Source organism: Curtobacterium sp. MCBD17_030 (assembly GCF_003224255.1).
GTDB lineage: Bacteria > Actinomycetota > Actinomycetes > Actinomycetales > Microbacteriaceae > Curtobacterium.
In genome coordinates, this window is the sequence record NZ_QKLI01000010.1 from 57,672 (window position 1) to 107,751 (window position 50,080).

Annotated in this window: 46 protein-coding genes and 2 tRNA genes (1 of these 48 running past the window's edge); 24 read left to right on the plus strand and 24 right to left on the minus strand. The window is 70.9% G+C overall.

Features of this window, described 5'->3' with window-relative positions; all coding sequences use genetic code 11:
- The 4 genes from DEI89_RS10455 to DEI89_RS10470 form a co-directional block, all read left to right on the plus strand.
- Positions 1 to 840 carry the 3' portion of an ABC transporter substrate-binding protein gene (locus DEI89_RS10455; protein ID WP_110903988.1) on the plus strand. The gene continues 810 nt to the left of window position 1, outside the view, so the window shows 840 of its 1,650 coding nt (coding positions 811–1,650); its start codon lies off the left edge, out of view; its stop codon occupies positions 838 to 840.
- Positions 841 to 919: 79 nt separating this feature from the next.
- Positions 920 to 1,849, plus strand: a complete 930-nt coding sequence (locus tag DEI89_RS10460; protein ID WP_258366308.1) for an ABC transporter permease — start codon at positions 920 to 922, stop codon at positions 1,847 to 1,849.
- The gene (locus DEI89_RS10465) at positions 1,846 to 2,772 is read left to right on the plus strand and encodes an ABC transporter permease (RefSeq protein ID WP_110903990.1); all 927 of its coding nucleotides are present in this window, start codon (positions 1,846 to 1,848) and stop codon (positions 2,770 to 2,772) included. The genes DEI89_RS10460 and DEI89_RS10465 overlap by 4 nt, the downstream gene beginning before the upstream one ends.
- Positions 2,769 to 4,394, plus strand: coding sequence for an ABC transporter ATP-binding protein (locus DEI89_RS10470; RefSeq protein WP_110903991.1), 1,626 nt, complete (start codon positions 2,769 to 2,771; stop codon positions 4,392 to 4,394). Before DEI89_RS10465 ends, DEI89_RS10470 begins: the two co-directional genes overlap by 4 nt.
- 98 nt (positions 4,395 to 4,492) lie before the next feature.
- Here the strand turns inward: DEI89_RS10470 and proP are convergent, their stop codons facing one another.
- Positions 4,493 to 6,097 (minus strand): glycine betaine/L-proline transporter ProP, encoded by a 1,605-nt coding sequence (proP, locus tag DEI89_RS10475; protein WP_258366309.1) that lies wholly within the window; start codon positions 6,095 to 6,097, stop codon positions 4,493 to 4,495.
- A gap of 240 nt (positions 6,098 to 6,337) precedes the next feature.
- Between proP and valS the strand changes: the two genes are divergently transcribed.
- Together valS and DEI89_RS10485 are read left to right on the plus strand one after the other, a co-directional pair.
- Entirely contained in the window at positions 6,338 to 8,935 is a 2,598-nt protein-coding gene (gene valS, locus DEI89_RS10480; RefSeq protein ID WP_258368842.1) for a valine--tRNA ligase, read from the plus strand.
- Positions 8,936 to 9,033: 98 nt separating this feature from the next.
- A complete protein-coding gene (locus DEI89_RS10485; protein ID WP_110903992.1) occupies positions 9,034 to 9,285 on the plus strand; it encodes a hypothetical protein in 252 nt (83 codons plus the stop codon).
- A 106-nt stretch (positions 9,286 to 9,391) separates the two neighbouring features.
- Here the strand turns inward: DEI89_RS10485 and DEI89_RS10490 are convergent, their stop codons facing one another.
- Positions 9,392 to 10,231, minus strand: coding sequence for an alpha/beta fold hydrolase (locus tag DEI89_RS10490; protein WP_110903993.1), 840 nt, complete (start codon positions 10,229 to 10,231; stop codon positions 9,392 to 9,394).
- A 133-nt stretch (positions 10,232 to 10,364) separates the two neighbouring features.
- Here DEI89_RS10490 and DEI89_RS10495 point away from each other — a divergent pair, with 133 nt between their 5' ends.
- Entirely contained in the window at positions 10,365 to 10,946 is a 582-nt protein-coding gene (locus DEI89_RS10495; protein ID WP_110903994.1) for a TetR/AcrR family transcriptional regulator, read from the plus strand.
- A gap of 52 nt (positions 10,947 to 10,998) precedes the next feature.
- The gene (locus DEI89_RS10500) at positions 10,999 to 13,026 is read left to right on the plus strand and encodes a M3 family metallopeptidase (RefSeq protein ID WP_110903995.1); all 2,028 of its coding nucleotides are present in this window, start codon (positions 10,999 to 11,001) and stop codon (positions 13,024 to 13,026) included.
- A 77-nt stretch (positions 13,027 to 13,103) separates the two neighbouring features.
- Here the strand turns inward: DEI89_RS10500 and clpX are convergent, their stop codons facing one another.
- Entirely contained in the window at positions 13,104 to 14,384 is a 1,281-nt protein-coding gene (gene clpX, locus DEI89_RS10505; protein WP_110903996.1) for an ATP-dependent Clp protease ATP-binding subunit ClpX, read from the minus strand.
- 184 nt (positions 14,385 to 14,568) lie between these two features.
- On the opposite strand from clpX, the gene DEI89_RS10510 reads away from it, so the two are divergent.
- Positions 14,569 to 15,321 (plus strand): YcnI family protein, encoded by a 753-nt coding sequence (locus DEI89_RS10510; protein WP_110903997.1) that lies wholly within the window; start codon positions 14,569 to 14,571, stop codon positions 15,319 to 15,321.
- A 23-nt stretch (positions 15,322 to 15,344) separates the two neighbouring features.
- Positions 15,345 to 16,010, plus strand: coding sequence for a copper resistance CopC family protein (locus DEI89_RS10515; protein ID WP_181421594.1), 666 nt, complete (start codon positions 15,345 to 15,347; stop codon positions 16,008 to 16,010).
- A 425-nt stretch (positions 16,011 to 16,435) separates the two neighbouring features.
- Here the strand turns inward: DEI89_RS10515 and DEI89_RS10520 are convergent, their stop codons facing one another.
- The 5 genes from DEI89_RS10520 to DEI89_RS10540 all read right to left on the minus strand — a co-directional run bounded on the left by DEI89_RS10520 (position 16,436) and on the right by DEI89_RS10540 (position 19,766).
- Positions 16,436 to 17,095: an ATP-dependent Clp protease proteolytic subunit gene (locus tag DEI89_RS10520; RefSeq protein ID WP_110903998.1), complete on the minus strand. Its 660-nt coding sequence runs from the start codon at positions 17,093 to 17,095 to the stop codon at positions 16,436 to 16,438.
- 26 nt (positions 17,096 to 17,121) lie between these two features.
- On the minus strand, positions 17,122 to 17,751 hold the full coding sequence (locus DEI89_RS10525; protein WP_110903999.1) for an ATP-dependent Clp protease proteolytic subunit: 630 nt from the start codon (positions 17,749 to 17,751) through the stop codon (positions 17,122 to 17,124).
- A 167-nt stretch (positions 17,752 to 17,918) separates the two neighbouring features.
- Positions 17,919 to 19,262 (minus strand): trigger factor, encoded by a 1,344-nt coding sequence (gene tig / locus DEI89_RS10530; protein WP_110904000.1) that lies wholly within the window; start codon positions 19,260 to 19,262, stop codon positions 17,919 to 17,921.
- Between the two features lie 36 nt (positions 19,263 to 19,298).
- Positions 19,299 to 19,375, minus strand: a tRNA-Pro gene (locus DEI89_RS10535).
- Between the two features lie 127 nt (positions 19,376 to 19,502).
- Positions 19,503 to 19,766 carry a hypothetical protein gene (locus DEI89_RS10540; RefSeq protein ID WP_110904001.1) on the minus strand — a complete coding sequence of 88 codons (264 nt, stop codon included), beginning with the start codon at positions 19,764 to 19,766 and terminating at the stop codon, positions 19,503 to 19,505.
- A 53-nt stretch (positions 19,767 to 19,819) separates the two neighbouring features.
- Between DEI89_RS10540 and DEI89_RS10545 the strand changes: the two genes are divergently transcribed.
- The 8 genes from DEI89_RS10545 (at position 19,820) to DEI89_RS10580 (ending at position 27,336) form a co-directional block, all read left to right on the plus strand.
- Positions 19,820 to 19,890, plus strand: a tRNA-Gly gene (locus DEI89_RS10545).
- 557 nt (positions 19,891 to 20,447) lie between these two features.
- Positions 20,448 to 21,533, plus strand: a complete 1,086-nt coding sequence (locus DEI89_RS10550; protein WP_258368843.1) for a LacI family DNA-binding transcriptional regulator — start codon at positions 20,448 to 20,450, stop codon at positions 21,531 to 21,533.
- A 1-nt stretch (position 21,534) separates the two neighbouring features.
- Positions 21,535 to 23,046, plus strand: a complete 1,512-nt coding sequence (locus tag DEI89_RS10555) for a sugar ABC transporter ATP-binding protein (protein ID WP_110904003.1) — start codon at positions 21,535 to 21,537, stop codon at positions 23,044 to 23,046.
- A 79-nt stretch (positions 23,047 to 23,125) separates the two neighbouring features.
- Positions 23,126 to 24,097, plus strand: coding sequence for an ABC transporter permease (locus DEI89_RS10560; protein WP_110904004.1), 972 nt, complete (start codon positions 23,126 to 23,128; stop codon positions 24,095 to 24,097).
- Between the two features lie 51 nt (positions 24,098 to 24,148).
- Entirely contained in the window at positions 24,149 to 25,099 is a 951-nt protein-coding gene (locus tag DEI89_RS10565; RefSeq protein ID WP_110904005.1) for a substrate-binding domain-containing protein, read from the plus strand.
- Positions 25,096 to 26,094 (plus strand): ribokinase, encoded by a 999-nt coding sequence (locus tag DEI89_RS10570; RefSeq protein ID WP_110904006.1) that lies wholly within the window; start codon positions 25,096 to 25,098, stop codon positions 26,092 to 26,094. Before DEI89_RS10565 ends, DEI89_RS10570 begins: the two co-directional genes overlap by 4 nt.
- Complete coding sequence (gene rbsD / locus DEI89_RS10575; RefSeq protein ID WP_110904007.1) at positions 26,091 to 26,474, plus strand: D-ribose pyranase; 384 nt, start codon at positions 26,091 to 26,093, stop codon at positions 26,472 to 26,474. The genes DEI89_RS10570 and rbsD overlap by 4 nt, the downstream gene beginning before the upstream one ends.
- 196 nt (positions 26,475 to 26,670) lie before the next feature.
- Complete coding sequence (locus tag DEI89_RS10580; protein WP_258368844.1) at positions 26,671 to 27,336, plus strand: hypothetical protein; 666 nt, start codon at positions 26,671 to 26,673, stop codon at positions 27,334 to 27,336.
- Positions 27,337 to 27,399: 63 nt separating this feature from the next.
- Here the strand turns inward: DEI89_RS10580 and DEI89_RS10585 are convergent, their stop codons facing one another.
- The 4 genes from DEI89_RS10585 to DEI89_RS18090 are packed head-to-tail and all read right to left on the minus strand — an operon-like array spanning position 27,400 to position 29,320.
- Positions 27,400 to 27,681, minus strand: coding sequence for a transcriptional regulator (locus DEI89_RS10585; RefSeq protein ID WP_110904038.1), 282 nt, complete (start codon positions 27,679 to 27,681; stop codon positions 27,400 to 27,402).
- Between the two features lie 32 nt (positions 27,682 to 27,713).
- Positions 27,714 to 28,208, minus strand: a complete 495-nt coding sequence (locus DEI89_RS10590) for a hypothetical protein (RefSeq protein WP_110904009.1) — start codon at positions 28,206 to 28,208, stop codon at positions 27,714 to 27,716.
- A gap of 33 nt (positions 28,209 to 28,241) precedes the next feature.
- Positions 28,242 to 28,781, minus strand: a complete 540-nt coding sequence (locus DEI89_RS10595; protein WP_110904010.1) for a GNAT family N-acetyltransferase — start codon at positions 28,779 to 28,781, stop codon at positions 28,242 to 28,244.
- The gene (locus DEI89_RS18090) at positions 28,778 to 29,320 is read right to left on the minus strand and encodes a GNAT family N-acetyltransferase (protein WP_110904011.1); all 543 of its coding nucleotides are present in this window, start codon (positions 29,318 to 29,320) and stop codon (positions 28,778 to 28,780) included. Before DEI89_RS18090 ends, DEI89_RS10595 begins: the two co-directional genes overlap by 4 nt.
- Here DEI89_RS18090 and DEI89_RS10605 point away from each other — a divergent pair.
- The 3 genes from DEI89_RS10605 to DEI89_RS10615 all read left to right on the plus strand — a co-directional run bounded on the left by DEI89_RS10605 (position 29,235) and on the right by DEI89_RS10615 (position 31,145).
- Positions 29,235 to 29,597, plus strand: a complete 363-nt coding sequence (locus DEI89_RS10605; RefSeq protein ID WP_258366537.1) for an HAD family hydrolase — start codon at positions 29,235 to 29,237, stop codon at positions 29,595 to 29,597. The two genes, DEI89_RS18090 and DEI89_RS10605, sit on opposite strands and share 86 nt — an antisense overlap.
- Before the next feature lie 43 nt (positions 29,598 to 29,640).
- Positions 29,641 to 30,306, plus strand: a complete 666-nt coding sequence (locus DEI89_RS10610; RefSeq protein WP_110904013.1) for a CatA-like O-acetyltransferase — start codon at positions 29,641 to 29,643, stop codon at positions 30,304 to 30,306.
- Between the two features lie 80 nt (positions 30,307 to 30,386).
- Entirely contained in the window at positions 30,387 to 31,145 is a 759-nt protein-coding gene (locus DEI89_RS10615) for an SDR family NAD(P)-dependent oxidoreductase (protein WP_181421595.1), read from the plus strand.
- A 182-nt stretch (positions 31,146 to 31,327) separates the two neighbouring features.
- Here DEI89_RS10615 and DEI89_RS10620 read toward each other — a convergent pair whose 3' ends face one another.
- The 9 genes from DEI89_RS10620 to DEI89_RS10660 form a co-directional block, all read right to left on the minus strand.
- Entirely contained in the window at positions 31,328 to 31,933 is a 606-nt protein-coding gene (locus tag DEI89_RS10620) for a TetR/AcrR family transcriptional regulator (protein WP_110904039.1), read from the minus strand.
- Positions 31,926 to 32,786, minus strand: a complete 861-nt coding sequence (locus DEI89_RS10625) for an alpha/beta fold hydrolase (RefSeq protein WP_110904015.1) — start codon at positions 32,784 to 32,786, stop codon at positions 31,926 to 31,928. Before DEI89_RS10625 ends, DEI89_RS10620 begins: the two co-directional genes overlap by 8 nt.
- A gap of 65 nt (positions 32,787 to 32,851) precedes the next feature.
- Complete coding sequence (locus DEI89_RS10630) at positions 32,852 to 36,085, minus strand: GH92 family glycosyl hydrolase (RefSeq protein WP_110904016.1); 3,234 nt, start codon at positions 36,083 to 36,085, stop codon at positions 32,852 to 32,854.
- Positions 36,086 to 36,099: 14 nt separating this feature from the next.
- Complete coding sequence (locus DEI89_RS10635; protein WP_110904017.1) at positions 36,100 to 37,071, minus strand: endo-beta-N-acetylglucosaminidase H; 972 nt, start codon at positions 37,069 to 37,071, stop codon at positions 36,100 to 36,102.
- 124 nt (positions 37,072 to 37,195) lie between these two features.
- Positions 37,196 to 40,231 carry a glycoside hydrolase family 38 C-terminal domain-containing protein gene (locus tag DEI89_RS10640; RefSeq protein WP_110904018.1) on the minus strand — a complete coding sequence of 1,012 codons (3,036 nt, stop codon included), beginning with the start codon at positions 40,229 to 40,231 and terminating at the stop codon, positions 37,196 to 37,198.
- Positions 40,232 to 40,324: 93 nt separating this feature from the next.
- A complete protein-coding gene (locus DEI89_RS10645; RefSeq protein ID WP_110904019.1) occupies positions 40,325 to 41,662 on the minus strand; it encodes a cellulase family glycosylhydrolase in 1,338 nt (445 codons plus the stop codon).
- Positions 41,662 to 42,690 (minus strand): carbohydrate ABC transporter permease, encoded by a 1,029-nt coding sequence (locus DEI89_RS10650; RefSeq protein ID WP_220034529.1) that lies wholly within the window; start codon positions 42,688 to 42,690, stop codon positions 41,662 to 41,664. Before DEI89_RS10650 ends, DEI89_RS10645 begins: the two co-directional genes overlap by 1 nt.
- A complete protein-coding gene (locus tag DEI89_RS10655; RefSeq protein WP_110904020.1) occupies positions 42,687 to 43,565 on the minus strand; it encodes a carbohydrate ABC transporter permease in 879 nt (292 codons plus the stop codon). Before DEI89_RS10655 ends, DEI89_RS10650 begins: the two co-directional genes overlap by 4 nt.
- A gap of 36 nt (positions 43,566 to 43,601) precedes the next feature.
- Positions 43,602 to 44,897 carry a sugar ABC transporter substrate-binding protein gene (locus DEI89_RS10660; protein WP_110904021.1) on the minus strand — a complete coding sequence of 432 codons (1,296 nt, stop codon included), beginning with the start codon at positions 44,895 to 44,897 and terminating at the stop codon, positions 43,602 to 43,604.
- Positions 44,898 to 44,999: 102 nt separating this feature from the next.
- Here DEI89_RS10660 and DEI89_RS10665 point away from each other — a divergent pair, with 102 nt between their 5' ends.
- The 3 genes from DEI89_RS10665 to DEI89_RS17685 all read left to right on the plus strand — a co-directional run bounded on the left by DEI89_RS10665 (position 45,000) and on the right by DEI89_RS17685 (position 46,851).
- A complete protein-coding gene (locus DEI89_RS10665; RefSeq protein ID WP_110904022.1) occupies positions 45,000 to 46,031 on the plus strand; it encodes a LacI family DNA-binding transcriptional regulator in 1,032 nt (343 codons plus the stop codon).
- A gap of 235 nt (positions 46,032 to 46,266) precedes the next feature.
- Positions 46,267 to 46,590: a hypothetical protein gene (locus DEI89_RS10670; RefSeq protein WP_146236751.1), complete on the plus strand. Its 324-nt coding sequence runs from the start codon at positions 46,267 to 46,269 to the stop codon at positions 46,588 to 46,590.
- Positions 46,591 to 46,698: 108 nt separating this feature from the next.
- Entirely contained in the window at positions 46,699 to 46,851 is a 153-nt protein-coding gene (locus DEI89_RS17685; protein WP_181421596.1) for a hypothetical protein, read from the plus strand.
- A 32-nt stretch (positions 46,852 to 46,883) separates the two neighbouring features.
- Here the strand turns inward: DEI89_RS17685 and DEI89_RS10675 are convergent, their stop codons facing one another.
- Genes DEI89_RS10675 through DEI89_RS10685 form a run of 3 tightly spaced genes read right to left on the minus strand, consistent with a single transcriptional unit; the run spans position 46,884 to position 50,023 of the window.
- Positions 46,884 to 47,735: a DMT family transporter gene (locus DEI89_RS10675; RefSeq protein ID WP_110904024.1), complete on the minus strand. Its 852-nt coding sequence runs from the start codon at positions 47,733 to 47,735 to the stop codon at positions 46,884 to 46,886.
- Positions 47,732 to 48,394 (minus strand): response regulator transcription factor, encoded by a 663-nt coding sequence (locus tag DEI89_RS10680; protein WP_110904025.1) that lies wholly within the window; start codon positions 48,392 to 48,394, stop codon positions 47,732 to 47,734. Before DEI89_RS10680 ends, DEI89_RS10675 begins: the two co-directional genes overlap by 4 nt.
- A gap of 30 nt (positions 48,395 to 48,424) precedes the next feature.
- Positions 48,425 to 50,023 carry a sensor histidine kinase gene (locus DEI89_RS10685; RefSeq protein ID WP_110904026.1) on the minus strand — a complete coding sequence of 533 codons (1,599 nt, stop codon included), beginning with the start codon at positions 50,021 to 50,023 and terminating at the stop codon, positions 48,425 to 48,427.
- Positions 50,024 to 50,080 lie beyond the last annotated feature (57 nt).

Here is a 50,080-nt window from a genome sequence, read left to right on the forward strand (position 1 = left end):
CCGGACCAGCTGCGGGCCGCGTCGTCGAAGGCCGCGATCCGCGACCTCGATGCCCCGCGTCCCGGCGCGTCGAACCGGCTCGAGCTGAACTCCGGCCACGGGGTCTTCCAGGACGAGTCCGTCCGCAAGGCGTTCATCGCAGCTGCCGAGATCGACCCGGGCCTGAAGTCCCTGTTCCTCGGCACCGCGAAGCGCTCGTACTCGGTGCTGTCCAGTGTGGAGCCGACCTCGTACTCCGACGAGTCGCTCTTCGCGTACGACCCGTCCGAGGCGAAGCGGCTGCTCGACGCCGCCGGCTGGAAGACGAACAGCGATGGCGCCCGCGAGAAGGACGGCGAGCCCCTCACCGTCACGTTCCCGGTCTCCACGAACCAGTCGGTGCCGGCTGAGCGCAGCCTCTTCCAGCAGATCCAGGCCTCCGAAGCGAAGGTCGGCATCACCGTCGAGCTCGAGGAACTCGACCTGTCCAGCTGGTACGCCGCCCTGGCGGAGAACCAGTACGACGTCGTGAGCGCGCCGTACACGAAGGTCGGCCCGGACGTCCTCCGTGTCCTCTACGACTCCGCGTCGATCACACCGGCGCCGTCCGGGTACTTCGCGAACCTCGCGCAGCTCGACGACCCGGCCCTCGATCGGCTGCTCGAGCAGGCGGCGCAGACCGCCGACTCGTCGGAGCGTGCCGACCTGGTCGAACAGGCGCAGAAGACGATCCTCGAGAGCCGGACCGTGCTGCCCCTCTACGACCAGCAGAACCACTTCCTGTACCGCTCGGCCGTGCACGGCATCTCGACCACGTCGGTCTCCACGCCGTGGTTCGGGACGGCGTGGCTCGCCCGCTGACGCACCGGTGGCGACGACCAGGAGGCCCGGCACCCGTCCGGCACGCCACTCGCCCGCCGTCCGGTGGGCGCGTTGGGCGGTGCGCCGGCTGCTCGGCGGGGTCGGCGTCCTGTGGGCGGTCGCGACGATCGTGTTCGTCGCGATCCGCCTGATCCCCGGTGACCCGGCACTCGCGATCCTCGGCGGACCGGGCTCGCAGGCCTCGGCCGAGGCGGTGGCGCAGGTCCGCTCCGAGTACGGCCTCGACCGCCCGGTGCTCGCGCAGTACGCGGTGTTCCTCGGACGCCTGGCGACCGGGCAGCTCGGCGACTCGTACGCGTTCCGCACGCCGGTGTCGACGCTGCTGACGCAGGAGCTCCCGGTGACGCTGACGCTCGCGGTGGCGGGGCTGGTCGTCGCTTGGGTGCTCGCGGTCGTCGCCGCGTGGTGGTCGACGCAGCGCGGGCGCGCGGCGGCGCTGCTGACCACCGGGCTGTCGGTGACCGCGAGCGTGATGCCGCACTTCTGGCTCGGCAGCGTGCTCATCGTCGTCTTCGCCGGCAGCCTGGGGTGGGTGCCCGCGGTGAGCGACGGGACCGTCCGCGGGTGGGTGCTGCCGGTGCTGGTCGTCGCGGTCCCGGTCGCGGGGTACCTGGCCGAGACGATCCGCGACGGCGTCGTGGACGCGCAGCGCTCGGCGTTCGCGCTCGCGGCCAGGGGTCGGGGCGAGTCCCGCGCGGGGCTGTTCGGGCGGCACCTGCTCCGGCACGCGGCCCTGCCCGGCATCGCCCTGTCCGCCTGGGCCTTCGGGTCGCTGGTGTCCGGGGCCGTGGTCGTCGAATCGGTGTTCGCGCTGCCCGGCATCGGGCGGGCGCTGGTGACCGCCGTGACGCAGCGGGACATGCCCCTCGTCGCCGGGATCGCCCTGGTCTCGGCGGCGGCGTACGTCGTGGTGCTCGCCGCGGCGGACCTCGTCGAGCGGGCGGTCGACCCGCGGGGCACGACGTCGGACGAGGCGGAGGCGCGGTGAGCGGCATCGTCGACCCGAGCCTCCCGTCCGGACGCAGCAGCATCGACGGCGTGCCCGGCAGCACGCCGTCCCAGGACCCCGGCGCCGCCCGCGCCGGGCGCCGGTCCGAGCGATTCCGTGGGGGGACGCTCGGCCCGGCAGGCACCGTCGCCGCGGCGGTGGTGGCCGTCGCCGTCGTGGCGGCGCTGTGGCCGACGCTGCTCGGCGGGTCGCACCCGCTCGCGGTGCACCCGACCGAGGCGCTCCTGCCGCCCGGCGCCGACCACCCCTTCGGCACGGACGAGTCCGGACGTGACGTCCTGGCACGGGTGGTCGCGGGGACGCGCGCGTCACTGCTGGTCGGCGTGGTCGCCACGCTGGTCGGCGGTGGCACCGGCGTCGTCCTCGGCGTCCTCGCCGGGCTCGGCGGCCGGGTCGTCGACGCCGTCGTGGGGCGGGTCACCGAGGTCGCCTTCGCGCTGCCGCTGCTCCTCGTCGCACTCGTCGTCATCGCCGTCACCGGGCCCGGACCGGTGCCGGCGATGCTCGCGGTCGGGTTCGCGACCGCCCCCGGGTACGCCCGGATCGTCCGCGGCCTGGTCCGCACCGCGCGGTCGTCCCAGGTCGTCGAGACCGCAGTGCTGCTCGGCCGTTCCCCCGCCGCCATCGTGCTCCGCCACGTGTTGCCGGCGGCGCTCTGGCCGGTCGTCGCGGTCGGCACGCTCGGCATCGGCCAGGCCGTGGTGTGGGCGTCGGCGCTCAGCTACCTCGGCGTCGGGACACCGCCACCGGCACCCGAGTGGGGTGCGATGCTCGCCGACGGCCGCACCTACCTGCAGACCGCACCCTGGATGAGCACCTTCCCGGGGCTGGCGATCGTGGTGCTCGCGACCGCGGTGACGGTGCTCGGCCGGGCGCTCCGCCGCGCGGGAGCGGCGCGGTGAGCGGCGCGGGGAGCGGGCACGGCGACGACCTCGCCCTCGAGGTCGCCGGTCTCGCCGTCACGATCGACGGCCTCCCCCTCGTCTCCGACGTCACGCTCCGCGTCGCCCCGGGCGAGTGCGTCGCGCTCGTGGGCGCGTCCGGGTCCGGCAAGTCCGTCACGGTCCGGGCGGCACTCGGCCTCTCCGCCACCGGTGCGGTGGTGACGGCCGACCGGCTCGCCGTCGCCGACCACGACGTCCGTGGCCTGTCGGAACGCCGGTGGCGCGCGGTCCGCGGTCGTGACGTCGGCTACGTCGGCCAGGAGGCCCTGGGCGCGCTGGACCCGCTCCGTCCGGTCGGGCGCGAGGTCGCGGACGCCCTCCGCCTGCACACCGACCTGTCGGCTCGCGACCGCGTCGAGGCGGTCCGTGCCGAACTGGAGGCCGTCGGGCTCGACCCCGCGCTCGCCACCGACGGCCGGACCGCGGGCACGCTGTCCGGCGGCATGCGACAGCGTGCCCTCATCGCCGCCGCGACGATCGGCCGGCCCGGGCTCCTCGTCGCGGACGAACCGACCACGGCCCTCGACGCCGGGATCGCCCTCCGCGTGATGGAGCAGCTGCGGGCGGCGCAACAACGGGGCACCGGGCTGCTCGTCGTGACGCACGACCTCGGACTCGTCGCGGGCTGGGCGGACCGGGTCGCGGTGATGGACGCCGGCCGGATCGTCGAGGAGGGTCCGACCGCCACCGTCCTGGAGGCCCCGACACACCCCGCCGCGCAGGCCCTGGTGCGCGCGGCGCGGTCGACGGCGGCGGTCCGTGCCGTGGGCGTCCCGTCCGCATCGGAGCGGCCGGTGCTCGCGGTCGAGCAGCCGGTGCTCGCCGCGGAGGGCCTCGTGCGCTCCTACCCGGGAGTGGCCGCCGTCACCGACGTCGCACTGCGGGTCGCGCCGGGCCGGGTGCTCGGCGTGGTCGGGGCGTCGGGCTCCGGCAAGACGACGGTGGCGCGGATGCTCCTCGGGCTCGAGACGCCGGACGCCGGGACGGTCACGCTCGACGGCGAGGCGTGGGCACCGCTCGCCGAGCGCGAGCGTCGTGCCCGGCGACACCGGATCGCCGCGGTCGTCCAGGACCCGGGCGCCACGTTCGACGAGCGGTGGGACGTCGACCGCGTGCTCGCCGACGCCCTGAGCGGAGGCCGTGCCCGGCGTGCGACCGGTGCCCTGGGTCACCGTGTCGAGGCCGCACTGCGACAGGTCGACCTTGACACGAGCCTCCGGACCCGGTCGCCCCGCACCCTGTCCGGCGGTCAGCGGCAGCGGCTCGCGATCGCCCGCGCGCTGGCCACCGAGCCGGAGGTCCTGGTGCTCGACGAGCCGGTGACCGCCCTCGACGCCACCGTGCAGGACGCCGTGCTGGGCCTGCTCGAACGGCTCCGCGACGACACCGGCGTCGCGATGGTCTTCGTGTCACACGACCTGCGAGCCGTCCGGCGGCTCGCGGACGAGGTGCTCGTCGTCCACGAGGGCACCGTCGTCGAGCGCGGCCCCGCCGAGGCCGTGTTCGGCCGTCCGGAGCACCCCGTCACGCAGCGGCTCGTCCGTGCCGCCGGACGGCTGGCAGCGGGCCCGTCCGCCTGACGGGCACGCCGTCGGCGCGGGTGCCGGACCCGACCACCCACGCGACGGAGGCCCGACCCACGTGACGCGGGTCGGGCCTCCAGGCCGGGTGGTGCGGGTCAGGATCCCGCGGGCGCCCTGTCCTGCGCGCCGTCGCCGACCGGACCGTCCGCGGTCACGACCGGGATCTGGCTCGTCGAGAACTCCTTCGCCCAGTCGGACCGTGCGAGTTCCGAGGTCGGGTCGTTGTAGTCGTCGATGACGCCGGCGACCTCGTCTTCAGACCCGACAGTGGGGCCGGAGCCCATGAGCGGCGTGGCGGCGGTCTCCTTGGTGAAGTACACCGCGACGAGCCCGATGACGGCCGCCAGCATGAGGTAGAAGGCGGGGATGTCCTCAGCCCAGCCGTAGCCGCCGTCCTTCGCCCAGTTGATGAGTGCGGCGGTGGCGAGCGGGGTGGTCCCGCCGAAGAGCGACACCGACACGTTGAACGCGATGGCCAGGGCGCCGTAGCGAATGATCGTCGGGAACAGCGCCGGCAGGGTGGACGGCATCGTCGACGTGAAGGTCACCAGGACCACGCCGAGGATGAGCAGGCCGGAGAAGACCCCGACGCCGGTGCCGGTCTGGACGAGCTCCAGCGCCGGCCAGGACAGGAGGAAGAAGCCGATGCAACCGGCGGCGAGCACCGGACGACGACCGAAGCGGTCCGACAGCCGACCGCCGAACGTGATGACGACCATCATGAGCAGCATCACGACGACGATCAGGATGAGTCCGAACGTGGCGTTCTGGCCGAGGTTCTGCTCCAGGTAGGTCGGCATGTACGACAGCAGCATGTAGTCGGTCACGTTGAACACCAGGACCAGCCCGATGCAGATGACGAGGGCACGCCAGTTCTCAGCGAAGAGCTTGAGGAACGGCGTCTTCTGCGACTCGCGCTCGGCGGCCTGCTCCTGCTGCTTCTGGAACGCCGGGGTCTCCTCGAGCTTCAGCCGCAGGTACAGGCCGATCAGGCCGAGCGGCCCGGCGATGATGAACGGGATGCGCCAGCCCCAGCTGAGCAGGGCGTCCTCGGACAGGCCGAACTGCAGGCCGGTGACGATCGAGGCGCCCAGCACGTACCCGGCGAGCGTGCCGAACTCGAGCCACGAGCCCATGAACCCGCGCCGCTTGTCCGGCGAGTACTCGGCGATGAACGTCGCGGCGCCGCCGTACTCACCACCGGTCGAGAAGCCCTGCACGAAGCGGGCGACGAGCAGCAGGATCGGGGCCCAGACGCCGATCGTGTCGTACGACGGGATCAGGCCGATCATCAGCGTGCCGGCGGCCATCAGGATCATCGTCAGCGCGAGGACCTTCTGGCGGCCGATCTTGTCGCCGATGGGACCGAAGACGGCGCCGCCGATCGGTCGGACGATGAACGCGGCCGCGAAGAAGCCGAAGGTCGCGACGACGTTCGACGCCGGGTCGCCCTCCGGCAGGAAGACCTGTGAGATCGTCACCGTGAGGTAGGCGAAGATGCCGAAGTCGAACCACTCCATCGCGTTGCCGAGGGCCGCGGCGGCGACGGCACGCTTGAGCATCGACTCCTCGACGACGGTGACGTCGTCCTCGGTCAGCTTCCGTCGGGCACGCTTCACGGCCCCCTTCGTCCGCACGGCGCCCTTCGTCCGCAGCGGGCGGTCCGCCTGCTGCTGCTTCGGTGTGTCGTTGGCTGGCAAGGTGTTCCTCCGGTGTGCTGTGGCGTCCTTCGGGCTCCCGGCGGGACGGCCGGGCTTCCGGCGAGACAGCGACACTGGCGTCCTGCGAACCGCGCTCGCCGGACAAACCCCGGAAGCCTAGCAGGTGGGCTGTCCAGCGCGGGTCCACCGGTACGCTGAGGATCGCACCCGCACCACGCGGGGACACTCAGGCACCTCATCACGGACTCGGTGCCGCACATACGAACGGAAGGCGCAGCCATGACCAAGCCCATGCCCGACAAGCCATCGGTGGACGGACTCGAGCAGGTCTGGGGGCCGCAGTGGGAGCAGGACGGCACCTACCGGTTCGACCGCGACGCCGCGGGTGACCGGTCCGCCGTCTACTCGATCGACACCCCGCCGCCGACCGCCTCCGGCTCGCTGCACATCGGTCACGTGTTCTCGTACACGCACACCGACCTCAAGGCCCGGTTCGAACGGATGCGCGGCAAGCACGTCTTCTACCCGATGGGCTGGGACGACAACGGTCTCCCCACCGAGCGTCGCGTGCAGAACTACTACGGCGTCCGCTGCGACCCGTCGCTCCCCTACGACCCCGACTTCACCCCGCCGTTCGCCGGCGGTGACGGCAAGTCGAGCAAGGCCGCCGACCAGCTGCCGATCTCGCGCCGCAACTTCATCGAGCTGTGCGACGAGCTGACCGTGCAGGACGAACAGCAGTTCGAGGAGCTCTTCCGGACCCTCGGCCTCTCCGTCGACTGGACGCAGTCGTACCGCACGATCGACGCGACCTCCCGGGCCAGCGCGCAGCGTGCCTTCCTCCGCAACCTCGAGCGCGGCGAGGCCTACCAGGCTGACGCCCCGACGCTCTGGGACGTCACGTTCCGGACCGCGGTCGCGCAGGCCGAGCTCGAGGACAAGGAGATGCCCGGCGCGTACCACGGTCTGGCCTTCCACAAGAGCGACGGCAGCGGCGACGTCGTCATCCAGACCACCCGCCCCGAACTGCTGCCGGCGTGCGTCGCCCTCGTCGCGCACCCGGACGACGAGCGGTTCCAGGACCTCTTCGGCACGACGGTCCGCTCCCCGCTGTTCGACGTCGAGGTCCCGGTGCTCGCACACCACCTCGCGCAGAAGGACAAGGGCGCGGGCATCGCGATGATCTGCACGTTCGGTGACACCACCGACGTCGTCTGGTGGCGCGAACTGCAGCTGCCGAACCGCTCGGTCATCGGCTTCGACGGTCGCATCCGCTCCGACGAGCCGGACTGGATCGAGTCCGCGGAAGGCCGTGCGCTCTACGCCGAGATGGCCGGCAAGACGGTGTTCTCCGCCAAGAAGGTCGTCGTGGACGCCCTCACCGAGTCCGGCGAGCTGGTCGGCGACGTGAAGACGATCAACCACCCGGTGAAGTTCTTCGAGAAGGGCGACAAGCCGCTCGAGATCGTCTCCACCCGCCAGTGGTACATCGTGAACGGTGCCCGCGACGAGCAGCTCAAGAAGACGCTGCTCGAGCGCGGTGACCAGATCGCGTTCCACCCCGACTTCATGAAGGTCCGGTACGAGAACTGGGTCGGCGGCCTGTCCGGCGACTGGCTGATCTCCCGCCAGCGCTTCTTCGGCGTGCCGATCCCGGTCTGGTACCCGCTCGACGCCGACGGCAACCCGGTCTTCGACCAGCCGATCGTCCCGACCGAGGCGCAGCTGCCCGTCGACCCGTCGTCCGACCCGGCCCCCGGGTACGACGAGTCACAGCGCGGTGTCGCCGGTGGCTTCCAGGGTGAACTCGACGTGATGGACACCTGGGCGACCTCGTCCCTCACCCCGCAGCTCGCCGGCAAGTGGGAGACCGACCCGGCGCTCTACGACCTGGTGTACCCGTACGACGTCCGCCCGCAGGCGCAGGACATCATCCGGACCTGGCTGTTCACGACCGTCCTCCGCAGCCAGCTCGAGGCAGACGTGGTGCCGTGGAAGAACGCGTCGATCTCGGGCTTCATCGTGGACCCCGACCGCAAGAAGATGTCGAAGTCGAAGGGCAACGTCGTCACACCGCTGTCCGTCCTCGAGGCACACGGTGCCGACGCGGTCCGCTACTGGGCGGCCTCGTCGAAGCTCGGCACCGACGCGGCGTTCGACCCGCAGAACCCGAAGCAGATCAAGGTCGGTCGACGACTGGCGATCAAGGTCCTCAACGCGGCGAAGTTCGTCTACGGCTTCGAACTGCCCACCGGGGCCCACCGGGTCACCGAGGCGCTCGACGTCGACATGCTCGCCGCGCTCGGTACCGTCGTCGACCAGGCCACGGCCGCGTTCGACGCCTACGACCACGCCCGGGCGCTCGAGATCACCGAGCGGTTCTTCTGGACCTTCTGCGACGACTACCTCGAGCTCGTCAAGGAGCGTGCCTACGGCACCGCCCCCGACTCGGTCCACGAGACGCAGGCGAGCGCGGTCCTCGCGCTCCGCGGCGCGATCGACGTGGTGCTCCGCCTGCTGGCGCCGTTCCTGCCGTACGCGACGGAGGAAGTGTGGGCCTGGACCCACGACACCAGCGTGCACCGGGCCTCCTGGCCGGTCCGTGCCGACCTGCCGGTCGACCAGGCCGAGACCGGGCTGCTGGCCGCCGTCGGTCAGGCACTGATCGGCATCCGTGGTGCGAAGACCGCGGCGAAGGCGTCCCAGAAGACGCCGGTCACCCGGGCCGTCGTGCAGGCGCCCGCCGCCGTCCGTGAACTCGTCGAGCGGGCTGCCGTGGACCTGGCGGCCGTCGGCCGGATCCAGGACCTGTCGTTCGTCGATGGCGACGAGTTCGCCGTCGTCGAGATCGAGCTGGCGGAGCAGCCCTCGGCCTAGTCGACCCGGACCGGACACCGGACGCCCCGTTACCGTGGAGACACGGGCGGGGCGTCCGTCGTTGCGGCGCCCTCCCCCGACACGGACTGGAGGCTCGCATGCAGTTGGGTACGAGATGGAACGTCGGCGCGGAACCACCCGCGCGACTGCCCGAGACGATGGTCGTCGCCGTGCGCGGAGTCGAGGACGAACTGGCCGCCGGCTCGGTCGACGCCTCGACGTGGCGCTGGACGCTGACGTTCCTGGAGGGCAAGCCGATGGTCGAGCTGGACGACGGGACGTCGATCCACCTGGACCCGCTCGGGCACGCGCAGGTGACCGACCCGGACGACGCGGGGTCCGAGGACTGAGCGCCTCACATGCTGACGAGAGCCGGCCTGCAGCACGGGACCACCGTGGTGCAGGCCGGCTCGGTCTCGGGTCAGGCGCCGACGCCCGTCCGGGATCGCCGAGGGATCAGGACTCGGCGAGCCAGGAGAGCAGCACCGCGTTGACCTCGGCGGTGTGCGTGGTGAGGAGGCCGTGGGGCGCGCCCTCGATCTCGACGTACTTCGCAGCCGGCAGGGCCTTGGTGAAGCGCCGGCCGGTGGCATCGATCGGCAGGATGTTGTCTGCCGTGCCGTGCACGATCAGCGCGGGAACGGTGACCTCCGGGATGTCCTTCCGGAAGTCCGTCGGCCAGGTCAGCGGTGCGGCCGCGGACGCGATCGAGCCGGAGCCGGCCGCGATGTTCCAGGCGTTGCGGACCTGCTCCTCGGAGATGCGGGTGCCGAGGTTCTCCGACAGGTTGAAGAAGTCCTGGTAGAAGTTCGTGAAGTACGCGTAGCGGTCCTGCTGCACGTCGGCGGCGACACCCTCGAAGAAGGACATCGGCGCGGCACCGTCGGGGTTGTCGTCGGTGATGGCGAGGAAGGGCTCGAGCGAGGCGAGGAACGCGACCCTGGCGATCCGGTCCTCACCGTGACGGGCGATGTAGCGGGCGATCTCGCCGGTGCCCATCGAGAAGCCGACGAGGATCACGTCCTGCAGGTCGAGGGTCTCGAGGACGGTGTGCAGGTCGTCGGCGAAGGTGTCGTAGTCGTAGCCGGTAGAGGGCTGCGAGGACTGCCCGAACCCGCGACGGTCGTACGTGATGACCCGGTAGCCGGCATCGAGCAGCGGTGGGACCTGGCCCTCCCACGAGTTGCCGTCCAGCGGGAACCCGTGGATCAGCACGATCGGCTGCCCCTCGCCCTTGTCCTCGTAGTGCAGTGCGATGTCGACGCTGTTCTCGGTACCGACGGTGATGGATCCCATGGTGTTCCTCCTGGTGAAGTGCACTGAGCCCCGTGGAGAACGGGCGTTCTCCGGTGGTTTCGCCTACACTAGAGAACGATCGTTCCCGGCGCAACTCCGATGCCGGTGGACACTGAGCGGACGGAGCACGCACATGGCGACGAGCACGGTCGAAGCCGAGACGGCAGCGCGGATCGTCGAGACGGCGGACGCGCTCTTCTACACGCGCGGGATCCAGGCGGTCGGCATGGACGAGATCCGCTCGACCGCCGGTGTCTCGCTGAAGAAGCTCTACGCCGCGTTCCCCGGCAAGGAGCAGCTCATCGCCGCCGTGCTCGCCGGCCGCCACGAGTTCTGGGAGCAGGGCATCCGGGCCGCGGTCGACGCCGCCGACGGTCCGCGCGCGCAGTTGCTGGCCGTGTACGACTTCCTCGAGTCCTGGTTCGGGGACGAGACGTTCCGCGGGTGCGGATTCATCAACGCCTTCGGGGAGCTCGGCGCGACCTCCCCTGCGATCGCCGAGATCGCCCGCGACCACAAGGACTCGTTCCAGCGGTTCGTGGCCGAGATCACCGCGCGGGCCGTCCCCGACGCCGACCGGGCGGAGGAACTCGCGTCGCAGCTGGCCCTGCTCGCCGAGGGAGCGCAGACCACCGCGGCGATCGCGGGGACGACCGAGGCGGCAGTGCACGCACGCCGAGCAGCCGCGGTGCTGATCGACGCAGCGGCGCACTAGGACCGAGGGGCTCGCGCGCCCGGCGCGGCCCTCACGTCGCTAGGTTGGGGCGATGGCCACTCCGTTCGATGGACCGAGCACCCTCCCCTACGCCCTCCCCCCGTTCGACGACGTCCGGACCGAGCACTACCGGCCGGCCTTCGACGCGGGCATGGCCGAACACCGCGCAGCGGTCGAGGCGATCGCCACCGACCCCGAACCGCCGACGTTCGAGAACACCCTCGTCGCGCTCGAGCGTGCCGGACAGCTGCTGCAGCGTGTCGAGATGGTCTTCTCCACCGTCACCTCGGCCGACTCCACCGACGAGCTCCGCGACCTCGAGGCCGAGCTCTCCCCGCTCCTCGCCGCTCACCGGGACGCGATCGTCCTGGACGGCCGCCTGTTCGCCCGGGTCCGCGCCGTGCACGACACGCTCGACGCCACCCCCGGTCGCTCCGACGAGGACCGCCGCCTGGCCGAACGCACGCTGACCGAGATGACCCTGGCCGGTGCAGGGCTCGACGACGCCGGCAAGGAGCGCCTGACCGCGATCAACCAGGAACTGTCGTCGCTGACGACGACGTTCGAACGCAACCTGCTCGAGGACACCAACGACGCCGCGGTGCACGTCACCGACGAAGCCGAACTCGCCGGCCTCGACCACGGTGCGAAGTCCGCCGCCGCGGCAGCCGCCGCCGACCGTGGTCTCGAGGGGTGGCTCGTCACCCTGCCGCTGTACACCGGGCACCCGTGGCTCGCGACCCTCACCGACCGCGGCCTCCGCCAGCGGATCATGGAGGCGTCGCTCTCTCGCGGCCGCCGCGGCAACGCGTTCGACAACCGGGCGGTCCTGCTCCGCATCGTCCGCCTCCGAGCCGAACGGGCCGAGCTGCTCGGCTTCCGCGACCACGCGTCGGTCGTCACCGCGGACGAGACGGCCCGTACCCCGGAAGCCGTGGCGGGCCTCCTGTCCTCGCTCGTCACCGCCGCCGTCGCGAACGCACGCGACGAGCGCGAGGCTCGCTCCCGCACCGTCGGCTTCGAGGTCGAGTCGTGGGACTGGGCCTACGCCACGGAGGTGCTGCGGGGCGCGCAGTTCGCCGCCGACAGCAGTGCTCTCCGTCCGTACCTGGAGGCCGACCGGGTCCTGGTCGACGGCGTCTTCCATGCCGCAGGAGCCCTGTACGGCCTGCGCTTCACCGAGCGTCCCGACCTGCACGGCTACAACGACGAGGTCCGCGTCTTCGAGGTGGTCGACGAGCAGGACGCCCCCGTCGGGCTGTACCTGCTCGACCTGTACACGCGCGACGGCAAGCGCGGTGGTGCGTGGATGAACCCCGTCGTGGAGCAGTCACACCTGCTCGGCACGCTGCCGGTCGTCGTGAACAACCTCAACGTGCCGAAGCCCGCGGTCGGCTCGCCGACGCTGCTGACGCAGGACGAGGTCGAGACCCTGTTCCACGAGTTCGGCCACGCCCTGCACGGGCTGATCGCCCGCACGACGTACCCCCGGTTCTCCGGCACGAACGTCGAGCGCGACTTCGTCGAGTTCCCGTCGCAGGTGAACGAGATGTGGGTCACGTGGCCGTCGGTCCTGGCGAACTACGCCAAGCACCACGAGACCGGTGCGCCGATGCCGCCCGAGCTCGTCCTGGGCCTCAGCGACTCGGAAGGCTTCAACGAGGGCTTCGGCACCACCGAGTACCTGGCCGCCGCGCTGCTCGACCAGGCGTGGCACCGGTTGAGCGCCGCCGACGCCGCTGCGGTCACGGACGTCGAGGCGTTCGAACGGGAGGCCCTGGTCGCCGCCGGCATCGACGCCCCGGCCGTCCCGCCCCGCTACTCGTCGACCTACTTCGCGCACACGTTCTCCGGCGGGTACGACGCCGGCTACTACGGGTACATCTGGAGCGAGGTGCTCGACGCCGACACCGTGGAGTGGTTCCGCGAGCACGGCGGGCTGTCCCGCCAGGCCGGCGAACGCTTCGCACGGCTGCTGCTCGGCGTCGGCGGCGCGAAGGACCCCCTCGAGGCCTACCGCGAGTTCCGCGGCCGCGACGCCGAGGTCGGCCCGCTGCTGCGTCGCCGCGGGCTGGAGTAGCGCGGGCGGTCGCCACGCGACACAGGAGCGCGCCCCGTCGAGGACGGGGCGCGCTCCTGTGTTCGGGGTGCGTTGGGCTACGCCGACTTCTCGACGCGCTTCGGCGCCGAACGCGGCACGATCGTCGGCGCCGCGTTCTCGAGCACCGAGGCCCGGGTGACGACGACGCGGGCGACGTCGTCGTCCGACGGGACGTCGAACATGATCGGCCCGAGGACCTCTTCCATGATCGCGCGGAGGCCACGGGCACCGGTCTGGCGCAGGACGGCCAGGTCGGCGATCGCCTCGAGTGCAGCGTGGTCGAACTCGAGCTCGACGCCGTCGATCTGGAACATCCGCTGGTACTGACGGACCAGGGCATTCTTCGGCTCGGTGAGGATCTGCATGAGCGCAGCCTGGTCGAGCTTCGACACCGTGGTGACGACGGGCAGACGACCGATGAACTCCGGGATCAGGCCGAACTTGTGCAGGTCTTCCGGCAGGACCTCCGAGTACAGGTCCTGGTGGTCGGTCGGGCTGTGCAGCTGGGCACCGAAGCCGATGCCGTGCTTGCCGACGCGCGAGGAGACGATCTCTTCCAGCCCGGCGAACGCACCGGCGACGATGAACAGGACGTTCGTCGTGTCGATCTGGATGAACTCCTGGTGCGGGTGCTTCCGACCCCCCTGCGGTGGGACCGAGGCGACCGTGCCCTCGAGGATCTTGAGCAGCGCCTGCTGCACGCCTTCGCCCGAGACGTCGCGCGTGATCGAGGGGTTCTCGGCCTTCCGCGCGATCTTGTCGACCTCGTCGATGTAGATGATGCCGGTCTCGGCACGCTTGACGTCGTAGTCGGCCGCCTGGATCAGCTTGAGGAGGATGTTCTCGACGTCCTCGCCGACGTAGCCGGCCTCGGTCAGGGCGGTGGCGTCCGCGACGGCGAACGGCACGTTGAGCCGCTTCGCGAGGGTCTGCGCCAGGTACGTCTTGCCGCAGCCGGTCGGGCCGATGAGCAGGATGTTCGACTTCGCGATCTCGACGTCGTCGCGGTCCTCGGCGGCGGTGATCTGCCCCTGTGCCCGGATCCGCTTGTAGTGGTTGTAGACGGCGACCGCGAGAGCGCGCTTCGCCGGGTCCTGCCCGATGACGTACTCCTGCAGGAAGTCGAAGATCTCGCGCGGCTTCGGCAGGTCGAACTCACCGCTGCCGGTGTCCTCACCCGCTTCGGCGAGGCGCTCTTCGATGATCTCGTTGCAGAGCTCGACGCATTCGTCGCAGATGTAGACGCCGGGTCCGGCGATCAGCTGCTGTACCTGCTTCTGGCTCTTCCCACAGAAGGAGCACTTCAGGAGGTCGGCGCTCTCTCCGATGCGTGCCATGCTCTCGGCCTTCCCTGGTCGACGTGCACCGCCAGTGCGGTCCACGAGGTCGTCGTGGACCGAGCCTAACCGCTCCCGGTGACACAGTCGGGGACCTCCGGCCTCGTTCGCCCAGGGCGTGGTCGGCCTGGTAGCGTGAGCGGCGTTGCTCTACAAGTTGTAGAGAACGGCTCCTGGAGGAACCATGCAGAAGCGCCTCGTCACCGGCGGTGTCGTGACCCTCGGCGTCGCCGCCGCCATCGTCCTCGGCACCGCGGCCTCGGCCAGCGCCCACGTCGAGGCCGAAGCGTCGTCGACCGCCGTCAATTCGTACACCACCGTCACGTTCTCCGTGCCGCACGGCTGCGACGGCTCCCCCACCACGAAGCTGCAGTTCCACGTCCCCGAGTCCGTGATCGAGGTCACGCCGACCGTGAACCCGAACTGGACGATCACGAAGGCGACCGAGCCGTACACGGCCCCGAGTTCCGCGGCCGGATCCGACGAGGACGCGGCGGAAGCGGCCGCGGAGCGCGTCACCAGCGTCACCTACACCGCGAAGACCCCGCTGCCCGCCGACGAGCGCGACACCTTCTCGCTCTCCTTCGCGCTGCCCGGCGGCAAGGCTGGAGACACCGTGTCGATGCCGGTCACGCAGACCTGCGAGCAGGGTTCCACCGAGTGGGACCAGGCGACGAAGGCCGGTCAGGCCGAGCCGGAGCACCCCGCACCCACGATCACCCTGACCGCCGCCGCATCGGGCGACGACGAGCACGGCACCACGGAGTCGACCGAGTCCGACACGTCGACCGCGACCACGGCCTCCGGCTCGTCGTCCTCAGCCCCGGCGGACCCGGACCTGGTCGGCCGTTTCCTCGGCCTCGGCGGCCTGCTCCTGGGTGCCGTCGCACTGGTCGTCTCGGTGGCCGCCACGCGCCGCCGCGGCAGCAGCAAGTGACGACGGGCGCCGAGCAGCCTGGCGTGCAGCCGGGCGCACGTCCGGCGGTGCGCCGCCGGATCCGGACCGGGAGGCTCGGTGCCGGGACGCTCGCCGCCCTCACGCTCGTGGGTGGTGCGGTCTTCGGCCTCGCGGCACCGGCCAGCGCGCACAACTACGTCGTGTCGGCGACCCCGGCGGCGAACAGCACGCTGACCGCGTTGCCGAAGACGTTCGCGATCACCACGAACGACCGACTGCTGGACATCGGCGACACGGACTCCGGGTTCGCGTTCCGGATCGTCGGTCCGGACGGGAAGTACTTCGAGGACGGGTGCGTCGACGTCGCCGGCCCGACGATGTCCACCACGGCGACCCTCGGCGCGTCCGGCGAGTACCAGGCCGAGTGGCAGATCATCTCGGCCGACGGGCACACCGTCTCGGACTCGTACGACTTCACCTGGAAGGCGCCAGCGGGCTTCACCCCGGCCACCGGCACCACGAAGCCGCCGACCTGCGCGAAAGGCGGCAACGGCTCGACCGCCGCGGCGAGCACGACGGGCACCGAGTCCGGCGAACCGGCGTCCGCGGCGTCCGACGCCCTGTGGATCGGCGCGGGCGGACTCGTCGTCGTGGCCGCGATCGTCGCCGTCCTGCTGCTCGTCCGTCGTCGCCCGGCTCCCGCCGCTGACGACGCCGACGAGGACTGACAGGCCGGCCGACCGGCTTCGTCCCGAGCGGTCGCCACACCCCCGCTCGCCGTGCCCGAACTCGGGTACCCGAGCGGTCACGAATCGTCGGACTGGTCTCGCCAGAGCGACCGTTCGTGACCACTCGGCGAAACGCGTGCGGTGAGTCGTGACCAGCGGGCGGACGGCTGCGGACATGCGGAGGCGCGACGAGCCTCCCGTCCGCCGCCGACGCCTCGAAGGCTCGTCTGACACTCCCGCGCCCCGTCATCGAGTGGTCACAAGAGGTCGTTCTCGGCCCGCCGTACCGACGACACGTGACCGCCCGGCGAAGGTGAACGGGGCGTCGCCGCGGCAGATCCGCTCACCCCGGGGACGACGGCCGGTCCCCGGGAACGACGACGGCCCCGCACCGATGAGGTGCGGGGCCGTCGTGTGTCCGGGTGCTACTTGACGAGCGCGGGGACGTTCTTGCGGCTGGTGAGGACCTGGTCGATCAGGCCGTACTCCACGGCTTCCTGCGCCGACATGATCTTGTCGCGCTCGATGTCGTGGTTGATCTCGGCCGGCGTCTTGTTCGAGTGCTTCGACAGCGTCTCTTCGAGCCAGGTCCGCATGCGGAGGATCTCCGCCGCCTGGATCTCGATGTCGGACGCCTGACCGCCACCCTGCTGGACGGCGGGCTGGTGGATGAGCACACGGGCGTTCGGGAGCGCCAGGCGCTTGCCCGGCGTACCGCCAGCCAGGAGCACCGACGCGGCCGAGGCCGCCTGACCGAGGCAGACCGTCTGGATCTGCGGACGGATGTACTGCATGGTGTCGTAGATCGCCGTCATCGCGGTGAACGAGCCACCGGGCGAGTTGATGTACATGACGATGTCGCGGTCGGGGTCCATCGACTCGAGCACGAGCAGCTGGGCCATGACGTCGTCGGCCGACGCGTCGTCGACCTGGACACCGAGGAACACGATGCGGTCCTCGAAGAGCTTCGCGTACGGGTCCTGCCGCTTGTAGCCGTAGGCCGTGCGCTCCTCGAAGCTCGGGAGGATGTACCGATCAGAGGGGGCCGGGACGTTCTGCGCGCCACCGAGCATGGGGAGATGCATTCTCGTTTCCTTTTCTTCGGTGGGGATCAGGACTGGGCGTCGGGCTCGGCCGCAGGGGTCTGCGTCTCGCCGTCGTTGACGGTTCCGCCACCACCGACGACCTCGGCGGACGAGGCGCGGAGGTGGTCGACGAAGCCGTACTCCAGGGCTTCCTGCGCCGAGAACCAGTTGTCGCGGTCGTTGTCCTTGAGGATCTGCTCGATGGACTTGCCGGTCTGCTCCGCCGTGAGCTCGGCCATCCGCTGCTTCATGTCGAGGATGACCTTCGCCTGCGTCTGGATGTCGGCAGCGGTGCCACCGAACCCACCGGACGGCTGGTGCAGGAGCACGCGTGCGTTCGGCGTGATGTAGCGCTTGCCGGGCGTGCCGGACGAGAGCAGGAACTGCCCCATCGAGGCGGCGAGGCCGATGCCCACCGTGACGATGTCGTTCGGCACGAACTGCATCGTGTCGTAGATCGCCATGCCGGCGGTGATCGAGCCACCGGGCGAGTTGATGTAGAGGTAGATGTCCTTCTCAGGGTCCTCGGCGGCGAGCAGCAGCAGCTTGGCTGCGATCTCGTTCGAGTTGTCGTCGCGGACCTCGGAGCCGAGCCACACGATCCGGTCTCTCAGAAGGCGGTCAAAAACACTGGGGTTCAGTGTTGCTTCGGCCATGGAAAAGCTCCCGTTCAGTTGTCGCTTGTTGTCGAACTTATCGGTTGCAACGCACGCGGTCGCGCCTGTTCGCTGTCGGCAATGCGGTCGACCGCAAACCGACCGCGGACGCACAGGAGGCGCGGTGCCAGCTGGCACCGCGCCTCCTGTTGCGGAATGGCTCCCGACTACTTCGCGTCGGCCTCGGCGGACTCGTCGTCGGTCTCGTCGGACTCGACGTCGTCACCCTCGGCGACACCCGCGGTGAACGCGGAGAGGTCGACCGGGTTGCCGGCGGTGTCCTTCACGGTGACCTTCGACAGCACCGTGGCGACGGCCTTCGAGCGAGCGACCTCGCCGACCATGCCGGGGATCTGGCCGTTCTGGTCGATGACCTTGATGAACTCGGCCGGCTCCATGCCGTACTGCGCGGCGGCCTGGATCAGGTACTGCGTGAGCTCTTCCTGCGAGACCTGGATCTGCTCCTTCTCGGCGATGGAGTCGAGGAGGATCTGCGAGCGGAAGGCCTTCTCGCTGGACTCGGCGACCTCCTTGCGGTGCTCGTCGTCCTCCAGACGGTTCTCCTGCTCGAGGTGACGGTGCACCTCGTCCTCGATGAGCTTCTCGGAGATCGGGATCTCCACCGACTCGAGGAGCTGCTCGACGAGCTTGTCGCGTGCCGCAGCGCCCTGGCCGAAGGTCTTCGACTTGGCGATCTGCTCCTTCAGGTCCGCCTTCAGCTCGTCCAGCGTGTCGAACTGGCTCGCGATCTGGGCGAACTCGTCGTCGGCCTCGGGGAGCTCGCGCTCCTTGACGGCGGTGACGGTGACGGCGATCTGGGCGGTCTCGCCCTCGCGGTCGCCACCGACGAGCTTCGACTCGAAGGTGGTGGACTCGCCTGCGGTGAGGGACTCGAGTGCCTCGTCGATGCCCTCGAGCAGGTCGCCCGAGCCGATCTCGTAGGAGACGCCGGTGGCCGAGTCGACCTCTTCGTCACCGATGGTGGCGGTCAGGTCGAGCTGGGCGAAGTCGCCCGAGGTGGCCGGACGGTCCACGGTCACGAGGGCGCCGAAGCGCGTGCGGAGGTTCTGCAGCTCTTCGTCGATCTCGTCGTCGGAGACCTCGACCGCGTCGACCGTCAGCTCGAAGGAGCCGTAGTCGGGCAGGTCGAACTCGGGACGGACGTCGACCTCGAAGGTGAGGACGAGGTCGCCGGAGAAGTCCTTCACGTTCGGGAGCTCGGCGACGTCGGCCTCGGCACGGCCGAGGATGCGCAGCTCCTGCTCGTCCACCGCCTGGCGGTAGAAGGTGTCGATGGCGTCGCCGACGGCGTGGTTCAGGACCTCGCCGCGACCGACGCGCTGATCGACGATCGCCGGCGGGACCTTGCCCTTGCGGAAGCCGGGGATGTTGATCTGCTCTGCGATGTGCTTGTACGCGTGGTCGATGCTCGGCTTGAGATCGTCCGGCGTCACGTTCACGGTGAGCTTGACGCGGGTGTCGCTCACCTTGTCGACGGTGCTGGTGGCCAAGGGATGTTCTCCTGTTGGTTGACGTTCGATGTGACCTGGTCGGGGCGACAGGATTTGAACCTGCGACCTCCCGCTCCCAAAGCGGGCGCTCTACCAAGCTGAGCTACGCCCCGGTACGAGGGCCAGGATCGTCGCGTGCGCCGTTCAGCGCGCGGGCAGGACGAATCCCACCCAGCGACCTCGAAGAGTCTAGCGGGCTCCAGGTGCGCGCCGCCCGGGAGGACCGCCGGTTGTGGGAAGTCATCCGTCCGCGGACTGCCGCAGACCCCGGCGCCACTGCACCCCGACGACGACCTGGACGGCCAGAGCGGCCACCCCGAGGAGCAGCCCGACGACGATCCGCCAGACGTGCAGCAGTGCGTGCCACGGCTGGGTCTGCGGGTCGCCGAACAACTCCGGGCGGAGCGAGAGCACCACCGCGGCGACGGCCACCAGCACGTACGACAGCACCCGGGAGCGCCTGATAGTGCGCTGCGACGACTCGTCCGGCGGCGGCAGGATCATGGGGGTGTCGTTCGTCCGGTATGGTGGTGGGGCTGCGACATGTGCGCAGGCGCGGGGATGTAGCTCAATGGTAGAGCCCCAGTCTTCCAAACTGGCTACGCGGGTTCGATTCCCGTCATCCCCTCAACAGACGCGAACCGGCACAGCGCCGATCCTCGATTCCCGTCATCCCCTCAACAGACGCGAACCGGCACAGCGCCGATCCTCGATTCCCGTCATCCCCTCAACAGACGCGAACCGGCACAGCGCCGATCCTCGATTCCCGTCATCCCCTCAACAGACGCGAACCGGCACAGCGCCGATCCTCGATTCCCGTCATCCCCTCAACAGACGCGAACCGGCACAGCGCCGATCCTCGATTCCCGTCATCCCCTCAACAGACGCGAACCGGCACAGCGCCGATCCTCGATTCCCGTCATCCCCTCAATAGACGCGAACCGGCACAGCGCCGATCCTCGATCCCCGTCATCCCCTCCACTCCCCCCCCGCTCCGGCGCCGTCTGACCGGCGCTGTCTCGGCGTGCCCGACTCCTCCGCGAAAGCGACAGATCGTCGCGCATCTCCGGCGCAGGACTGTCGCTTTCGCGAACGGCTCGGCAGGCGCGGCTCGGGACCGCGCCGCTTGACAGCGCCCGGGGGCGGTCCCTATGGTCATGGAATCGATTCCATGGAATCGATTCCATGACTCGCCCAACGGAGTGCTCACCGATGAACACCGTCACCATCAAGGACGTCGCCGCCCGCGCCGGCGTCTCCGCAGCGACGGCGTCCCGCGTGCTCTCCGGCAACGCGGCCACCAGTCAGGACTCTCGCCGAGCGGTCGAGCAGGCGGCGAAGGACCTTGACTTCCGCCCGAACCTGCAGGCCCGCGCGCTCCGCTCCACCCGGTCGGACACGATCGGTCTGCTGGTCTCCGACGTCCGCAACCCGTTCTTCGCCGACCTCGCCCACACCATCGAGCAGGCCGCGCTGGCCGAGGGCTACGTCACGCTGCTCGGCAACGCGAACGAACGAGCCGACCAGCAGAACCGGTACCTCGACACGCTCATCGCCCGCCGGGTCGACGGCGTGATCATCGCTCCGCAGGGCAACGACACCGGCACCGTGCAGCAGCTCGTCGACCGCGAGGTCCCGACCGTGTTCGTCGACCGCGTGATCCCGGGCATCGACGTCCCGAGCGTGACGACGGACAGCAGCACCGGCATCCGCCAGACCGTCGAACACCTCGCCGCCCTCGGCCACACCCGCATCGGGTACATCGCCGGTCCACAGAGCGTCTCCACCGGCCGCGAGCGGTTCACCGCCTACCAGGACGCCGTCGTCGCAGCCGGGCTGAGCGAGGACCCCGAGCTCGTCGTCTTCGGTGACTTCCAGGCCGCGTCCGGTTCCGCCGGCGTCACCACGTTGCTCGAGCTCGACGACCCGCCCACGGCGATCTTCGCTGCGGACAGCCTGATGGCCGTCGGTGCGATCGCGATCCTCAACCGACTCGGCCTCCGGGTCGGTCAGGACATCGCGCTCGTCGCCTTCGACGACATCGAGTGGTTCTCGTTGTTGGAGCCCGCGCTCTCCGTCGTCGCCCACAGCGTCGAGGACATGGGCCGCGTCGCCGTGGGCCTGCTCCGCGACGTCATCGACGGGGGCAGCCCCGAGTCCGTCCGTCTGCCGAGCGAACTGATCGTCCGCGCGTCCTCGGCCACCCCCATCCGACCCGTCCGGCAGGCCGCATCGTCGCGCCCCGCCGCCCAGCAGCACCCGGAGAACTGACATGGCGCAGACCCCCCTCCTCACCCTCGACCGGGTGAGCAAGTCGTTCGGTCCCGTCCAGGTGATCACCGACGTCACCGTCGACGTGCACGCCGGGAAGGTCCAGGTCCTCCTGGGCGAGAACGGTGCTGGCAAGTCGACCCTCATCAAGATGATGTCCGGGATCCACCAGCCCGACGGCGGACGGATCCTGGTCGACGGGGTCGAGGTGAGCCTCCCGACCGTCTCCGCCGCGGAGCGGCTCGGCATCGCGACGATCCACCAGGAACTCAACCTGGTCGGCTCGCTCAGCGTCGCCGAGAACGTGATGATGGGCCGGATCCCGACCCGCTTCGGGCTGGTCGACCGGAAGACGCTCCGCCGTCAAGCCGAGGCCGCCCTCGCGGTGATCGGGCTGGACGTGGACGTCGACACCCCCGTCGGCGAGCTCGGCATCGCACGGCAGCAGCTGGTCGAGATCGCGAAGGCGCTCAGTGTGGAGGCGCGGATCCTGATCCTCGACGAGCCCACCGCCGCCCTCACCCGCCACGAGACCGAGGCCCTGTTCCGCGTGGTCGCGGACCTCCGGGCCCGGGGCGTCGGCATGCTGTTCATCAGTCACCACCTCGACGAGATCGCCGAGATCGGCGACACGGTCGCCGTGCTCCGCGACGGCCACTTCGTCGCCGAGGTCCCCGCCTCCACGCCCGAGGACGAACTCGTCCGCCTCATGGTCGGCCGGAGCATCGAGGAGCAGTACCCGACCGGCAGCGCCGTGGTGGACCGCGCGGACGCCGTCCTGCGGGTCGAGCACCTCACCGCGGCCGGCCGGTTCCAGGACGTGTCCTTCGACGTGCACGCCGGGGAGATCGTCGGCATCTCCGGACTCGTCGGTGCCGGACGGACCGAACTGGTCCGGGCCATCGCGGGCGCCGACGGGTACGACAGCGGCACGGTCACCGTCCGCGGCCGGCAGCTCGGCAAGGGCAGCGTCGCCGGGGCGATCCGCGCCGGCATCGGGCACGTGCCCGAGGACCGCAAGGGCCAGGGCCTGGTGCTCGGCGCCTCGGTCAACGACAACCTCGGGTACGCCACGCTCGCGTCGAGCGCCCGGGGCGGACTCGTCGACTTCGCCGGGCAGAAGCAGCGTGCCGAGCAGGTCGCTGCCCGGCTCCGCATCCGGATGCACGACATCGACCAGCCGATCGGGTCGCTCTCCGGCGGCAACCAGCAGAAGGCCGTGTTCGGTCGCTGGATCCTCGCGGGCTCGAGCGTGCTGCTGCTCGACGAGCCCACCCGTGGCGTGGACGTCGGCGCGAAGGTCGAGATCTACGAGCTCGTCAACGCCATCACCGCCGGTGGGGGTGCCGTCGTGATGGTGTCGAGCGAGCTGCCCGAGGTGCTCGGCATGAGTGACCGGATCCTCGTCATGCGAGGCGGTCGGATCGCCGGTGAACTCGACGGTGCCGACGCCACCGAGGACGCCGTGATGACCCTCGCCGCCCGCGACGTCCCGGACGCCGACGCCGCCTGACGACGGCCCCCCTCCCGCGCGGTCACCCGCGCGCACATCCCCGCGTACAGCGCAGTACCCACCAGAAAGCACATGCCGCATGTCATCGACCACTGCGAAGGCCCCGAACCGGTCCTTCTCGTTCACGAAGTTCCTGGCGAACAACGGCGCCCTCGTCGGCCTCGTCGTGCTCTGCATCGCGCTCTTCATCGCGACGCCTGACTTCCTCACCGGCCGCAACATCCTCAACATCGGCATCCAGGTGTCGACCGTGGCCGTGCTCGCGTTCGGCGTGACCTTCGTGATCGTCGCGGGCGGCATCGACCTGTCCGTCGGCTCGGTCGCCGCGCTGTCGGCGATGGTCTCCGCGTGGTTCTTCGCCACCGCGGGGCTGCCCGGCTGGCTGGCCCTGGTCGGCGGACTCGTCGCCGGACTCGCCACCGGCGTCGTGAACGGCCTGGCCAGCGCCTACGGCAAGCTGCCGTCGTTCATCGCGACCCTGGCGATGCTCAGCGTCGCCCGCGGTCTGACCCTCGTGCTCTCCGACGGCAAGCCGGTGCCGACCTCGCCCCAGGTGTCGTTCCTCGGTGGGGACATCGGACCCGTGCCGGTGCCGATCATCGTCCTCGTGGTGGCCGCGCTGATCGCGTCCTTCATCCTCAACCGCACCGTGATCGGTCGGAGCATGTACGCCGTCGGGGGCAACGCCGAGGCAGCACGGTTGTCGGGCCTCCCGGTCAAGCGGATCGTCGTCATCGTGTTCGGGCTGTCCGGGCTGTTCGCCGCACTCGCCGGCCTGCTGCTGGCGGGTCGACTCGACTCGGCGCAGCCGCAGGCCGCCAGCGGCTACGAGCTCGACGCCATCGCGTCGGTCGTCATCGGCGGCGCCTCGCTCGCGGGCGGTGTCGGCCGGATCTCCGGCACCTTCATCGGTGCGCTCGTCCTCGTCGTGATCCGCAACGGCCTGAACCTGCTCAACGTCAGCTCGTTCTGGCAGCAGGTCGTCATCGGCCTGGTCATCGCGGTCGCCGTCGGGTTCGACGTGCTCCGCCGCAAGACGCGCAGCAGCTGACGCGCTCCTCTCCTCTTCCTCCTCCCCACCCTCTCCACAAAGGAACCAACGATGAAGTTCTCCTCCTTCCAGAAGGTCGCCACCGTCGGCGTCGTCGCCGGCCTGGTCGTCCTCGGCACCGCCGGATGCAACCGCACGAGCAGCACCGGCGCGTCGGGTGGCGGCGACATGAAGATCACGCTCGCCCTCTCCACGCTCAACAACCCGTTCTTCGTCGAGGTCCGCGACGGCGCGAAGGCCGAGGCGAAGAAGCAGGGCGTCACCCTCGACGTCGTCGACGCCCAGAACGACTCCGCCCAGCAGGCGAACCAACTGCAGACCGCCTCGAGCGGCAGCACGAAGGCCGTCATCGTCAACCCGGTCGACTCCGACGCCGCCGGCCCGAGCGTCACCGCACTGAACAAGGCGGAGATCCCGGTCATCGCCGTCGACCGCACCGTCAACGACGCCTCGGTCGACTCGTTCATCGCGAGCGACAACGTCGCCGGTGGCAAGCAGGCCGCCGACGACCTGGCGAAGGCGATCGGCGAGAAGGGCGAGATCCTCGTCCTGCAGGGTCAGGCGGGCACCTCCGCCAGCCGTGACCGCGGCCAGGGCTTCGCCGAGGGCATCAAGGCCTACCCGGGCATCAAGGTCGTCGGCAAGCAGACCGCGAACTTCGACCGCGCCACCGCGCTCGACGTCACCACCAACCTGCTGCAGGCCCACCCCGACGTCGTCGGCGTCTTCGCCGAGAACGACGAGATGGCACTCGGCGCGATCAAGGCCCTCGGGGCGAAGGCGGGCACGAGCGTCAAGGTCGCCGGCTTCGACGGCGAGGCCGACGGCCTCAAGGCGATCCAGGACGGCACGCTGAGCAGCTCGGTCGCCCAGCAGCCGGCCAAGCTCGGCGCGCTGGCGGTCGACCAGGCCGTGAAGGCCGTCTCCGGCAAGGCCGAGAAGACCGTCCAGGTGCCCGTCGTCTCGGTGACCAAGAGCAACGTCGGAGACTTCACCAAGTGAGCCGTCCCACCGGAACCGTGGTCGTCGTGGGTTCGCTCAACGTCGACCAGGTCGTGACCGTCGATCGCCACCCCGCACCGGGTGAGACGCTCATCGCGACCTCCTTCGCCCTGCTCCCGGGTGGCAAGGGTGCGAACCAGGCCGTCGCGGCCGCCCGTCGAGGCGCGCCGACCGTGATGGTGGGGAGCGTCGGACGCGACGGTGCGGCGAAGGTGGCCACGAGCCTCCTGGCCGACAGCGGCGTCGACGTCACCCACGTCCGCGCGGTCGACGCCCCCACCGGGCTCGCGACCATCACGGTCGACCGCAGCGGCGAGAACACGATCGTCGTGGTCCCCGGGGCCAACGCGTCGACCGGGACGGAGGCTGTGCTCGCGGCCGCGGACGCCGTCGCGTCGGCCGCGGTGGTCGTCCTGCAGGGCGAGGTCCCCGCGGACGGCGTCGGCGCCGCCGTCACGGCGGCGACCGGGCGGGTGCTGCTCAACCTGGCGCCCGTCGTGCCGGTCGGACGGGCGGTCGTGCTCGCCGCCGACCCGCTCGTCGTCAACGAGCACGAGGCAGCGCTCGTCCTCGCGCAGCTCGTCCCGGGTGCCGAGGTGCCGGCGGACGAAGGCGCGCTCGTCGCGACGCTCCGCTCGCTCGGCATCCGGTCCGTGGTCGTCACGCTCGGAGCACGCGGTGCCCTGGTCTCCGACGACGAGGACCCGGCAGCGGTGGTCGCCGTGCCGTCACCGCGTGTGGTGGCGGTCGACACCTCCGGCGCGGGCGACGCGTTCGTCGGGGCGCTCGCCGCCGGGCTCGCCGCGGGACGCTCCTTGCTCGAGTCGGCTCGCCAGGCCGTCCGGGTCGGGGCGTTCGCCGTGCAGGGGGTCGGGACCCAGCCGTCCTACCCGACGCTCGACGACGTGCTGCCCGAGGTCGCGCCCGAGTCCGAGTCCGAACTCGAGTCCGCGCCCGAGGACGGGACGGACGGAGCGCAGGGAGTCGACGCATGAAGAAGACCGGCATCCTCAACGCGGAGTTGAACGCGGGGCTGAGTCGGCTCGGCCACGGTGACCTCGTCGTGGTCGCGGACTGCGGGCTCCCGATCCCGCCGGGAGTCCCGGTCGTGGACCTCGCCCTCGTGCACGGAGTCCCGCGCTTCGTCGACGTCCTCGACGCACTGCTCGGGGACGCGGTCTTCCAGGACTGCGTCGTGGCGACGGAGGTCGCCGGGACCGAGGCCGAGACGTGGTTGGCCGAACGGTTCCCGGAGCGCCGGTCGGTGTCGCACGAGCAGCTCAAGGCGATGTCCGGCGGAGCGCGGCTGTTCGTGCGCACCGGCGAGGCGACGCCGTTCGCCAATGCGGTGCTCGTCTGCGGCGTCCCCTTCTGAGGTCCGGGCCGTCCGGCTCGTCCCCGATCGTCTGTACCCCGATGGTCCCCATGGTGGAGGACTAGCTTGGCGGGACCCGGAAAGACGTCGATACCGCGGCGGACACGCTGACGCGGGAGTTCGGCGGTGGTGCCCCATGTCACGAGCCCGCGCGATGGTCCGTTCAGCCCTCATGATCCCGGCGCGCGTCGGACGCGTGAGCGAGTTCGTCTTCCGCCGTTCCGACGCCGCCTGGGACGTGTTCCCCGACGACGACCCGGCCGGCACCGTCCCGGGGTCGGCGGTCGACCGGGTCTGGTTCGTCGGCGAGCGCGGTGAACTGTCGCTCGGCGTCCGTACCCACGAGCTGTCCCTCCCGGCGTTCTTCGCCCGGAAGCGCGCAGGCCGATGTGGTCGAGGGACCTCGTGGTCAATCGCGAGCGCACCGTCGTCGAGCGTCCGACAGCTGCCCCCGATCGTCCACGCGCACCGCGAACACCTGCAGGAGTGCGAGCTCGCCGTCGTCATGGTGGGCATCACGGACGCCCTGCGGGTCATGCCTCCGAGGACGTGGGAGGAGCACCTCCGGGACACCGTCACCGCACTCCTCGAGGTGCTCCCGCCCACCGCCCGGGTCCTCGTCGGTGAGATCCCGCCCCTCGACAACGCCGGCAGCCTCTCCCGTCCCGCGCGGGCCGCCGCCGGCGTGCACGGGAAGGCGCTCAACCTCCGGTCTCGCGCGGTGGCGGAGGACCACCCGCGCGTCAGCGTCGTCGGCTTCCCGGAGGAGCTGACGCGATCGGTGTGGCGTCCGGAGGCGGAGGAACACCGGTACCGCGACACCTACGCGGTGTGGGGCGCACACCTGGCCGCCCACGCCTGAGCGTCCGTCCCGATCTCCACGACCGCATCGGCTCACGTCCGCGGTCCCTCGAGCGCTCCGGCGTCAGCCCAACAGTGCGCGCAAGGCGGCGACATGTCCGTGGTAGGCGCTGCGACCCTCCGGGGTGAGTGCGAGCCACGTCTTGACCCGCCCCTTGCCGGTCGGCTTGCGCACCGTCAGGTACCCCGCGTCCTGCAGCACCTTGACGTGCTTGCTCGTCACCGAGTCGCTCGCGCCGAGCACGTCGCGCACCACCGAGAACTCGGCCTGGTCGAGCGGATCGAGGAACGCGCAGATCTGCAGACGGTTCGGTGCGTGCACCACCTCGTCGAACCTCCCGCTCACGCCGCTCCCCCGACCCGTCGACGGCGCGGCGGTCACGAGGCCTGCACGCGGCCCTGCCGCAGCTCCGACCGCAGCCGGCGGTCGAACCGACGTCCGAGCACGACCATCGCCACGACGACCATCACCGCCAGCACCCACACCGGCCAGAGGAGGCCCGTGGCCTCGTGCACGAAGATCGCGGCGACGACCGCGACCACATCGAACACGCCCATCGCCACTGCCCACCGGGTCGCGGCTCCGGCTCGGTGGCCGGAGACCCACACACCGGTGAGTCGGCGGTAGGCCGAGACGAGCGCGAGGATCCCGGCGAAGAAGACGACGAGCACGGCCGCTCGGACGACGGTGTCGCCCAACGCGTAGCCGACCAGGTAGGCGCCGGCGAGCAGGCCCAGGGCCAGGTGGTACCACCACGGGGTCACCAGACGGTCGGCGACGGAGGCCCTGGTCGCGTCGACCGCAGCGAGCGCCTGTCGGGCGTCGGTCGGGTCCGAGCCGTCGGGTGCGCTGTTCCTCGGGTCGTTTTCCATGTCGGCAAGTCAATCATTTGCCGCCATGGAAAGTCAACGGTCGACCGGGACCGGAGGATCGTCACGCAGCCGCTGGAACATGCGGTGGTCCTGCCACCGGCCCGCGATCTCGAGGTACCGCGGGGCGAGGCCGTACTGGACGGGACCGTTGCGGGCCAGCACCCGCTGCGAGGCGGTGTTGTGGACGAGGGTCTCGGCCTGGACGCGATGCAGGCCGAGCTCGTCGAACGCATGCCCGAGCGCCGCGGCGACTGCGTGGGTCGCGAGGCCTCGGCCGGTCCGGTCCTCCGACAACCAGTACCCCATCGCGCAGGACCGGAACGAGCCGCGCACGATGCCGCTGAGGGTCAGACGACCTGCCACCTGGCCGTCATCGTCGAGGACCACGAACGGGACGGTCCCGCCGCGACGGTGTTGCTCCAGCACGAGGTCGATGTCCGTCCGCTGACCGGGGACGGTCTCGTACCCGTCGGCGCGGATGGGGCTCCACGGCGCGAGGAACGCCCGGTTGCGGACGAGCAGGTCGGAGAGTGCGCGGCCGTCGCCGGGTTCGATCAGGCGGATCGTGGTCATCGTGCGCGTCCGTCGAGCACGGGTCGGTCGAGCGCCAGCGCGAGTTCGAGCGTGTTCCCCGCGGTGAAGCCGACGGGACGTGTCCGCCCGGTGGGGACGAAACCATGACGCGCGGAGAAGCGGCGCGCGGGCTCGGCGTGCTCGTGGACGTCCGAACGGAGACGTCCAGCGCCTCGCTCGTGCACCCACCGGACGATGCCGTCCAGCAACGCATCGGCCACCCCGTTCCCCCGGCCTCGGAAGTCCGGCGAGACGAAGACGCCGGTGAGGACAGGGTCCGTCCCGTCGCCGTCCCAGCTCTGCGCGCTCATCATGCCGATCCACCGCCCGGTGTGGGTCTCCACGGCGGCGAGGCTGGTCGCTTCGACGGCCTGACCACGCCGCGCACGCAGTCGCCAGTCGGCCTCCGTCATCGCGAGGGTCGTCTCGAGCGTCGCGCCGTACGAGATCGGGTTGTCCGTCGCGTTCTCGATCCGCAGCGCACGCACCAGCGGCCAGTCGTCCTCGACGGTTCGACGGACGGAGAACGAGACGCTCATGCCGGTGACGGTACCGGGCTCGGCCTCCTGGGGCGTTGTGAAGCCGTCACCGGAGTTCTTCGCCCGGGTCGTCACGGCCTCCGCGTGCCGCGCCGCCGAGGTCCTGTACGTCGGCGACCGCTTGGACAACGACATCCTGCCGGCGAAGGCAGCCGGGATGCGGACCGCGTTCATCCGCCGTGGACCGTGGGGACACATGCATGCCGCGCGCGCTGAGGCTGCCCGACCGGACCTGTGGCTGGACACGTTGCAGGACCTCGTCCGCGCACTCTCCTGACCCGTTCGGGCGCGATGTTCGGGACCGGCCCTACGCTCGAATCATGGAGATCCTCCGTCCCATCGACCTGGCCACCTGGCCCCGGCGCGAGCACTTCGAGCACTACCGCGACCGCGTCCCGTGCACGTACGCGATGACGGTCGACGTCGACGTGACCGCACTCCGGATGGCCCTCAGCGGGACGGCGGTCAAGAGCTCGGTCGCGGTGACCTGGGCCCTGTCGACGATCGTGAACCGGCACCAGGAGTTCCGGATGGCGCTCCACCCGACCGGCGCTCCCGCGGTGTGGGACGTCGTGCACCCCGCGTTCACGGTGTTCAACCCCGAGCGGGAGACGTTCGCCGGCGTGTGGACACCACACCGCGACGACTTCGCGACCTTCCACGGCGAAGCGGTCGAGGTCATCGAGCGACACCGCACTGCGACGTCGCTCTTCCCGCAGTCCGACACCCCGGCGAACACCTTCGACGTGTCGAGCATCCCGTGGGCGTCGTTCACCGGGTTCACGCTCGACATCGGCGGCGGGTTCGACCACCTGCTCCCCATCATCACACTCGGTCGCTACCGGCAGACGACGGGCCGGACGGTGATGCCCGTCGCGATCCAGGTGCACCACGCGGCGGCGGACGGATTCCACACGGCGCGACTGGTCAATGAGTTGCAAGTGCTGTTGGCATCGCCGGAGTGGACGCAGGCAGCTGCTCGTTGACCTCACAGGTCTGACGTCGAACCTGTCCGTTCCCTCCCGGACGCCGTCGTAGAGTCCCGAGGACGAGGATCGGAGCATCGATGGAAGACCTGCACGGCGTGCGCGCACTCATCACCGGCGGGACCTCGGGACTCGGCCGCGCCATGGCCGAGGGACTCGTCGAAGCTGGCGCCCGGGTGGCCATCACTAGCCGGTCGGAACACCGTGTCGCCGACGCTGCATCAGCCATGGGCCCCGAGACACTGGGCGTCGTGATGGACAGCCGGAACGAGGACTCGGTCACCGCCGGCGTCACCGCTGCGTGGGACACGCTCGGCGGGATCGACCTGCTGGTGAACAACGCCGGGATCGGGATGCGCACAGTCAACCCGAACTTCATGACGACTCCGCAAGGCTTCTGGGACGTCACGCCCGCGGGCTTCCGTGACGTGGTCGACACGAACCTGACCGGTTACTTCCTCGTCGCGCGGGCGGTGGTTCCGCGCATGCTCCAGGCCGGGGGTGGTCGCGTCGTCACGGTCAGCATGAACCACAGCACGATGAACCGACGCGGGTTCGTCCCGTACGGCCCGTCCCGAGCCGGAGCAGAGGCGCTCGCCCGGATCATGGCGGCGGACCTCGCGGACACGTCCGTGCGGGCGAACATCCTGCTGCCAGGCGGTGCGACGGCGACCGGGATGCTCGACGGCACCGCGAGGCCCGGCAGCCTCGCGGTGCTTCCCGCCGACGTCATGCGGGCACCGATCCGGTGGTTGGCGTCCGCCGACGCGGCCGACCTGCACGACGAACGGATCGTCGCGACGGAGTTCGCGGAGTGGTCGGCAGCGCGTGGGCGGTGACGGCCGTCAGCCCCGACGGATCAGGCTCGGGGTCGGACGAACTCCGCCCACTCCTCCGGGCGCCGCGCGGCGAACCAGGCGTCGACCAGGCCGGTGCGCGGTGAAGCGCAGCTTCGTGCTCTCGGCGGTCGCGCTGCCGCCCCCGGTGTTGGTCGTGTCGCTCCTGGTCCCCCTCGAGCCGCCTAACGACCATCGGGCACGACCGAACGCCCGTCCCCACCCGCAGCCCGGGCCTGCAGCCCCTGGTCGAGGAAGTCGATCATCCAGGTGAAGCTCTCGTCCACGTCGGCGCCGAGCTGGAACCCGCCGGACACCTCGAGGGTGGCGAAGCCGTGCAGCATGCTGCGGAGCATCCGGAGCGCGTGCACCTCGTCGGCCGGGTCGAGCCCGTAGTCCCGCAGGACCGTGACGAACGACGACAGCGACCGATCGAGGGCCGTGGCGAGCGGGTCGTCGGCGTCCGCCGGTCGGCTGCCGGTGGTGGCGGCGTAGCGGCCCGGGTGCTCCTGCACGTACCGACGGACGGTGCGCGCGGCGGCGGCCAGGGCCTCCCGTCCGGTGCTCCCCCGGGTCGCCTCCGTCAGTGCCTCGGTCAGCTCGGCGGCAGCGAGGGCTGCGATCCGCCGGGTCAGGTCCGGGAGGCCCGCCACGTGCTTGTAGAGCGACGGCGGCTTCACGCCGAGCCGGTCCGCGACGGTGCTCATGCTCAGCTGCGCCAGGCCGTTCTCGTCGGCGAGGACCGCGGCGGCCTCGGTGACGACCGCGGGGTCGAGTCCGGCTCTAGGCACGGTCGCCACCCGTGGTGGTCGCCGTGAGCGTCCGCCCGAGGAACGGGAGCAGGAGGTCCATGACCTCGGCCGGGGTCTCGCGGTGCGGGTAGTGCCCGGCTCCCTCGATGACGGCGAGTTCGCCGAGGCCGGTCGGCAGGTCGCCGAGGATGCGGCGACCCTCGGCTGCGGGGTCGGCCCAGTCCGGGTCGGCACCGCCCTGGACGACGAGCACCGGGCAACGGACGTCAGCAAGTCGAGCGCCGGCGTCGGCCGGGTTGGTCTTCGTCATCGCCTTGAGGACGGCCATCCGCTCGGGCTGCCGCAGGGTGTCCTCGATGTGCCCGCGTTCGGTGGCCCAGTCGGCGGGCTTGGTGGCGACGGCCAGGTCCAGGTAGGCGAGCCAGCCCGGCAGGCTGCCGGCCGTCATGACCCGGAGGAGCTGGACGGTGCCGGATCGGTGGTGGTTCCGGTTGCGGAGGAACCCGCCGAGGTCGAACGACTGCGCCCGGGTGAAGGGGGCGAGTTCCACGACGCCGGTGATGAGCTCCGGGGCGTCCGCGGCGGCGATCGTCGCGGCACCGCCACTGATCGACTGACCGACGACGACCGCCGGGCCACCGAGGTGCCGGACGACGGCGACGAGGTCCCCGGCGATGTCGGCGCGGGAGTACCCGGCCCAACCGGTGCTCGAGTCGCCGCAGCCGCGGATGTCGACGTTCGCGACCCGGTACCCGGCGGCGACCAGTTCGGGGACGAGGAACCGGTACGAGTGCCGGCTGTCGCCCATGCCGTGGGCGAGGACGACGAGGGGTCCGGTACCGCTGACGTCGATGGCGATGGTGCCGCCGTCACGTTCGATGTGTTCGAGCATGTGTGCCTCCTGGCTACGAGTGTTAGCCAAAGCTAACACCCATAGCCAAGAACGTCAACAGCCGGTCAGGAAGTGCCGTCCGCGACGATGAGCTGCAGCTGCGACAGCGTGATCGGCGTCAGGGCGTGGAACGTCAGGGTCCCGCCGTGGACCCCGCCGACGAACGGGAACACCCGGGTCTGCCCGGCCCAGTCGAACACCTCGTCCCGCCCCTCGAGCACGTGCACCGCTGTACCGTCGACGTCCCGCAGCACGATCCGCCACGACGCGGTACCGGCGGCCGCGACCGTCACCGTGACGAGCGACACGGCCTCGACCGTCACCGGCACCGCGACGGACTCCCCCGCCGCGAGCGCCACGACGGTCGCTCCCGCGTCGTCGGTGAGCGGTGACGCGCCGACCGGCAGCACGTCGTCGGGGGTGTCCCGGTACCCGTGCAGCACGGAGGCCGAAGCCGGCCGGCTGTCCGCCGCCCACCCTCGAGGTGTGTCGGTGAGCGCGACCTCGATGCGCGAGGCACCGACCACGACAGCGTGCGGGATGCTCACCGACTCCCACGGCTCGCCGTCGACGGTCACGGAGGCGATGAACGCCCCGCTGCCGGTGGTCTCGATGACGGTGGGCGATCCTCCCGCCCGGTTCAGCACGGTCCGGCGGACCGACGGCGGCACGATCACGTAGGTCCCGGTCGACGGCGCCAGCGGGTACAGCCCGATGGTCGCGAAGACGTACCAGGCGCTCATCTCGCCGTTGTCCTCGTCGCCGGGGTACCCCTGCCCGAGGTCGGAGCCGACGAACAGCCGGTCGAGGCACTCCCGGACGATGCGGTGCGCGTCGTCGTGCCGGCCGGCGAACATGGGGAAGAACGGGATGTGGTGCGCGGGCTGGTTCGACAGTCCGAGCATGCCCATCCGGATGTCGCGGGCCTCGGTCATCTCGTGGATCGCGAACCCGTACGAGCCGGAACGGTCGGTCCCACCGGTCTCCCGTCGCGCCCAGAACCGCGCGAACGCCTCGTCGAAGCCAGCCGGACCGCCGTGCAGCTCGACGACGCCGGCGCCGTCGTGCGGCGCGGTGAACATCGTGCCCCACGCGTTGGTCTCGGTGTAGTCGCTGCCCCACACGTCGGGGTCGAAGTCGTCGCGCCACGCGCCGTCGGGCGTCCGCCCGATGAAGAACCCGCGCTCGCGGTCGAAGACGTTCCGGTACTGCAGGGAACGGCGCGCGAACCACTCGTGCTCGGCGCGGTACCGGGCAGCGCCGACGTCGTCACCGGCCGCGACCGCGCGGTCGGCCAGGGCATCCGCCAGCACGGCGACACCCCAGTCGTTGATGGCCGCGTCCAGGGTCCACGACATGCCCTCGCCAGTCGCCGTGTCGACGTACCCGCGGAACAGGCCCGGGAGGCTCCCCTTCCGCCCGACCCGCCGGTCCCCCGCCGGGACGGTCGCGTTCCGCAGCGCGGACCGGTACGCCTGCTCGAGGTCGAACCCGTCGACGCCCTTCGCGACGAGGTCGGCGAAGACGGTGTCGCTCGTGGTGCCGGTCATCACGTCCTCGGCGCCGGGAGCACTCCAGCGCGGGGTCCAACCACCGTCGGTGAAGTGGCCGACGACGCCCTCGGCCAGGTCGGCCGCGGTGTCCGGGGTGAGGAGTGCCAGCAGCGGCCAGGCGGTCCGGTAGGTGTCCCAGAACCCGTTCGTGGTGGTGAGCGGTCCGTCGACGACCTCGGGTCCGGGCTGGTCGCGGATCGGCTCGGACAGGACGTCGCCGTACGGGGACCGGTGACGCGGGCTGCCGGCCGGGTCGTCCTGGTGGACAAGGGCGGTCTCGCCGGCGCGGGTGGGGTAGAGGAACGCCCGGTACAGGCCGGAGTAGATCGACACGAGTTGGTCCTCGGTCGCGCCCTCGACCTGCAGGGTGTCGAGCTCGGCGACCCACCGGTCCTCGGCGTGCCGGCGCATCGCGTCGAAGTCGCCCGCCGCCGCCAGGTTCGCCCGGGCGTCCTCGGCGGACACCGTCGAGATGCCGAGCAGGACGTCGCTGTCGCCGGCGACCTCGACCGAGCCGCGCAGCAGCCCGTCGACGACCGTCGTGTGCGAGGCGACGGCGTTCCCGATCCGCAGGTGCACGTGGTGCGGTGGCGTCTCGGCGCGGTCGTCGAGCAGAGCGTCGACGATCGCCGTGCCGTCCTCGATCCGGACCTCGCACGAACGCAGCACACCGTGGTGGTCGAGGACGATGCTCCGGACACCGGTGAACCGCCACGCCAGGGCGAACTCACCGGCGGTCATCTCGGCGGTGACGCCCTCGTCGAGCGTGACCCGGTAGCGGTGCGGGCCGTCGAGCTCGTCGACGTGGTCGAACCCGAGCGCACGGGCGGTCCGGTCGACGTCGGGGTCGGCGAGCGGGGACGGCATGACCTGGAACACCCCGCGGTCGGCCATCCACGGTGAGGGCAGGTGGCTGGTGGCGAACGCCTGGATCGCGGGCCGGTTGTCGCTCGGCCGGTTGTGCTCTTGATAGGCGTACGGCCACCGGCTGTCGGCGGCGTTCGTCATCGGCAGGCCGAAGACCCCGCCGTGCGGCAGCCCCACGAGCGGTGCGTTGTTGCCGCGGGAGAACGTGCCGGACGAGTGCGTGCCGCGGGTGGTGCGGACGTGGTCGAGCGGGCGGGCGTCGGCGGGCACGGCACCGGTGGCGGGCCCTGCTGGCTCGATCCGGACGTCGTCGAGCCAGCCACGGACGGTGCGGACCACGCCGTCGGGGACTCCGACGGAAGCAGAGCCGGACGCTGGTTGGTCCGTCCGGCCGAGCCGGGCCTCCAGGCGGTCCACCACGCGGCCGGCGTGCGCCGACAGGTCGACGGTCCGCCGGTTCCACTGGTCGACCCACTGCTTGCGGGCGTCGTCCTGCGCCTCCGGGGTGACGGTGTCTCCGTACTGGTCGCGGGCGGAGTCGGTGCCGGACCCGGCACTGAGCCGGGTGCCGTCGGTGAAGACGATGTCGAGTGCGAACGCCGTGGCGGCCCAGAACCCGTCGAGGTCCGGCTCGGCCGGTTCGGTCTGCCCGTCGGGCAGTGACCGTTCCGGGAACCAGACCCAGGTCAGGACGTCGGTGGGTCCGACCTCCTGACCTGCCGGCCCGGGGACGACCACCACGGTCGCCCCCGGGCCGGTCTGTTCGATCAGGGTCGCCTCCTGCGAGACGAACCCGACCCCGTTCCGGGCCGCGACCGCGGTCGTCGGGCCGGCTGTCGGTCCGACTGCGGTCGGGCCACCACGGCGCACGTCACTCATCGATCAGTCGTCCGTCACCGGTAGACGGCCGACTGGCCGTACAGCACCTTCGTGAACTGCGACACGTAGGGGCTGACGTCACCGTCCGGCAGGTTGTACGTCATGTAGACGCCGTACCCGTCGGCCTTGGTCCGCTCGGCGAACGAGACGGCCGTGGCCACCGGGGTGTTCTGGATGTCGACCGCGGCGGCCGAGAGCTTCGACTTCGGCACACCCGGGATCTGCGGCGCCGTGTAGGTGCCGTAGTAGGGGTTCCACGCGTAGTCGAGCTTCTTGCCGATCGACGGCTTCTCCTGCTGCAGCGACGTCGACGACGGGCCGATGTCGTAGAAGGAGATGATCTTGCCGGGCATGTCCGCGCGGAGCGCCGAGACGAGCCAGCCGATCGACTGGTCGTTCGGCTGCGGTGTGCCGTCCACGCCGTAGTCCGAGTACTCGTCGTCCAGGTCCACGCCGTCCAGGCCGTACTGCTTGACCGTCGCGGACACCTGCGCCGCGAAGTCGCGGGCGTCGGCCTTGGAGGTGAAGTTCGCGAGCCCGGTGCCCTGGTGGTTGCCGAGCACGGAGAGCGTCACCTTGATGCCTTTGGCCTGCAGGGGCCGGATCTGCGTCGCAGCCTGGTCCAGCGTTCGCTGCACGTTCTCGTTGGCGTACAGGACCGCGTCGCCGTCCGCGTCGCGGTTGATGTTCGCGGCGAAGATGATCGCCACGTCGAAGGCGTTCGCACCGTTCTCGAGCGTGTACCGACCGACGTTCCGGAGTTCGTCGTTGTTCACCTCGACGTACGCGATGCTCGTCGGCCCGGACTTCGTCGGGGCGGAGTGTCCCGGCCGCCCGTGGCCGTGGCCGTGGCCGTTTCCGTGCCCCTGGCCGTGCGACGCGGCTGCCGGCCCGCCCGGCGCGGCTGATGCGGCGGCGGGCACCATCGGCGCCGCCACCATGGCGACCAGCGCCGCCACGATCCCGATCTTCATGGACTTCTGCATGTCACTCCTCTTCGAGTGGTGTCCGCGGCGACGAGGTGCCGCCGCGGGTCCACGACCGATCGGCCGTGGGACCCGCCGCCGGGACACCCGAAGTCCCGGCGGCGGGGGTCTCATCCGGCCACGGTCAGTGCGCTGCACCCCGTCGCGGGAAGCGGAACGTGCGGACCTCGAACGCGTCGACCGGGAAGGCCGCCACCCCGTCGGTGATCGCGGCGACGCCCGGCAGTGCCGGGTCGATCTCCTCGAGCAACGTGACCTCGACCGGCTCGTCGAAGGGTCCGTCGACCGCCAGGCCGCCCGTCCCGCGGCGTCCACCCGGCTCGTAGACCCGGACGACCAGGTCGCCGGAGCGGTCGTCGGCGAGCTTGACGGCCGAGACCACCACGTCGCCGGAGGCCTGCACGAGCGAGTCGAAGCCGTGCGCACCGGTGACCGTCCGGACGGCGGTGTTCATCGCCGTGCCGGCCGCGGTCGCGCCGACGATGTCCGTCCCGATGACGATCCCGTACCGGTGCGTCTGCACGCCCTGGTCGGTCTCCGGGTCCGGGAACCGCGGTGCCCGCAGCAGCGAGAGCCGGAGCGTCGTGGTGACGTGGCCGTCGACCGAGTCGCGTGTGACGTCGAACCCGTGGATCGAGTCGTTCACGAGCGCGACGCCGAATCCGGGCTCCTCGACGAGAACGTAGCGGTGCATGGACGTCTCGAACTTCGCGGCCTCCCACGAGGTGTTCGTGTGCGTCACCCGCTTCTGCGCGCCGAACTGCGTCTCGGCGATGGTGTGCTCGGCGCGGACGTCGAGCGGGAACGCCACCTTGAGGAACTTCTCGGTCTCGTGCCAGTCGGTGACCTGGGCGAACTCCAGGGTGCGTGCGCCCGGTGCGAGCGTGATCTCCTGCGTCACGGTGGACTCGCTGAACGCCCGCGACACCGTCACCCGGGCGGTCCCGTCGGCGTCGACCGAGGCACGGAGGCCGGTCACGTCGACCAGGTCCTCGACGCGGTTCCGGTAGTACCGGTCCACGTCCCACGCGTCCCACATGTTCGGGAAGTCCTGGTGCAGCTGCAGCAGGTTCGCGACCTGGCCGGGGGCGATCGCGTCGCGTCCGGTGGTCAGGTCGACCGCACTGGTGACGAGGCCGCGGCCGTCGACGACGACCCGGACCAGTTCGTTGGTGAGCACGATCCCGCCGTCGGCCTCGGTGAGGGTGACGGCGGTCGTCGCCGCCACGTCGGTGGTCAGGACCGCGCTCTGCGCCAGGGCACCGCTCTGGAGGCTCGGGGCCGGGTTGACGACGATCGTCCGGTCCCCGGGACCGGCGAGGGCCGACAGGGCGGAGGCGATGAGGGCCTCCAGGCGGTCGGCGACCTCGGCGTACCGCTCGACGGCCTCGCGGTGCACCCACGCGATCGAGGTGCCCGGCAGGATGTCGTGGAACTGCTGGAGCAGGACCTGCTGCCAGAGCGCGTCGAGCTCGTCGTACGGGTACGCGAAGTCGGTGCGGGCGGCGGCCGTGGCGCACCACAGCTCGGCCTCGACGAGCAGGTGCTCGCTGCGGCGGTTGCCCTGCTTGGTCTGGTGCTGGCTCGTCAGTGTGGCGCGGTGCAGCTCGAGGTAGAGCTCGCCGACCCACACGGGCGGGTTCTCCAGCTCGCTCTTGGCCCGGTCGAAGAACGCGTCGGGGTGCTCCCACGTGACGCGGGCGCTGCCCTCCAGGTCGGCCAGGCGTGCGGCCGTGCCGGTCATCTCACGGGTCGTGCCGCCGCCGCCGTCGCCCCAGCCGACCGGGGCGATCGAGCCGGTGGCCAGACGGTTCTCGCGGAACTGCCGGGCGGCCTTCGCCACTTCGGACCCGGAGAGCCGCGAGTTGTACGTGTCCATCGACGGGAAGTGCGAGAAGACCCGCGACCCGTCGATGCCCTCCCACAGGAACGTGTGGTGCGGGAACTTGTTCACCTGGTTCCACGAGATCTTCTGCGTGAAGAACCACTCGAACCCGGCGCGACGCATCAGCTGCGGGAGCGCCGGCGAGTAGCCGAAGCTGTCTGGCAGCCACACGCCCTTCGGTCGGATGCCGAACTCGCGCTCGAAGAACCGCTGGCCCTGGGAGAACTGACGAACGATGCTCTCGCCCGTCGGCATCACCGTGTCGGACTCGACCCACATCCCGCCGAGGGGCAGGAACCGGCCGGCGGCGACGGCGTCCTTGACCTTCGCGTAGACCTCGGGGCGGTGCTCCTTGATCCAGGCGTACTGCTGGGCGCTGGACATGCCGTAGAGGAAGTCGTCCGTCTGGCCGATGAGCTCGGTCATGCTCGACGTGGTGCGGGCGACCTTCCGGATCGTCTCGCGCACCGGCCAGAGCCAGGCGGAGTCGATGTGGGCGTGGCCGACGGCGGAGATCCGGTGCGCGGAGGCCTCGGCGGGTGCGGCGAGCACCTCGGCGAGCGCCGCACGGGCGGCGGGGGCGGTCTCCGGGATGTGCTGCAGGTCGAGCGCGTCGAGGGCGTCGTCGAGCGCCTGCAGGATCCGCATCCGGCGCGGGCCCTGCGGCAGCTCCTCCTGCAGTTCGAGCAGGACGTCGATGTCGAGTGCGAGCTCGTGCACCTCGGCCGCGAACACGGCGAGGTCCATCCGGCGCGACGTGTACAGCCGCTTCGGGGACGAGGTCCGGACGTCGCCCTCCTGCGTGACCAGGAAGGGGTGGTAGTCGAGCAGCACCGGGTTCGACGCCGCCTCGACGAAGAACTCGACGGTCTCGCCACCGACGGCCTGCTCGGCGATGAGGACCCACTGGTTGCGCGGGTTGATCGACTTCACCGGTGTGCCGTCGGACAGGTAGACGAGTCCCTCGCACTGGAAACCCGGCATGTTCTTGTCGAACCCGAGGTCGATGAGCGCCTCGACGCGCTGCCCGGCCCACCCGGCGGGGACGGTCCCGGAGAGGCGGAACCAGGTGGTGCCCCAGGCTGCTCCCCAGGGGGTGCCGACCTCGTACGGCTCGAAGGTGAGCGCGAGTCCCTCGGCGGGGGCGATCGGCTCGCCGGGCAGCTCGTGCCAGGCGGTGTCGAGCGGGACGGCGGTGGCGTGCACCTCGGGCAGGATGCGCTCGTCGAGCACGCGGCGTGCGCGGCCGATGGTGAGCGGGATGTCGTCGTGCATGGGTCCTTCCGGGGACGGCGGTGGTCGTCGGGTCGGTGGTGTTCGTCGTGCAGTCGGTCAGGCGGTCGGTCGTGCGGTCGGTCGTGCGGTCGGTCAGGGCATGGTCGCCGGGTGCGCGACCGAGAGCGCGGTCGCCGTGGTGCCCGCGGGCACGTCGACGCAGGTACGGATGCCGCGGGCTGCGAGCAGCGCGGTGTCGGCGAGCCGGGAGCGCAGCACCACCTGGGGCCCGCGTCCGTCCTGCTCGGCGATCGCGAGCCAGGCGACGGCGAACCGGCCGCCGGGGGCCGAGTCGGCGCGGGTGCCGTGCAGCGGCGCCCCGTCGGGAGCGACGTCGTCGAGGACGAGCGCGGTGGCCGGCGGGGTGGGTGCGTCGTAGCGGCCGTCACCGAACGTCAGCGCCATCTCGCGGAACCGCTCCCCCGTCGGCTTCACGCGGCCGTCGTTCGTCAGCAGGCCGAGGTCGTACTCGAGCTCCGGGAAGTCGGCGAGCGAGCGGGAGACGTCGTGCGAGCACCACCACGTGATCCCGGACAGCTCCTGCACGTCGAGGGCGTGCCGGATGGTCTGCTCGGTGAAGGTCGGGGCGTCGGCCACGTCCACCACGTTCGTCGGTGCGCCGACCTCCTGCAACCAGTTCGGCCGGTCTGCGCGACCGTTCCAGGCGGCGGCGAGTTGGAGCAGGTACTCCCCGTGCCGGACCGAGCCGGCACCGAGGGCACCGTGCAGGCGCGCTGCGCCGTTGAACACCCACGAGTGCGTGACGGTCGCGTCACCGTGCTCGGCGGCGTGCTCGGGGCCGAACGGCTGGGCGTCGTCGTACCAGGCGGCGTCGTACTGGGCCAAGGTGACCAGCGGTCGCCGGGCCGACGGGACGGACGCGCCACGGGCCTCCCGGCCGTCACCGAGCCCGGCCCTCGCCGCGTCGACCATCGCCGCTGCCCAGGCGTGTCCCTGCTCGGCGGTCGTCGCGAACGGTGCGGGGTGCGGGGCGTGCGCGAACTGGTTGACCTCGTTGCCGATGGTGACGCCGAGCAGGTTCGGCCGGTCTGCGACCGCGGCGGCGAGCGCCCGGACGTACGCGGCGGTCGAGGCGACGACGTCCGGGTCGGTGAACATGTTCCGGCGGTGCCAGCTGTCCAGCCAGGACGGCACGAAGTCGAAGCTGGACAGGTGACCCTGCAGGGCGTCGACGTTGACGTCGAGCCCGAACGAGCCGGCGATGTCGACGACGGTGGCGACGTCCTCGAGTGCCGAGGGGCGGATCAGCGTCCGGTTCGGCTGCACGACGGGCCACAGCGGGAAGATCCGCACGTGGTCGGCGCCGAGCGACGCGATGGCCTCGAGGTCCCGCGCGGTGTCCGAGGGCGAGAAGTCGAGCCACGAGTGGAACCACCCGTTCGACGGCGTGTGGTTGACGCCGAAGCGCATCAGCCCTTCACCCCGCCCTCTTCCACGCCCTTGAAGAAGAAGCGCTGCAGGAGCGCGAAGATCACCGCGATCGGGATGAACGCGATCATCGTGCCGGCCGCGATCATCCGCTGGTCGGTGGCGAACGTGCCCTGCAGGTACTGCAGACCGACCGTCAGGGTGAGCTTGTCCGGCGACTGCAGGACGATGAGCGGCCAGAGGAAGTCGTCCCACGCGCCGATGAACGAGAAGATCGCGATGACGGCGATGGTCCCCTGCACGGCCGGGAACGAGATGTAGCGGAGCCGCTGCATGGCGTTCGCGCCGTCCATCACCGCGGCCTGGTCGATCTCCTCGGGTACCTGCCGGAACGCGTTGAACATGAGCAGCACGTTGAGTGCGGCGATCATGCCGGGCAGGGCGACGCCGACCAGGGAGTCGGCGAGACCCAGGTCCTTCACGGTGACGAACTGGGAGATGATCGTCGCTTCGCCCGGCAGCACCAGGGTGGCGAGGAACAGGCCGAGGACGACCTTGCGGAAGCGCCACTGCAGCCGTGCCAGGGCGAACCCGGCGAGGGTCGCGAAGACGATGTTCCCGATCACGTCGATCGCGGCGACGATGAGCGAGTTGCCGATGTAGCCGAAGACCGGGATCGCGTCGGCGACGCGCAGGTAGTTGCCGATCGTCGGCTGCGACGGGATGAACGACGGGTTCGCCGTGTAGATGTCCTCACCGGTGCCCTTGAGCGAGGTGGAGAGCTGCCAGAGGAACGGGCCGATCGTGATGAACAGCACCACGATGAGCAGGACGTAGCGGATCACCTTCTCGCGGATGGACATGACGCCCCAGACCGCACGACGGCGACGCTTGCCGGTCCCGTCCGTCCCGCCCCGTCCGTCCGTTCCGCCCCGTCCGTCCGTTCCGCCCCGTCGGTCCGTTCGGGAGGCTGGTCCGCCGCCCGTCGCGCCGGCCACGTCGGGCGTCGGTGCGGCGAGGCCGGCGTTGCCGCCGATGACGGGTTCGCTGGTGTCGGTCGTGTTCGTCACTTGTCCGCCTTGCTGTTCATCCGGGCGAGGGCGAGCATCGGGATGAGCGTCACGGCGAAGAGCAGGAGGCTCAGGGCGGACGCGTAGCCGAGGTTGCCGGTGAAGCCGCGGGCGTACTGCTGGATGAGCATGACGAGGGAGTTGTCCTGGCCGCCGGGGCCGCCCGTCCCGTTCGTCAGGATGTAGAGCTCACTGAACACCCGGAGCGCACTCACGCACACGAGGATCCCGACGAGGGTCATCGTGCCGCGGACACCGGGCATGGTCACCGACCAGAAGCGTCGGACCGAGCCGGCACCGTCGAGTGCGGCGGCTTCGTGCAGGTCCTTGCCGACGTTCCCGAGCGCGGCCAGGAAGATGATCATGTAGTAGCCGAGGCCCTTCCACACGGTCAGGCTGATGGCGCTGAACAGCAGGAGCCACCGGTCCGTCAGGAACGGGATCGCGCCCTGCACGATGCCGAGCGACTGCGCCATCTCGTTGACGACACCGCGGTCGTCGAGGATCCAGTTCCAGATCAGCCCGACGACGACCGCGCTCGCGATCACCGGCGTGTAGTACGCGGTCCGGAAGAACGCGATGCCGGGCATCTTGTGCTGGACGAGCACCGCCATCAGGAGCGGGAGGACCGTCAGCAGCGGCAGGCAGACTGCCATGTAGATGACGCTGTTGAGCAGCGCCTCCCACACCTGCGGGTCCGCGAGCAGGGTCCGGAAGTTCGCCGTCCCCACCCAGGCGCTGACCCCGCCGAGCGGGCTCGCGTTCGTGAACGACAGCCGCACGGTGTTGATCGACGGCCAGAGACTGAACGCGAGCAGCCAGACCAGTGCGGGCAGCACCAGCAGCCAGGGCGTGAACCAGCGGTTCGCACGCATGACGATCCTCCCTCTTCCTTGACGTGACGAGCTGGGTCAGCCGTTGGCGAGCAGGGTGTTCATCTTGTCCTGCGCGGTCTGCAGCGCCTTCTCCGGGGTGGTGCCGCCCTTCATCGCCAGCGCGATCTGCTGGTCGAGGAAGTCGGTCATCGCCGAGTTCGCCTCGACCGGGTTGAGGTTCTTCGCGGTCTTCAGCGCCTCGTTCGCGAGCACACGGGCCTTGGCCTGCACGGTGCCGTCGTCCTTCGAGAAGAACGGGTCGGACTGCGACGACTTCGTCGACGGGAAGATGTTCACCAGGTGCGCGAACGCCTCCTGGTTCTTCGCGTTGGTCATGAACTCGGCGAGCGCTTCGGCCGTGGCGATGTGCTTGCTCTTCGCCGAGACGCTGAGGCCCTGCACGTAGAGCGGCGGGTTGTCCAGCGCCGGCGAGACGATGATGTTGCCCTTGAGCGACGGGTTGTTCTTCTCGAAGTCACTGATCGCGGTCGCACCACCGGTGGTCCAGGCGACCTTGCCCTGCGTGAACAGGGTGGAGTTGCCGAGGTAGTCGGTGTTGAGGACCGACGACGGCATCAGGCCCTCCTTGTAGGCCTTGGCGTACTTCGTGATGAGGTCGGCGGCCTTCGAGGAGTTCGCGAACGTGAACTTCGTGCCGTCGGCGTTGAGGATCTTGACGCCGGCGAGCGAGAAGTCGGACAGACCGGGCTTGCGGCTCATCAGGTAGTCGTCCGGGCACTTCTGGTGCATCGTCTCGGCCTGCGTGAACAGCTCGTCGGTCGTCTTCGGCGGGCTGGCCGGGTCGAGACCGCACTTCTCGAACATCGTCTTGTTCCAGTAGTCGATGTCGGTGTTGAGGTACCAGGGGTAGCCGAACGTGCCGTCGACGCCCTTGTAGTCGTACGCCGCGAGGGCGCCCTCGACGTAGGTGCTCGAGAGCTTGCTGTCGTCCTTCGACACGTCCTGCAGGAAGCCGCGCTTGGCGAGGGGCAGGGCGATGTCCGGCGGCAGGTTGACGACGTCCGGGAGCGAGTTCGACGAGGCCTGGCTGAGCACCTTGTCCGCGTAGCCGTCGCCGGGCTGGTCGACGAGCTTGACCTTCGCATCCGGGTACTTCTTCTCGAACGCCTTGACCACCCCGTTGAGGTAGTCCGTGTAGGTCGGCGTGAGGGCCCAGGTCTGCAGGGTGATCGACCCGCTGACCTCGCCGTCACCGCCGCCGGTGCTGGCGGTGCCGCCGCTCGAGCAACCGGTGAGGACGAGGGCGGTCACTGCGGCGCCTGCGAGGATCGCGGCCACTCGGCCCGACGTGGTGCGGTGGGTGCTTCTCATCGTTGCTGACTCCTTCGTCGAGCTACTGAACCGGTTCAGCCTTGTGCGCCGAACCCCTGCGTGACGGCGACGATGCCTGACTAAAGCGCTATAGTCAAGCCCGTGGCCACAGGACGCCGAACGACGATCGCCGACATCGCAGCACGGGCGGGCGTGTCGATCAGCGCGGTCTCGTTCGCACTCAACGGCCGCCCCGGCGTCTCCGAGACGACGCGGGAACGGGTCCGTCAGGTGGCCCGTGACCTGGACTGGCAGCCGCACACCGCAGCGCGGGCCCTGGGCGGCGCGAAGGCCGGGTCGATCGGCTTCGTGCTGAACCGCCCCGCCCGCACCCTGGGCACCGAGTCCTTCTTCGGCGACCTGATCTCCGGCATCCAGCTCGGCCTGACCGGCACCCACATCGGCATGACGCTGCTCGTCGCCCGCGACGCCGACGAAGAGCTCGAGACCTACCGCGACTGGTGGCGCGGACACCGGGTCGACGGCGTGATCGTCATCGACCCGCGGAGGGACGACGAACGCCTGCGCCTGCTCGCCGACCTGGGCATGCCGTCGGTCGTCGTCGGGTCACATCCCTCCCCTGCCGGCGCCGCCCCGAGCGTCTGGATCGACGACTCGGATGCCACCGAGACGGTCCTGCGCTACCTGCGGGCCCTCGGGCACCGGCGGATCGCGCACGTCTCCGGGCCGCCCGAGTTCGAACACACCGCACTGCGGATCGACCGGGTGCGGGCGTTCGCCGGGACGGATGTCGACGACCGCATGGAGTCCGTGCCGACCGACTACTCCGCCGAGGCCGGTGCCGCAGCCACCCGCCGCCTGCTCTCCGGGGCGACCCGACCGACGGCGATCGTGTTCGACAACGACGTGCTCGCCGTCGCCGGGCTCGGCGTCGCGAGCGAGATGGGCGTGCGGGTGCCGCAGGACGTCTCGATCGTGTCGTTCGACGACTCGGCGATGATCCGGCTCGTGCGTCCGGCGATCACCTCGCTCACCCGGGACACCGTCGAGCTCGGGCAGCGGGCCGCGGTGCTGCTCCGCGAGCAGATCGAGTCCGAGGTGCCCCTCCCGTCGCGCCCGGGGCCCGAGCTGACGCTGAGCGTGCGCGAGTCCACCGCGCGCGCCGCCCCCTGACTTCGGCCCGCGCGAGCCCGGCGTGGCCCGGCCGCGCCGTCCTGGACGCGAAAGCGACAGATGCGCGCCGAGTTCCGGCGCACATCTGTCGCTTTGGCGTCTGGGTCGGGTCGTCCGGGCCGTGCCGGACACGCCGGAGCACGCGCCGGACTTGACGGGGCGTTCGAACACACGTTCGAATACGAGGGTGGGACGGCGTCGCGAGAACCGGTGGCAGCCCCCGGAGCACCCGGAGGTGGAACGCCCCAGCGCCTTCTCCCTGTCGGAGGAGGCCCGGGGTGACGACGTGTGCCACGCGGTCACCCCGATCCCGGTCTGGGCGTGGGTGCAGTTCCCGACCTTCCACGTCCGGGTGAAGGCCTTCGCACGGAGCTGGACGCGCGACGCCGTCCTGGTCGAGTGGGCGCAGTTCGGACAGCAGGCCGACGCCTGGATCTGGCGATCGGCCGTGAAGCACCGCACCCTCCGCGCGGTCGATCCGCGGACCGGAAACGCGCCGACGAGCGGCAGCCGATCAGATCCTCGACCGGCGAGATCGCGTTCCCCGGAGTCCGCATGACGCACTGCGTTGACTTCATGCGCGCCGGCGAGGATCGTTCGTGACACACCGGCTCACGAAGATTCTCGACGATCGAGACATCTGCGCCGGAGACCGAGAGGAGGCACCGTGGAGAAGACCGACGTGCCGTCCTGGGTCGCCCACGTGCTCACCCCCGCCGAGGTCATCGAGGCCTACGTCGACCGACGTGTCAACGACCCCTCGCTCCTGTCGGGCGCCCAGTCCGAGCCCACCTACGCCGACTTCCTGCGCGCCGAGTAGTCGGCCCTCCTCCGGCGGACAGCCGGACGTCGTCAGACCGCCGCGGCACCCCGCCGCGACGTCAGGGTGACCCCGGCGCTCGCCGCGGTGACGCAGACGAGGGCGACGACCTCGAGTACCGACAGGGCCTCGCCGAGGACGACCAGGCCGGCGAGCGCCGCGATCGCCGGGCCCAGGCTCTGCAGCACACCGAACACCCGCGTCGGCATCCGGCGGAGCGCGGACATCTCGAGCGCGTACGGCAGCACACTCGAGAGCAGCGCCACGACGCCGAACACGACGAGCAACAGCGGGTCGGCCACGACACCCTGGACCGCGGGCCGGAGTCCGAACGGCAGCGCCACCACCATCGCGACGAGCATGGACACGGCCAGCCCGTCGATGCCCGGGATCGCCGCACCGACCCGGCGGTTCATCACGATGTACGCGGCCCAGCACCCGGCGGCGAGGACGGCGGCCACGACTCCCCCGACGTCGCCGACCGCGGACGGTCCGACGCCGAGCAGCACCACGCCCACGAGCGCCAGCGCCGCCCAGCCGGCATCCCGCCAGCGCCGGGTGTGCGCGAGCGAGAGCGTCAGCGGGCCGAGGAACTCGATCGTCACGGCGACGCCGATCGGGATCGTCGCGAACGCCACGTAGATGAACAGGTTCATGCCGCCGAGCGCCAGGCCGAGCAGGACCGCGGCGAGCCACTGGGCTCGGGTCCAGTGCCGGACCCGGGGGCGGACGACGAGCGCCAGGACGACCGCGGCGATGACGAGCCGGAGGGTGGCGGCGCCCACCGAGCCGACCTCCTCGAAGCGGGTCTTCGCGACCGCTGCGCCGATCTGCACCGACAGCATCGCGGTGAGTGCCAGCAGCGGTGCCGGGACGCGGTTCATCCGAGGTAGGCCAGGACGGCCAGGACGCGGCGGTGGTCCTCGCCGGTGTCCTCGAGCGCGAGCTTGCCGAAGATGCTCGTCACGTGCTTCTCGACCGCCCCGGTGCCGATCACGAGTGCACGGGCGATGGCGGCGTTGGTGCGACCCTCGGCCATCAGGCCGAGGACCTCGCGCTCCCGGGGTGTCAGCGCCGCCAGGGGGTCGCGGCGGCGGCTCATCAGCTGCGTGACGACCTCGGGGTCCAGCACCGTGCCTCCCGATGCGACCCGACGGACGGCGTCGTCGATCTCGTCGAGCCGGGTGACGCGGTCCTTCAGCAGGTAGCCGATGCCGGCGCTGCCGGCGGCCAGGACGTCCTCGGCGTAGGCGGCCTCGACGTACTGGGACAGCAGCAGGATGCCGGTCCGGGGAGCGATCCGCCGCGCCTGGACAGCTGCGCGGACACCCTCGTCGGTGAAGGTCGGCGGCATCCGCACGTCCATCACGACGACGTCCGGGGTCAGCGCGGGCAGTGCGGCGAGGAACGACGCCGGATCGCCGAACTGGCCGACGACGTCGATGCCGGCCTCGTCGAGCACGCGGGCCAGGCCCTCGCGGAGCAGGACGGCGTCGTCGACGACGACGGCCCGGATGCGTGCTGCATCCGGGCCGTCGGTCATGCGCTCAGCCTAGCGGCGACGCGCACCTGCTCACGTGCGGGGCGTGGGGACACCGTTGAGCGCACCGAGCGGGATCCGGGCGGTCGCCTCCGTCGGTCCGCCGAGCGGGCTGGACACCGTCAGTTCACCGTCCAGGGCGCGCATCCGGCCCATCAGCCCCTCGATGCCGTGCCCTTCGCGCGGGCTCGCCCCGCCGCGGCCGTCGTCCGTCACGCTGACCGTGAGGAACCAGGTGCCGGCCGTGTCGACCAGCAGCCCGAGGTACACCCCGGCCGCCGAGGCGCCGGCGTGCTTGGCGGTGTTCGTCAGCAGCTCGCTGACGGTGAAGTACACGTTCCGCTGGATCTCGGTCGCGAGTTCGAGCCCGTCGGGAAGGCGGATGTCGAGTCCGACCGGGATCGGCGAACGGGAGCACAGCGCTTCGAGGGCCGCGACCAGCCCACGGTCGAGCAGGATCGGCGGCGCGAACCCGCGGGACAGCGCCCGCAGTTCGTCGAGCGCGTCCTGCGCGTGGCCGGACGCCTCACCGATCAGCCGCTTGGCCCGCTCCGGGTCCTTCTCGAACGACCGCTCGGCCGCGGCCAGGTCCATCCGCAGACGCACCAGTCGCTGCTGCGGGCCGTCGTGCAGGTCGCGTTCGATCTGGCGGAGTGCCTGCCCCTCCGCGGTCACGGCGCCGGCACGGGAGGCCTGGAGGCCCGCCACCCGCTCCTCGAGCACCTCGGCCCGGAAGCCACCGAGCAGGCCGTGGTCGATCCAGTAGTGCGCGAGCACGGAGCCGCGCAGCCAGAGCGGGAACAGGAGCACGCTCGCCGCCATCGACAGGAGGCCGAGGAAGACGACCCCGGCACCCGAGCCGATGTCGTTCGGGTCGAGCACGTACCGGCCGGCGACGACGTACACCAGGACGACGACGACCGGCCAGAGGAACCCGACCGCCAGGAGCAGCCCGGCACCGACCGTCACGGCAGCGGTCAGCGGGTAGACGACGACCGCGTGCAGCAGGTACAGCCAGTAGTGCGGGTTCGCGACCGCCGACCCGGTGCGCGTCCACCAGTTCTGCTGCCACTTCGGCGTCCAGTCCACCGGACGGATCGGCCGTGGGTCGGCCCAGCTCATCCGCAGCTTCTCGAACTGTCCGAGCCAGCGGGCGACGAACAGTGCCACGAAGAACAGCAGCAGCGTGAACGGGTTGAACACGTCACGGGACCCGAGGCCGCCGATGCCCAGGATCGCGGGGAACGCGAAGTACAGCGTGCAGAGGAGCACCGCGGTGAGGGCCATGTAGCCGAAGTCCCGCGGCGACCGACGCCAGGCCTCCCGGTAGAAGGCGCCGGCGCTCGGTCGCCCACCGCTGCCACCGCTGCCGGAGCGGATCGGGGCATCCGGACCGCGACCGCCGCCCGTCGACGCCGTCGGCTTCGGCGGCTGCGGGGTGGTCACCGGCGGGGTCGCGTCCCAGGCGCCGGGAGGCCCGTCCGGGCCGGGTGCAGGGGCGGAGGGCATCGGGGCGGTCGCTTCCGGTGTCGTGGTGTTCAGCGGAACGGTCTCGGCATGGTCGGGGGGCGAGGTCACCGCGTCGTCCAGGGGGACGGTGCGGGCCAGGTCGAGCCGGTCGGTGTCGGTCATGCATCGAGCCTCGCCCAGGAGCGGGCCCGGTCCCATCCCTGTCTCTTATACACATCT

What these genes read in the sequence shown, in the direction of transcription:
- DEI89_RS10565 (WP_110904005.1), top strand. Translation starts at nt 24,149, where the DNA reads ATGAAGTTCTCCTCCTTCCAGAAGGTCGCCACCGTCGGCGTCGTCGCC.
- DEI89_RS10660 (WP_110904021.1), bottom strand. Translation starts at nt 44,897, where the DNA reads ATGAGAAGCACCCACCGCACCACGTCGGGCCGAGTGGCCGCGATCCTC.
- DEI89_RS10500 (WP_110903995.1), top strand. Translation starts at nt 10,999, where the DNA reads ATGGCCACTCCGTTCGATGGACCGAGCACCCTCCCCTACGCCCTCCCC.
- DEI89_RS18090 (WP_110904011.1), bottom strand. Translation starts at nt 29,320, where the DNA reads ATGAGCGTCTCGTTCTCCGTCCGTCGAACCGTCGAGGACGACTGGCCG.
- DEI89_RS10490 (WP_110903993.1), bottom strand. Translation starts at nt 10,231, where the DNA reads ATGGGATCCATCACCGTCGGTACCGAGAACAGCGTCGACATCGCACTG.
- DEI89_RS10640 (WP_110904018.1), bottom strand. Translation starts at nt 40,231, where the DNA reads ATGCACGACGACATCCCGCTCACCATCGGCCGCGCACGCCGCGTGCTC.
- DEI89_RS10550 (WP_258368843.1), top strand. Translation starts at nt 20,448, where the DNA reads ATGACTCGCCCAACGGAGTGCTCACCGATGAACACCGTCACCATCAAG.
- valS (WP_258368842.1), top strand. Translation starts at nt 6,338, where the DNA reads ATGACCAAGCCCATGCCCGACAAGCCATCGGTGGACGGACTCGAGCAG.
- DEI89_RS10555 (WP_110904003.1), top strand. Translation starts at nt 21,535, where the DNA reads ATGGCGCAGACCCCCCTCCTCACCCTCGACCGGGTGAGCAAGTCGTTC.
- DEI89_RS10655 (WP_110904020.1), bottom strand. Translation starts at nt 43,565, where the DNA reads ATGCGTGCGAACCGCTGGTTCACGCCCTGGCTGCTGGTGCTGCCCGCA.
- DEI89_RS10680 (WP_110904025.1), bottom strand. Translation starts at nt 48,394, where the DNA reads ATGACCGACGGCCCGGATGCAGCACGCATCCGGGCCGTCGTCGTCGAC.
- DEI89_RS10520 (WP_110903998.1), bottom strand. Translation starts at nt 17,095, where the DNA reads ATGCATCTCCCCATGCTCGGTGGCGCGCAGAACGTCCCGGCCCCCTCT.
- rbsD (WP_110904007.1), top strand. Translation starts at nt 26,091, where the DNA reads ATGAAGAAGACCGGCATCCTCAACGCGGAGTTGAACGCGGGGCTGAGT.
- DEI89_RS10645 (WP_110904019.1), bottom strand. Translation starts at nt 41,662, where the DNA reads ATGCGCTTCGGCGTCAACCACACGCCGTCGAACGGGTGGTTCCACTCG.
- DEI89_RS10625 (WP_110904015.1), bottom strand. Translation starts at nt 32,786, where the DNA reads ATGCTCGAACACATCGAACGTGACGGCGGCACCATCGCCATCGACGTC.
- DEI89_RS10630 (WP_110904016.1), bottom strand. Translation starts at nt 36,085, where the DNA reads ATGAGTGACGTGCGCCGTGGTGGCCCGACCGCAGTCGGACCGACAGCC.
- DEI89_RS10560 (WP_110904004.1), top strand. Translation starts at nt 23,126, where the DNA reads ATGTCATCGACCACTGCGAAGGCCCCGAACCGGTCCTTCTCGTTCACG.
- clpX (WP_110903996.1), bottom strand. Translation starts at nt 14,384, where the DNA reads ATGGCACGCATCGGAGAGAGCGCCGACCTCCTGAAGTGCTCCTTCTGT.
- DEI89_RS10510 (WP_110903997.1), top strand. Translation starts at nt 14,569, where the DNA reads ATGCAGAAGCGCCTCGTCACCGGCGGTGTCGTGACCCTCGGCGTCGCC.
- DEI89_RS10590 (WP_110904009.1), bottom strand. Translation starts at nt 28,208, where the DNA reads ATGGAAAACGACCCGAGGAACAGCGCACCCGACGGCTCGGACCCGACC.
- DEI89_RS10485 (WP_110903992.1), top strand. Translation starts at nt 9,034, where the DNA reads ATGCAGTTGGGTACGAGATGGAACGTCGGCGCGGAACCACCCGCGCGA.
- DEI89_RS10595 (WP_110904010.1), bottom strand. Translation starts at nt 28,781, where the DNA reads ATGACCACGATCCGCCTGATCGAACCCGGCGACGGCCGCGCACTCTCC.
- DEI89_RS10525 (WP_110903999.1), bottom strand. Translation starts at nt 17,751, where the DNA reads ATGGCCGAAGCAACACTGAACCCCAGTGTTTTTGACCGCCTTCTGAGA.
- DEI89_RS10635 (WP_110904017.1), bottom strand. Translation starts at nt 37,071, where the DNA reads ATGCAGAAGTCCATGAAGATCGGGATCGTGGCGGCGCTGGTCGCCATG.
- DEI89_RS10610 (WP_110904013.1), top strand. Translation starts at nt 29,641, where the DNA reads ATGGAGATCCTCCGTCCCATCGACCTGGCCACCTGGCCCCGGCGCGAG.
- DEI89_RS10615 (WP_181421595.1), top strand. Translation starts at nt 30,387, where the DNA reads ATGGAAGACCTGCACGGCGTGCGCGCACTCATCACCGGCGGGACCTCG.
- DEI89_RS10685 (WP_110904026.1), bottom strand. Translation starts at nt 50,023, where the DNA reads ATGACCGACACCGACCGGCTCGACCTGGCCCGCACCGTCCCCCTGGAC.
- DEI89_RS10675 (WP_110904024.1), bottom strand. Translation starts at nt 47,735, where the DNA reads ATGAACCGCGTCCCGGCACCGCTGCTGGCACTCACCGCGATGCTGTCG.
- DEI89_RS10495 (WP_110903994.1), top strand. Translation starts at nt 10,365, where the DNA reads ATGGCGACGAGCACGGTCGAAGCCGAGACGGCAGCGCGGATCGTCGAG.
- DEI89_RS10540 (WP_110904001.1), bottom strand. Translation starts at nt 19,766, where the DNA reads ATGATCCTGCCGCCGCCGGACGAGTCGTCGCAGCGCACTATCAGGCGC.